Annotated in this window: 41 protein-coding genes, 3 tRNA genes and 1 pseudogene; 23 read left to right on the top strand and 22 right to left on the bottom strand. The window is 36.8% G+C overall.

Annotated features, from left to right (window positions below):
• Positions 1 to 953 precede the first annotated feature (953 nt).
• From ACFINR_RS06650 to ACFINR_RS06630, 5 genes are all read right to left on the bottom strand, one after another.
• Positions 954 to 1,030 (bottom strand) — tRNA-Arg (locus ACFINR_RS06650).
• Between the two features lie 39 nt (positions 1,031 to 1,069).
• Positions 1,070 to 1,375 (bottom strand): ETC complex I subunit, encoded by a 306-nt coding sequence (locus ACFINR_RS06645; protein WP_375611556.1) that lies wholly within the window; start codon positions 1,373 to 1,375, stop codon positions 1,070 to 1,072.
• Positions 1,376 to 1,464: 89 nt separating this feature from the next.
• Positions 1,465 to 1,541: transfer RNA gene (locus ACFINR_RS06640), tRNA-Pro, on the bottom strand.
• Between the two features lie 710 nt (positions 1,542 to 2,251).
• A complete protein-coding gene (hdaA, locus tag ACFINR_RS06635; protein ID WP_375617798.1) occupies positions 2,252 to 2,941 on the bottom strand; it encodes a DnaA regulatory inactivator HdaA in 690 nt (229 codons plus the stop codon).
• Positions 2,938 to 4,149, bottom strand: a complete 1,212-nt coding sequence (locus tag ACFINR_RS06630) for an AI-2E family transporter (protein ID WP_375630182.1) — start codon at positions 4,147 to 4,149, stop codon at positions 2,938 to 2,940. The genes hdaA and ACFINR_RS06630 overlap by 4 nt, the downstream gene beginning before the upstream one ends.
• 158 nt (positions 4,150 to 4,307) lie before the next feature.
• Here ACFINR_RS06630 and purM point away from each other — a divergent pair, with 158 nt between their 5' ends.
• Both purM and purN read left to right on the top strand, forming a co-directional pair.
• Positions 4,308 to 5,417: a phosphoribosylformylglycinamidine cyclo-ligase gene (purM, locus tag ACFINR_RS06625; protein ID WP_375613081.1), complete on the top strand. Its 1,110-nt coding sequence runs from the start codon at positions 4,308 to 4,310 to the stop codon at positions 5,415 to 5,417.
• A complete protein-coding gene (purN, locus tag ACFINR_RS06620) occupies positions 5,414 to 6,025 on the top strand; it encodes a phosphoribosylglycinamide formyltransferase (RefSeq protein WP_375653487.1) in 612 nt (203 codons plus the stop codon). The genes purM and purN overlap by 4 nt, the downstream gene beginning before the upstream one ends.
• Before the next feature lie 281 nt (positions 6,026 to 6,306).
• On the opposite strand, the gene ACFINR_RS06615 is transcribed toward purN, so the two are convergent.
• Positions 6,307 to 8,841 (bottom strand): response regulator, encoded by a 2,535-nt coding sequence (locus tag ACFINR_RS06615; protein ID WP_375653479.1) that lies wholly within the window; start codon positions 8,839 to 8,841, stop codon positions 6,307 to 6,309.
• Between the two features lie 218 nt (positions 8,842 to 9,059).
• Here ACFINR_RS06615 and ACFINR_RS06610 point away from each other — a divergent pair, with 218 nt between their 5' ends.
• Positions 9,060 to 9,536 (top strand): hypothetical protein, encoded by a 477-nt coding sequence (locus ACFINR_RS06610; protein WP_375611550.1) that lies wholly within the window; start codon positions 9,060 to 9,062, stop codon positions 9,534 to 9,536.
• Between the two features lie 52 nt (positions 9,537 to 9,588).
• Here ACFINR_RS06610 and dksA read toward each other — a convergent pair whose 3' ends face one another.
• Positions 9,589 to 10,005, bottom strand: a complete 417-nt coding sequence (gene dksA / locus ACFINR_RS06605) for an RNA polymerase-binding protein DksA (RefSeq protein WP_015856486.1) — start codon at positions 10,003 to 10,005, stop codon at positions 9,589 to 9,591.
• A 315-nt stretch (positions 10,006 to 10,320) separates the two neighbouring features.
• Positions 10,321 to 10,860, bottom strand: a complete 540-nt coding sequence (locus tag ACFINR_RS06600) for a flavin reductase (RefSeq protein WP_375611549.1) — start codon at positions 10,858 to 10,860, stop codon at positions 10,321 to 10,323.
• Positions 10,861 to 11,006: 146 nt separating this feature from the next.
• Here ACFINR_RS06600 and rpe point away from each other — a divergent pair, with 146 nt between their 5' ends.
• From rpe to ACFINR_RS06550, 10 genes are all read left to right on the top strand, one after another.
• A complete protein-coding gene (gene rpe / locus ACFINR_RS06595) occupies positions 11,007 to 11,693 on the top strand; it encodes a ribulose-phosphate 3-epimerase (RefSeq protein ID WP_375613084.1) in 687 nt (228 codons plus the stop codon).
• Positions 11,693 to 13,000 carry an adenylosuccinate lyase gene (gene purB / locus ACFINR_RS06590; RefSeq protein ID WP_375613148.1) on the top strand — a complete coding sequence of 436 codons (1,308 nt, stop codon included), beginning with the start codon at positions 11,693 to 11,695 and terminating at the stop codon, positions 12,998 to 13,000. The genes rpe and purB overlap by 1 nt, the downstream gene beginning before the upstream one ends.
• A 68-nt stretch (positions 13,001 to 13,068) precedes the next feature.
• Positions 13,069 to 13,617, top strand: a complete 549-nt coding sequence (locus ACFINR_RS06585; RefSeq protein ID WP_375611547.1) for an RBBP9/YdeN family alpha/beta hydrolase — start codon at positions 13,069 to 13,071, stop codon at positions 13,615 to 13,617.
• Between the two features lie 173 nt (positions 13,618 to 13,790).
• Positions 13,791 to 14,555, top strand: coding sequence for a phosphoribosylaminoimidazolesuccinocarboxamide synthase (gene purC / locus ACFINR_RS06580; protein WP_273791179.1), 765 nt, complete (start codon positions 13,791 to 13,793; stop codon positions 14,553 to 14,555).
• Between the two features lie 78 nt (positions 14,556 to 14,633).
• Positions 14,634 to 14,873, top strand: a complete 240-nt coding sequence (purS, locus tag ACFINR_RS06575; protein ID WP_273791180.1) for a phosphoribosylformylglycinamidine synthase subunit PurS — start codon at positions 14,634 to 14,636, stop codon at positions 14,871 to 14,873.
• Between the two features lie 11 nt (positions 14,874 to 14,884).
• A complete protein-coding gene (gene purQ / locus ACFINR_RS06570; protein ID WP_375613086.1) occupies positions 14,885 to 15,556 on the top strand; it encodes a phosphoribosylformylglycinamidine synthase subunit PurQ in 672 nt (223 codons plus the stop codon).
• A 293-nt stretch (positions 15,557 to 15,849) separates the two neighbouring features.
• Positions 15,850 to 18,060 (top strand): phosphoribosylformylglycinamidine synthase subunit PurL, encoded by a 2,211-nt coding sequence (purL, locus tag ACFINR_RS06565; protein WP_375653466.1) that lies wholly within the window; start codon positions 15,850 to 15,852, stop codon positions 18,058 to 18,060.
• Between the two features lie 58 nt (positions 18,061 to 18,118).
• Positions 18,119 to 18,352, top strand: coding sequence for a BolA/IbaG family iron-sulfur metabolism protein (locus tag ACFINR_RS06560; RefSeq protein ID WP_375611543.1), 234 nt, complete (start codon positions 18,119 to 18,121; stop codon positions 18,350 to 18,352).
• Between the two features lie 98 nt (positions 18,353 to 18,450).
• Complete coding sequence (gene grxD / locus ACFINR_RS06555) at positions 18,451 to 18,783, top strand: Grx4 family monothiol glutaredoxin (protein ID WP_375606638.1); 333 nt, start codon at positions 18,451 to 18,453, stop codon at positions 18,781 to 18,783.
• A 71-nt stretch (positions 18,784 to 18,854) separates the two neighbouring features.
• The gene (locus ACFINR_RS06550; RefSeq protein WP_375653459.1) at positions 18,855 to 20,111 is read left to right on the top strand and encodes a multidrug effflux MFS transporter; all 1,257 of its coding nucleotides are present in this window, start codon (positions 18,855 to 18,857) and stop codon (positions 20,109 to 20,111) included.
• 466 nt (positions 20,112 to 20,577) lie between these two features.
• On the opposite strand, the gene parC is transcribed toward ACFINR_RS06550, so the two are convergent.
• The gene (gene parC, locus ACFINR_RS06545) at positions 20,578 to 22,827 is read right to left on the bottom strand and encodes a DNA topoisomerase IV subunit A (protein ID WP_375653454.1); all 2,250 of its coding nucleotides are present in this window, start codon (positions 22,825 to 22,827) and stop codon (positions 20,578 to 20,580) included.
• Positions 22,828 to 23,604: 777 nt separating this feature from the next.
• Positions 23,605 to 25,398, bottom strand: a complete 1,794-nt coding sequence (aspS, locus tag ACFINR_RS06540) for an aspartate--tRNA ligase (RefSeq protein WP_375637467.1) — start codon at positions 25,396 to 25,398, stop codon at positions 23,605 to 23,607.
• A 132-nt stretch (positions 25,399 to 25,530) separates the two neighbouring features.
• On the opposite strand from aspS, the gene rnd reads away from it, so the two are divergent.
• Complete coding sequence (gene rnd, locus ACFINR_RS06535; protein ID WP_375630175.1) at positions 25,531 to 26,685, top strand: ribonuclease D; 1,155 nt, start codon at positions 25,531 to 25,533, stop codon at positions 26,683 to 26,685.
• Positions 26,686 to 27,327: 642 nt separating this feature from the next.
• Positions 27,328 to 27,513 (top strand): annotated as a pseudogene (locus ACFINR_RS06530) (helix-turn-helix transcriptional regulator).
• Positions 27,514 to 27,786: 273 nt separating this feature from the next.
• Here the strand turns inward: ACFINR_RS06530 and ppx are convergent.
• Both ppx and ACFINR_RS06520 read right to left on the bottom strand, forming a co-directional pair.
• Positions 27,787 to 29,304 carry an exopolyphosphatase gene (gene ppx, locus ACFINR_RS06525; protein WP_375611538.1) on the bottom strand — a complete coding sequence of 506 codons (1,518 nt, stop codon included), beginning with the start codon at positions 29,302 to 29,304 and terminating at the stop codon, positions 27,787 to 27,789.
• A gap of 6 nt (positions 29,305 to 29,310) precedes the next feature.
• Entirely contained in the window at positions 29,311 to 31,491 is a 2,181-nt protein-coding gene (locus tag ACFINR_RS06520) for an RNA degradosome polyphosphate kinase (RefSeq protein ID WP_375611537.1), read from the bottom strand.
• Positions 31,492 to 31,814: 323 nt separating this feature from the next.
• Between ACFINR_RS06520 and ACFINR_RS06515 the strand changes: the two genes are divergently transcribed.
• Both ACFINR_RS06515 and ACFINR_RS06510 read left to right on the top strand, forming a co-directional pair.
• The gene (locus ACFINR_RS06515) at positions 31,815 to 32,063 is read left to right on the top strand and encodes a zinc-finger domain-containing protein (protein WP_375623967.1); all 249 of its coding nucleotides are present in this window, start codon (positions 31,815 to 31,817) and stop codon (positions 32,061 to 32,063) included.
• 52 nt (positions 32,064 to 32,115) lie between these two features.
• Positions 32,116 to 33,363 carry an FAD-binding protein gene (locus ACFINR_RS06510; RefSeq protein WP_375630173.1) on the top strand — a complete coding sequence of 416 codons (1,248 nt, stop codon included), beginning with the start codon at positions 32,116 to 32,118 and terminating at the stop codon, positions 33,361 to 33,363.
• Positions 33,364 to 33,556: 193 nt separating this feature from the next.
• On the opposite strand, the gene dnaE is transcribed toward ACFINR_RS06510, so the two are convergent.
• Entirely contained in the window at positions 33,557 to 37,024 is a 3,468-nt protein-coding gene (gene dnaE / locus ACFINR_RS06505; protein WP_375653521.1) for a DNA polymerase III subunit alpha, read from the bottom strand.
• Between the two features lie 402 nt (positions 37,025 to 37,426).
• On the opposite strand from dnaE, the gene recG reads away from it, so the two are divergent.
• Positions 37,427 to 39,535: an ATP-dependent DNA helicase RecG gene (gene recG / locus ACFINR_RS06500; RefSeq protein WP_375653444.1), complete on the top strand. Its 2,109-nt coding sequence runs from the start codon at positions 37,427 to 37,429 to the stop codon at positions 39,533 to 39,535.
• A gap of 356 nt (positions 39,536 to 39,891) precedes the next feature.
• On the opposite strand, the gene glmS is transcribed toward recG, so the two are convergent.
• From glmS to ACFINR_RS06475, 5 genes are all read right to left on the bottom strand, one after another.
• Positions 39,892 to 41,715, bottom strand: coding sequence for a glutamine--fructose-6-phosphate transaminase (isomerizing) (gene glmS, locus ACFINR_RS06495; RefSeq protein ID WP_375653438.1), 1,824 nt, complete (start codon positions 41,713 to 41,715; stop codon positions 39,892 to 39,894).
• Positions 41,716 to 41,888: 173 nt separating this feature from the next.
• A complete protein-coding gene (gene glmU, locus ACFINR_RS06490; RefSeq protein ID WP_375653431.1) occupies positions 41,889 to 43,238 on the bottom strand; it encodes a bifunctional UDP-N-acetylglucosamine diphosphorylase/glucosamine-1-phosphate N-acetyltransferase GlmU in 1,350 nt (449 codons plus the stop codon).
• 14 nt (positions 43,239 to 43,252) lie between these two features.
• On the bottom strand, positions 43,253 to 44,041 hold the full coding sequence (locus ACFINR_RS06485) for a cytochrome c biogenesis CcdA family protein (RefSeq protein ID WP_375653514.1): 789 nt from the start codon (positions 44,039 to 44,041) through the stop codon (positions 43,253 to 43,255).
• 44 nt (positions 44,042 to 44,085) lie between these two features.
• Positions 44,086 to 45,075, bottom strand: coding sequence for a carboxypeptidase regulatory-like domain-containing protein (locus ACFINR_RS06480; RefSeq protein WP_375653508.1), 990 nt, complete (start codon positions 45,073 to 45,075; stop codon positions 44,086 to 44,088).
• 39 nt (positions 45,076 to 45,114) lie between these two features.
• Positions 45,115 to 45,438 carry a HesB/IscA family protein gene (locus ACFINR_RS06475; RefSeq protein ID WP_375613096.1) on the bottom strand — a complete coding sequence of 108 codons (324 nt, stop codon included), beginning with the start codon at positions 45,436 to 45,438 and terminating at the stop codon, positions 45,115 to 45,117.
• 108 nt (positions 45,439 to 45,546) lie between these two features.
• On the opposite strand from ACFINR_RS06475, the gene ACFINR_RS06470 reads away from it, so the two are divergent.
• The 3 genes from ACFINR_RS06470 (at position 45,547) to ACFINR_RS06460 (ending at position 51,205) form a co-directional block, all read left to right on the top strand.
• Positions 45,547 to 46,749, top strand: a complete 1,203-nt coding sequence (locus ACFINR_RS06470; RefSeq protein ID WP_375653424.1) for a deoxyguanosinetriphosphate triphosphohydrolase — start codon at positions 45,547 to 45,549, stop codon at positions 46,747 to 46,749.
• Between the two features lie 30 nt (positions 46,750 to 46,779).
• Positions 46,780 to 48,537 (top strand): arginine--tRNA ligase, encoded by a 1,758-nt coding sequence (argS, locus tag ACFINR_RS06465; protein ID WP_375627798.1) that lies wholly within the window; start codon positions 46,780 to 46,782, stop codon positions 48,535 to 48,537.
• A 151-nt stretch (positions 48,538 to 48,688) separates the two neighbouring features.
• A complete protein-coding gene (locus ACFINR_RS06460) occupies positions 48,689 to 51,205 on the top strand; it encodes an SPOR domain-containing protein (protein ID WP_375653417.1) in 2,517 nt (838 codons plus the stop codon).
• Positions 51,206 to 51,382: 177 nt separating this feature from the next.
• Here the strand turns inward: ACFINR_RS06460 and ACFINR_RS06455 are convergent, their stop codons facing one another.
• Complete coding sequence (locus ACFINR_RS06455) at positions 51,383 to 51,658, bottom strand: hypothetical protein (RefSeq protein ID WP_375611528.1); 276 nt, start codon at positions 51,656 to 51,658, stop codon at positions 51,383 to 51,385.
• A gap of 310 nt (positions 51,659 to 51,968) precedes the next feature.
• Here ACFINR_RS06455 and ACFINR_RS06450 point away from each other — a divergent pair, with 310 nt between their 5' ends.
• Positions 51,969 to 53,075, top strand: a complete 1,107-nt coding sequence (locus ACFINR_RS06450) for a branched-chain amino acid aminotransferase (RefSeq protein WP_375613100.1) — start codon at positions 51,969 to 51,971, stop codon at positions 53,073 to 53,075.
• Positions 53,076 to 53,180: 105 nt separating this feature from the next.
• On the opposite strand, the gene glpX is transcribed toward ACFINR_RS06450, so the two are convergent.
• Positions 53,181 to 54,167: a class II fructose-bisphosphatase gene (gene glpX / locus ACFINR_RS06445; protein ID WP_375617770.1), complete on the bottom strand. Its 987-nt coding sequence runs from the start codon at positions 54,165 to 54,167 to the stop codon at positions 53,181 to 53,183.
• Between the two features lie 144 nt (positions 54,168 to 54,311).
• Entirely contained in the window at positions 54,312 to 55,628 is a 1,317-nt protein-coding gene (locus tag ACFINR_RS06440; protein ID WP_375632175.1) for a homoserine dehydrogenase, read from the bottom strand.
• 1,334 nt (positions 55,629 to 56,962) lie between these two features.
• Here ACFINR_RS06440 and ACFINR_RS06435 point away from each other — a divergent pair.
• Positions 56,963 to 57,037, top strand: a tRNA-Glu gene (locus ACFINR_RS06435).
• 89 nt (positions 57,038 to 57,126) lie between these two features.
• Here ACFINR_RS06435 and ACFINR_RS06430 read toward each other — a convergent pair.
• Complete coding sequence (locus tag ACFINR_RS06430; protein WP_375616573.1) at positions 57,127 to 57,519, bottom strand: helix-turn-helix domain-containing protein; 393 nt, start codon at positions 57,517 to 57,519, stop codon at positions 57,127 to 57,129.
• Positions 57,520 to 57,671: the final 152 nt, after the last annotated feature.

The raw sequence follows: 57,671 nt of genomic DNA, 5'->3' as shown, positions 1-57,671 counted from the left end.
AGATCTTCAGAGCTCATCTGCATAACATTTTAATGTGATTGTTATCCAATATTAAAATACTTTTCACATGATGTACAAACTATAAAGAAATAAGAAAAAACATTTGAAAATGTAAATATGAAATCTAAAAATTTAACTCTAAGATACAATCTATCTTCATTCATATAAATATACAGTATACATTCTTAAACCTATAAGACTAAGAAAACCTAAACATTGATGAAACCTATAACCCTACCTGAGAAACAGTGACAATCATGTTAAATCAAATTGTCCGCAAGTGTCTCTCATTGAAAAAACAATATCTTATCTGGACGGCACATATGACATCTTTTTATACGAAAAAACTATAAAGAAGTAATTCGTTATGAATCACAGCTTCCAAGACAAGAAGATATTTTCCACCTCTTGTGCCATCTGTAAATTCTCATCATAAACAGATATCGTTTTTATTCTTCAATGTTTCATAAACTGTTCTAAATCGAATCCATCATGCCTTGTATCTAATCAAAATCGATCTTACCAAAGATCATGCTAAAAAACGTAATAATATTATTCATAAAAAATAAAAAAATCACAATAGATGTTTTTTGGCAATTTCACCAGCATTAACCGCAATGCTTAAATCTAATCTAAGAAATAAAATATTCATTTTCAGAAAGATGAAAAGAAGCTCATAAAAAAGAGTTTTTGTAATTTGTTTCCTAAAGCATGTGATATAGTAGCAACATGCGGCAAGAATATGCAATGCTAAAGTTTCAGCAATCAAAAGCAATTTTTACTGAAAAAAGAGAAAACAGCATCATTTTATACTAAAACAGTCAACAGAAAACGTGTAGCAACAAAATAAACCAAAAAACATCAAAAAGGTTCGGGATTATACAGAAAAATAAGCTAATAGAATAAAAGGAAAACTCTCTAACTTTTTATAGCCTATAAATATCATTTAAACATGGTGATCCCGACAGGATTCGAACCTGTGACCCACGGCTTAGAAGGCCGTTGCTCTATCCAGCTGAGCTACGGGACCCAACTGATTATTTTCTCAATTCAAAATAGCATCTTCAATTCAATGTGTCCAAGAATGCTGCCGATCACTGCGAAAATTATCAGAATAAGAAATAGCACGTCGAATCGATGTATGTTTCTTTTCTACACGGTAAGAGATAGCATTCTTACGTGCAAAAGCAATCGCTTCTTCCTTCCTATTAAATCGAATCTTTACCTGATTATTCATATCAGACGTTGCCGTATAGCCCATAAGAGGTTCAAGCATTTTTGCTTTCATTGGCTCATACTCTAGAATCCAAAAACCTGTATTCCCCTTACCTGACTGCATAGCTGTCTTAGCAGGACTATAAATACGTGCGATCATGCCTTTTTCCTTCAGATTACACAACGCTTGGATGATAGTTTCTCACCACACGTACCCAATTGGGTCATTCTCACACACTCAATCAAATATGGTCGGAGCGATAGGATTCGAACCTACGACCCCCTGATCCCAAATCAGGTGCGCTACCAGGCTGCGCTACGCTCCGCCATTTACATTTACTTGATGCACATTTCCTAAAATTTTCACAACAGAAGTGCAAGAGAAAAACACACTTTTTTTTAATTTTGTTGCATTTCTTTACAAAAAAGCACATTTTTTAATTTTTCCCCCTACTCAATAACAAATTTATTGACAAATAGTAGAAAATAACTTCCGTAAGAAAATCCAATCTATATTAAAAAATAACGAATTTCTCTATAAGGATTTCATAATTTTTATCCTGTTTTAAGCAAGCTCTCATTGTATCAAAACACATTCCACAGATACAATTTTAGAAAAAATGACTTAAATATCATAGAAAAACTTTCCCAAAGAGAACATAAGCCAAAAAATTCAGCTGTATTAAGCTTTTTTCCCCTCTTTTTCTATCTTCCCAAAGACTCTTTTATTAAAAATTCTAGAATCTTCTACAATCCAAACCCATAAACAACAAACATTTTTTCAAAGCACAAAGGTTTTATTATAAATAAAATAAAGCGCTCTTTTTAGAAAAATTTTCAAATGCGAAGATGGTAAGAATTCAACATCATACAATAAAATCTCAAAGCTATTTAAAATAAAAACACGATAAGAGTAAAAAACACTATTTTTTACTCTTATATAGATATCCAAAAAGAAGAAAATTTAAATGACTTGTCTTCCACATATTGAAACGATAATAGAAGGACAGAATAATTAAGCCATGATAAGGAGTATTTACGGATTTCTTCTATTTAAAACTTCAGCAATAACAGCACGTGTTATTTTTCTTTTTCTTTGTAATGCCAACTGATCAACAGAATCAATAACACGCTTCAATGAAAATAAAGAACGTTCACAACGGCTTACAAGATAATAAACCGTATCTGGATGTACAATAAGTTGCCTATCGGAAAAAAGCTTAAATGCAACAGCTGTTAACAATGCATCATCAGGCTGATTAATTTCAACGAACATCACCGAATTAAGACGACTTTTTAGATCATTTAACATTAAATTCCAAGCGGAAGGAAGTGTTTGTGCCGTCATCAATAAAGTAGCCTGTCGTGCATCAAGATTTGCTTGCTTAATACTGTTAATTAAATGAAAAAGTTCTGTCTCATTGATTTCACCTGTATCAATATCCTCTATTAAAAATGATCTGCCTAAAGAAGCCATAGTAACAGCCTGATCAAGTTCATTGTGCTGAATCCTGAAAGCATCTGCTTTTTGGAGCCATATATTAGAAAAATGCGTTTTTCCAGATCCTTCTTTACCAACCAAAACTGCAATAGGTAAGCTCCAATTGGGCCAGTGATCAATAAGCTGAAAAGCCATACGATTGCTTTCCGTTACCACTAAATCCTCAAATTGAAAAATCGGATCATAAGGAAAATTTAAAGATAATTGCGTTTCACGCCCATTCATTTTAGCGGCTCCGAATTTCCGCTTCGCGAATACATCTGAGAACTCAGATAAGTATGAAGAGCAAAACGAACTAAAACGCCAACAGCCGCTGCCGCAGGAACAGCAACAAGCATACCAGTAAAACCAAAGAGTGAAGAAAAAGCAAAAAGTGAAAACATCAACCATACGGGATGTAATCCCACTGATGAACCTACAAGCTTGGGTTGAAGAATATAACCTTCAATAAATTGACCAATTAAAAAAAGTGCCATCACAACAATGATTCCCCCCCAATTATTGGGATAAAACTGGACCCATGCAATACCAACAGAAAGGACCAAACCACTCATTGTGCCGATATAAGGAACAAAGCTAATAAGACCAATAAACATACCAATCAAAAGACTAAAATTGAGTCCTGCAATCGTTAAACCAATAGCATAATAGCCTCCCAATATGAGACAAACTGTTCCTTGTCCACGAACAAAGCCTGCAATAGCTCTATCCATTTCATGAAAAATACTACGAACGGTTTCCAGATGATCCCGCGGTATTAACGAATCGATTGCTGTTACCATACGTGGCCAATCTAATAACATATAAAATGCCACCACAGGTGCCACAACAAATAGGCTAACGATATTAACGATTGATTTTCCTGACTTTAAAAGTGAATTCAAAAGAGACGTGATAAAATCCGAACCTTCTCCCAAAAATCCTTTAATATTATTCCGTAATTCATTTGGATCACTTCCAAAATAGCGCCTTAACCAATCAAAATCATGCTCAACAAAAAAGGTTTGAATACGATTAATGTAAACAGGTAAACCATCACTCATAAATTGCTGTATTTGCCAACTAATAACAGGAATCAAAATAATTAAAGCAGCAACAAAGGTAATAACAATAAATAGGGTGATAAGGACAGTCCCAAACACACGACGAATACCAAATTTTTCAAGTAATTGAACAATGGGATTGAGAAAATAAGCCAACACAATCCCTGCCACAAAAGGAAGCAAAATTGATCCAAAAACAAACATAAAAAGAATGAAAAAAATCAGCGTACCAAGCCAAAAAAAGATTTGTCTTTTCATATTATTCGGCAAAGGTAATTGAGTATACGCTGGCACATAAGTCTTATAACGATCACGAGATGTATTCTCACTCACTTTCTTTCTCATAAGCTGCCAAGAGGACTGTCCGTGATTATCTGATATCTTGCTCATAAAATATCCTAAAAAATTCTTCACAAAAAATTATAAACAACTTCAAAATAAGGTACAAGAAAAGTTGCTTATTTTCTTATCAATATCTCTTGCAGAGAGAACTCTATCATGGCATTGCATAATATCAAAACCTGATTTTCCATTAAAGGAAGGCTCCAATGAGCAATCAAGATCTTACAAATAATAAATCCAAGGCTGGGGATAAATCCAAAGCTGGTCTTACCTACGCAAAAGCCGGTGTAAACATCGATATGGGTAATGCCATGGTAGAAAAAATTAAACCCTTTATACGCGCAACAAAACGAGCCGGAACAGATGCAGAAATTGGCGGTTTTGGTGGACTTTTTGATTTAAAAGCAGCAGGCTTTACGGATCCTATCCTAGTAGCAGCCAATGATGGTGTGGGAACAAAATTAAAAATTGCCATTGAAGTAGGTCACCATAACACTGTAGGTATTGATCTTGTAGCTATGTGTGTCAATGATTTACTCGTACAAGGGGCTGAACCTCTCTTTTTTCTGGATTATTTTGCAACTGGAAAGCTTGACCCTGAACAAGGAGCTGCGATTGTTTCCGGTATTGCAGAAGGATGTAAACAAGCCGGTGCTGCCCTTATTGGAGGAGAAACTGCAGAAATGCCAGGAATGTATGCAGAGGGAGATTATGATCTAGCTGGTTTTGCTGTTGGAGCATGCGAACGTAGCAAGCTACTCCCTTCAAAAGATTTGACAGAAGGTGATATTATATTAGGTCTAAGCGCCTCTGGAATTCATTCCAATGGCTTTTCGCTTGTTCGACGAATCATCCAGCAAAATTATCTCAAATGGAATGACCCTGCCCCTTTTTCCCCCGAAAGCAGCCTTGGTATAGCACTTCTTACACCAACACGCATTTATGTAAAATCGCTTCTTCCCATCATGCGAAAATATGAAGGGATTAAAGCTCTTGCTCATATTACGGGTGGAGGTTTTCCTGAAAATATTCCACGTGTCCTTCCATCCTCTCTCTGCGCTGAAATTAATCTTTCTAGCATCAATGTTCCAGCAGTATTTTCATGGATTGCCAAACAAGGTAAAATAGAAGAAACAGAAATGTTAAGAACATTTAATTGTGGTATTGGCATGATCATTATCGTAGCACAGCATGCAGCTGAAACAATTACACAAGCTCTTGAAAGAAAAGGAGAGACTGTAACTCCCCTTGGCATTTTAACAAAATGCCAAGATCAAAATAAAGGAATACTTTATAAAGGGGTACTGCATTTATGAAAAAAAAAATTGTCGTTTTTATTTCTGGTAATGGGTCCAATATGGTCGCCCTTGCTCAAGCTAGCCAACAAACGGCATATCCTGCTGAAATCGTCGCGGTTATTTGCGATAATCCGCGTGCCAACGGTATTGAAAAGGCGCAAAACCATAACTTACCTATTCATATTGTTGATCGTAAAATTTACAAAACAAAAGAAGAGCATGAAGAAAATATTTTTACAATTTTAAATCAATATAAACCGGATTTTCTCTGCTTTGCAGGGTATATGCGCCTTATCTCACCACGTTTTGTAAAACTTTATGAAGGACGAATTCTAAATATTCATCCTTCTCTTTTGCCTTCATTTAAAGGCTTAAACACACATGAAAAAGCTTTACAAGCAGGTGTAAAAATCACGGGTTGCACTGTTCACCTTGTTACAGAAGACATGGATGCAGGAAAAATCCTTGCCCAAGCAGCCGTTCCAGTCTATCCCCATGATACTGCTGAGTGCTTAGCACAAAGAGTTCTTAAAGCAGAGCATAAACTCTATCCCGAAGCCTTAAAAGCATTTATTGAAGGGAAGAGCAAAATGGTCGATACGCAACAACAGCTTTTATCTTTTTGAGTGTATCAACAATCTATTAATCAGCATATTTCAATGCTTTACACATAGTTTTTGCTCAGTATCTACAATTGAAAATCTCTATGAAATATTGACATAATAGAGTCCATCTCTTCATAAATTTTTGCACAAAATATGTAATTTTTTGAATTTTAGTTCATTTTTAAAATTTTTCTTCTTTATTCAATTCTATGACATTATCATAAGCTCTATTTATCAAAATACTCTCGTATTTCGCCTAAAAAATCTTAAAATACGCAATTTTCTATTGCATAAATTTTTGTTTATGACGAAAGTGTTTCTTTAACTGTTACAGCTAACTGTTTGAGTGTAAAAGGCTTAGATAAAAAACCAAAAACAGCATCTTGTGGAAGATTTTTAGCAAAGGCATCTTTTGCATATCCAGAAACGAAAAGAAATTTGATATCAGGATAGTTTTTACGGACTTCCTTCAATAAAGTTGGCCCATCCATTTCTGGCATCACCACATCGGAAACAATAATATCAACTTCTCCTTTTTGTTCCTCAAGAATAGAGAGTGCTTCCACCCCACTTGCTGCCTCTAAAACCGTATATCCTCTCATTTGAAGAGCTCTTACCCCCCCCATTCTGACCGCATCTTCATCTTCAACTAATAAAACAGTCGCAGATCCTGTTAAGTCTATATTTTTATCTTTCTCTTCATCTTTTTCAATCTTTTGAGAAATTTCTCCTTTTATATTGGGGATATAACGGGGAAGAAAAATATGAAATGTTGCTCCTTCACCTTCTTTACTTTCACAATAAATATACCCACCGCTCTGCTTGATAATTCCATAAACCATTGATAAACCAAGTCCTGTTCCTTTTCCAACTTCTTTTGTTGTAAAAAATGGCTCAAACATTTTTTCTTGTATAGCAGCAGATATACCAGCCCCTGTATCTGAAATAGTCAATTGCACATACTCGCCAATTGCTAATCCAAGATGATTAAATTCAGCACTTTGTTGCTTTGTAATATTATTTGTCGCAATCGTAACAATACCTCCATCTAACATGGCATCACGCGCATTAATAACCAAATTCATAATAACACGCTGAAAAGATGCTTGATCAACTTCAACGCTCCACAAATCTCTTCCATGGATAATTTTTAACTGAATATTATTCCCCAAAAGTGGTAAAATAAGATTGCGAATGTCTGATAAAAACTCTGTAAAATCAACTTCTTCAGGACGAAGTGTTTGCTTTCTAGAAAAAGCTAATAATTGTTGTACAAGAGCCGCTGCACGATTAGCATTATTTTTAATATTGATAAGATCAGCATGAGCAGGATCAGAACTACGATGGGTATTTAAAAGAAGATCACATGACATTAAAATTGCTGTTAAAACATTATTAAAATCATGAGCAATACCGCCTGCCAATTGTCCAACAGCTTGCATCTTCTGACTTTGCATCATTTTATCTTCAAGCGTTTTTTGTTCGGTTGTTTCAATCACAGAGATAATAAGCAAATCTTGCAATGCATCACCGTGATAGGGCGGTACAGACATAATATGGAGCCGTAAATGGCATTCTTCATTTTTTTCTAAAACAGTTTCTAGAGAAACAAAATAATTTTTATTTGTCGCAATTCTCTGAAAAGAACGCTCTAACTGCACACAATCACGACGAGAAATAACATCATAAAAATTGACAGCTTTGTCCATACATCCCGTGAGTGATGAAAAAGCTTTATTCATATGAACCAATTGCCCTGCATGATCCACCACGGCTATTGCAAAAGGACTCGCATCAAAATATTCTCCTAATATACTGGGTAATTTTAATTGATCATCCTCTTCTTTTTGTATTTGTTGTGGAATGATCACAACACGATAAATGGCTTCCTCTTCTAAGAGAGAAGAAACAGATATAAGACAATGGAATATTTTCTCACAAGTCGTGTGTGAATTTAAACATAACGAAAACCTATAAGGTAAAAAGTAACCTGAACTTTGATATCTGTTGGTTTGTAAACAGATATCACTCCATGAGCTCTTAGCGCCAACGCTATCAAATAACGAATCAAAATTATATTGACCAATTGAGAAATTCGCTAAATCAATTGAAAACCATTCGGCAAAAGTCGCATTGGCATAAAGAATAGTTCCTTGTCTATTAACGGATACAAAACCAATAGAAGCTTGATCCAAGTGATTGATAGCCTCTTGAAGGTTCGAGAAAAAAACTTCTCGCGTTTGTTGTAAGTGCGAAATATCAGTAATACGCCAAAATAAAAGCTTTTTTTTCTGTTTTGTGATAGGTTGAACGGAAATATTATACCAAACAGATTTTTTTGGTGTAGAATCGGTAAAAATTGGTTGTTCTACTCTCAATTCCTCTTGCGCTGCAAGATTATTACAGGCTGCAACCTTTAAGCGGTACGAGAGTGCACCAGCTCCTGGAAGATCCGCAATAACCCTATAACAAGACACTTCAGGCTTATAGGTCAGAATTTTTCGATAGTTTTGATTAGAATAATAAACAAAACCAGAAAGATCAGAGATTACAATTGCATCATCGCTCCTATTAAAGATGCTAAAATCAAAATCTTCATGCGACCACACATGATATCTTAAAATTCCCATTCCACACAAAACGAGTGTTGCAACACCGATCATTGCTAGAATCAAAAAAGATATTGATATCGCCTGTTGCAAATAGTTTTGTGGATAAAAAAAACCTAAAATACCCACAATGAAAAGAAAACCTAATACAAAAACAACACCAAAAATCACAACTCTCCGATGAAACGAAGACGCTGATCTTTCATTATTCTCAAAATCTTTATCCATCTCTCTTTGCCTTAGCTTATAGCTATTTCTTATGTCACAAAACTTCCTTTATATTCGTTGTTATGTTGTTATAAAGTATATACTATGATATTATCTAAGATAAGCTCGCTTAATATTCAAAAGTTTATTTCTTACATTATAAGTGAACCTTTTGAGGGTATGTTTATAAATTTATCTCAATAAAAAATAATATTTCCATCCAAAATGGGAGAAAATCTATGTATATCTGGTTATCAGAGCAGATAGGTGTATCTGCTGCAAACATAACGATAAGCTTTTTGCTTTTTATAATAACAATCGCAGCTATTACCGTAATTATCGTGTTTTTACGTCGCTTAAGTACAGGAAGATACAGCATTAATAGAAAAAAAAGTCTATCACGATTAGCATTATGTGAAGTAATTTCTATAGATCGAGCACGCCGCCTTGTTTTAGTCCGTTGCGATAATAAAGAACATTTGCTCCTTATTGGCGGATTAACAGATGTGGTTGTAGAATCCGATATTACTGGTACATCAAAAATACAAAAAAGAGAAACACACACACATCTAAATTCCGCCCCTCCAGAAAGAAACGATGTATCGGATAAAAGTCCCTCTCCTTTTACGAATCAAGCGGTAAAAGATTCAGCCATCACCGCCGAAATTGAGGGGCGGCAAGAACCATCTTTATTCATTCCTACCCCTCAAAAATAAAAATATACAATTTCATCACCACGAATTTCGTTTGTTTATCATCTCAATAACCTTAATCATCGCGATAAACTCTTTCACGTCGTTCGTGACGTTCTTGCGCTTCCAATGACAAAACGGCTATCGGCCGAGCCTCAAGACGCTTGATACTAATGGGTTCGCCGGTTTCTTCACAAAAACCGTATGTCCCATTATCAATGCGCTCTAAAGCAGCATCTATTTTTGAAATAAGTTTCCTCTGACGATCACGAGCACGTAATTCGATTGTACGATCAGTTTCACAAGAAGCCCGATCAGTCAAATCGGGCTGACCAACATTCTCTTCCTGCAAATTTTCCAAAGTCTCACGAGCTTCTTTTAATATATCATTCTTCCAAGAAACCAATTTAGCACGAAAATACGCCTTTTGCCGCTCATTCATAAAAGGCTCATCTTCACTAGGGCGATATTGACCATCAATCTCTTCGCTCATGCAATAAAAAACCTCCACATATGCTATGTGCGGTCTATATATTGTGCAATACCCATCAACACAAGAGTAAAATGTTTTTTCATAATAATCGACGAATATATCTAAATGCACTGTTTAGGTTTGATCGCTTTTTTATGTAGATTGAATTCTTGATCAAATCTCATCCAGAATCATTTTTTTCGCTTATTGAAAAACTTTAAAAAGAAGGAAATCTAATATCAGATATCAGAGCCATCCCTCCCCTACTCTCTACATTGTTTAAAATCTAAATGAAGCAACAATAAATCATTTCATCAATGCAAAAAAATAAAATCTTTATAAAGGCAAAGTGTGATATTCACGTTTCAAATACATCAAAGCATCTTTTTCTTTATTACAGTTGATTGCAACAACCTCACCAATCAAAACACAATGGGTTGCGTGTTCGTGCCAACAAATCAAACGACAATCAAACGACGCTAGAGCGTCTGAAAGACTAGGCGCCCCCGTTTGCAAAGCTCCCCATTGAGCAACATCAAAACGCTCATTTTGTGTAGAATTGCAACGCCTCGAAAAAACATCCGCTAATGAGCGATGTTTTCCTGCCAAGCTATTAACACAAAAATTTCCATTCTCCATAAACACCTGATTCTTTAAATTATGGCGCATGAGACAAACAAGAAGGGTTGGAGGATCATCAGATAAAGAACAACACGCCGAAACAGTCACCCCACGTCTTCCCTTAATACCATTTGTTGTCACAATATGCACAGCTCCTGCAAAAAGACTCATGGCATCTCGATATTCTTGAGAAGAAACCGCAATAGTATGTTTATGTTGAAGTTCAGGCATCAAATATGTTTTATGATTCGACATATCTTTCACTTATAAAGCTTTAAAATTTCAAGCAATCTTTCCATAAAAAGACCTATAATACATATTTTTTCTTTTCCGTCATAACACAAAAAATATTTGTGTATACACAGCGATATGATAAAAACTGCCAATCTAAGGAGATTTTAATGCCTCATTTTCATCTCATTTCGCCTTCTCTCTTGGCTTCTGATTTTTCTAAACTTGGACAAGAAATGTTAGATGTTGTTGATGCTGGTGCAGATTGGCTTCATCTTGATATTATGGATGGGCACTTTGTTCCTAACATCACCTTTGGTCCTGAAATCGTCAAAGCTCTACGCCCATTAACAAAAGCAATATTTGATGTCCACCTGATGATCGCACCAGTAGACCCTTATTTAGAAGCTTTTGCAAAAGCAGGTTCAGATATTATAACTATTCATGCTGAAGCAGGTCCACATCTTCATCGTTCATTACAAACAATCAAAAAAATGGGGAAAAAAGCAGGAATCGCACTCAATCCAAGCACCCCTGAACATGTACTTGAATATTTGCTTGATCAATTAGATCTCATTCTCATCATGACGGTCAATCCCGGTTTTGGTGGACAAAGTTTTATTCCAGAAATAAAAAATAAAATTAAGCGCGTTAAAAACATGATTGCAAACCGCCCTATTGATCTTGAAGTTGATGGTGGTATCACCGTTGATACAATTGGGATAGCTGCAAAAGCTGGTGCAAATGTATTTGTCGCAGGCTCTGCAATTTATAAAGATGGAAATAAAGAGCTTTACAAAACACGTATTAGTGCATTGCGCCAAGCCGCAATCCTCTCACAACAAGGAAAAAAATGATGATCGCACGTTATTCCCGCCCTGCAATGGTAACAATTTGGTCTCCCGAAACAAAATATCGTATTTGGTTTGAAATTGAAGCCCATGCCTGTGATGCCCTTGCTCACTTAGGGATTATTCCGAAAGAAGCCGCCAAAGTCATTTGGGAAAAAGGGGCAGCAGCTAAATTTGATGTCAATCGCATTGATGAAATTGAAGCAATTACCAAACATGATGTTATCGCATTTCTAACCCACCTAGCTGAATTCATTGGACCAGAGGCACGTTTTATCCACCAAGGCATGACATCATCTGATGTTCTCGATACAACGCTGAACATTCAATTGATGCGTGCGAGTGATATTTTGCTAGAGGATATAGATCAACTTCTTGAAGCATTAAAAAGACGTGCTTTTGAGCATAAAGAGACAATCACCATTGGGCGGAGTCATGGCATTCATGCTGAACCGACAACATTTGGAATCAAGTTTGCTCTTGCATACGCTGAATTTTCCCGTTGTCGCAAACGTCTTCTTGCTGCACGAGAAGAAATTTCTACTTGCGCGATTTCAGGAGCTGTAGGAACTTTTGCTAATATCGATCCACGCGTTGAAGAACATGTAGCAAAAGCCTTGAAGATGCGTACTGAACCGGTTTCCACCCAAGTAATACCAAGAGATCGTCATGCTATGTTTTTTGCAACACTTGGTGTTATTGCTTCCTCTATTGAAAGGCTAGCAATAGAAATACGCCACTTACAACGAACAGAAGTTCTTGAAGCAGAGGAACATTTCTCACCTGGGCAAAAAGGTTCATCGGCAATGCCTCATAAACGTAATCCAGTTTTAACAGAAAATTTAACTGGATTAGCCCGTATGGTACGTGCATTTGCACTCCCAGCCATGGAAAATGTAGCTCTTTGGCATGAACGTGATATTTCCCATTCATCTGTTGAGCGTTATATTGCCCCAGATGCGACGATTACACTTGATTTTGCTCTTTCTCGCCTCACATCTGTCATTGAAAATCTCATTGTCTATCCAGAAAATATGCAAAAAAATCTCAATAAATTCCGCGGTCTTGTTCACTCACAACGGGTTCTTTTAGCACTCACACAAGCAGGGATTAGTCGTGAAGATTCTTATCGGATTGTACAACGAAATGCGATGAAAGTTTGGGAACAAGGAAAAGATTTTTTAGAAGAACTCCTCAACGACAAAGATGTTACCAAAGCTTTAAGTGAAGAAGAACTTCGCGAAAAATTTGATCTTTCTTACCATACCAAACATATCAATACGATTTTTAAACGTGTTTTTGAAGAACAATAAAGCGACATAGAAAACCAAAATCCATTCAACCTATGATCAAAAATCTGTTGTAACAAAGAAAACAATTCATGAAAGCAAATCAACTCGATATTCTTATTGTTCCTGGCTACAAAGGATCTGGTCCAGATCATTGGCAAACACGCTGGGAAAAAAAATTGTCGACAGCCAGCCGCATTGAACAACTCCATTGGTCAAAGCCTGTTTGTGAAGAGTGGGTTAACAAAGTTAAAACCGCCATCGCAAAAGCTCAAAGGCCTGTTATGCTTATTGCTCATTCATTAGGAGTTCCCAGTGTTATTCATGCAACTGTACAAAATACAGAAAAAATTTGTGGCGCTTTCTTTGTTGCACCTCCAGATGTCGCCAATGAAAAAATACGTCCCAAACATTTAATGACATTTGGCCCCTATCATCGCCAAAAGCTTCCTTTTCCTTCTATTGTCATAGCCAGTCGCAACGATGAGTTTTGTCAATTTTCAGTAGCAGAAAAAATTGCCAATGATTGGGGATCACTCTTTGTTGATGCTGGGTATTCTGGCCATATTAACGCAGAATCCGGACACGGACCTTGGCCTGAAGGGCTTATGGTCCTCTCTCACTTTCTTGCAAAAATTTGATCCAAAAGAGGTGATCTTCTTTCTCATCGCTTATGTATCTTCACCTTTGGGTAAACGTGTAATGATAAAAATTATAAAAGTATCATAGCAATATCATTGAGAAATTCTATCAATTAGGATAGTATCATTTATCAATGTTATTAAAAACCTCTCAAGATAAATAGAGAATCATGATGAATCGTCGCCACCGTATTTATGAAGGCAAGGCTAAAATTTTATATGAAGGACCTGAACCAGGGACTTACATTCAATTTTTTAAAGATGATGCAACTGCCTTTAATGCAAAAAAACATGAAATTATCGACGGAAAGGGGGTTTTAAACAACCGAATTTCGGAACATATTTTTAGCCATCTTGGACGTTTGGGCATCCCAACACATTTTATCAAACGTATAAACATGCGCGAACAGCTTATTAAAGCAGTGGAAATCATTCCGTTGGAAGTTGTTGTTCGCAATGTTGCTGCCGGCTCTCTTGCTAAGCGTTTAGGACTGGAAGAAGGAACCCCGCTTCCGCAATCCATCATTGAATTCTACTATAAAAATGATTCTCTCGATGATCCTATGGTAACGGAAGAACATATCACAGCTTTTGGGTGGGCTGTCCCACAAGAGATAGAAGATATCATGCAACTTTCAATTCGTATTAATGATTTTCTTTCTGGGCTTTTTGCCGGTGTTAACATCCAATTAATTGATTTTAAAATGGAATTTGGTCGCCTGTGGGAAGATGAAACAATGCGCATTGTTCTTGCTGATGAAATCTCTCCTGATTCTGCACGACTATGGGATATGCACACACAAGAAAAAATGGATAAAGACCGTTTTCGTCGTGATATGGGAGGGCTTATTAATGCCTATCAAGAAGTTGCCAAACGTCTTGGTATTATGAATGAAAACGAACCAACACGACCAAGTGGTCCCGTTCTCGTAAAGTAAAAACAAGGTAAAAAACATCACCTTATACAAACACCCCTCTTCAAAGGAGAGGTTCTTTTAAAAAGCAGGAAGCAAAAAATGAAAGCACGCATTACAGTTACTTTAAGAGAAAGCGTTCTTGATCCACAAGGAGAAGCAATTGTCGGTGCTTTAAAAAGTTTAGCTTTCGAAGGCATTCAATCCATTCGTCAAGGAAAGGTTTTTGATATTGTTCTTGATGAACTACCTTCTGAAACCGCAAAGAAAAAACTTGAACAAATGTGTGAAGAGTTACTCGCAAATACTGTTATTGAAAATTATACAATCGAACTTTTTTAAGTGAAATGCTCATGAAAACTGCCATCATTCAACTTCCTGGATTAAATCGTGATCGAGATATGGTTGCAGCATTACATCATATAACGGGAGTTGAGCCACTAAAAATTTGGCAAACAGAAACAACAATTCCAGATGTAGATGTTATTATTATTCCTGGTGGTTTTTCCTATGGCGACTACTTAAGATGTGGTGCAATTGGAGCGCGAACTCCCGTCTTAAAAGCCATTCGTGAAAAAGCACAAGAAGGTACGACAATTATAGGTATCTGTAATGGATTTCAAATTTTGTTGGAAGCAGGATTATTACCCGGTACTTTAATGCGTAACGCTTCTTTAAAATTTGTTTGTCGTGAAATCAAGCTTGAAGTCGTCAACGCCAAGACAAAATTTTCTCGATATTATTCTAAAGGACAAATTATTCGTTGTCCTGTTGCCCATCATGACGGAAATTATTTTGTTGATAGTGAAACATTGAAACAAATGGAAGACAATGAACAAATTGTTTTTCGCTATGCAGAAAATACAAACCCGAACGGCTCAATGAAAGATATTGCTGGTATTGTTAATAAAGCTGGTAATATTCTTGGTATGATGCCCCATCCTGAAAACTTTATTGAACCCGCCCACGGAGGTACTGACGGTCGTTTACTTTTTCAAAGTGCTTTAGAGTTAGTAAATGGATAATGCTGCAAAAATACTCGCGCTCCATAATTTAAAAAAACAAGGATTTATACCATTTCTCGCATCGTAAATCTATAAACAAAGCTCTTCACAAACAACAATGGATATTATTTTCTAAACACATAATTATTTAAGACCATTTTTAGTCTTAAATCCCACCAAACAAACGGACAAAATCTTCAGCTTACTGTCTATAAATATTTTTATTATTAAACAACATTATTGTTTATAATATAAGCTGCTAGGTTAAAAAAATAAAAATACTAAATTTCGATTAATTTGACGGATAAATACTCATGAAGCCTTGCAATAACATCACTATTACATCAGAACTCATTGCACAACACGGGCTAAAAGAAGATGAATATCAACGTATCCTAACGTTAATTGGTAGAGAACCAACATTTACTGAACTAGGAATTTTTTCTGCAATGTGGAACGAACATTGTTCCTATAAATCATCTAAAAAATGGCTAAAAACTCTTCCGACAGAAGGAAAATGTGTCATCCAAGGACCTGGTGAAAATGCTGGTGTTGTCGATATTGGCGAAGGACAATGTGTTGTTTTCAAAATGGAAAGCCATAACCACCCTTCTTATATTGAACCTTATCAAGGTGCAGCGACAGGTGTTGGTGGTATTTTACGTGATGTCTTTACAATGGGAGCCCGTCCTGTTGCTGCTATAAATGCATTGCGATTTGGTGCTCCTGATCACCCACGAACACGCCATCTTGTTTCTGGTGTTGTTTCTGGAATAGGTGGTTACAGCAATTCTTTTGGTGTTCCAACGGTTGGTGGAGAAGTAAATTTTGATGAGCGTTATAATGGCAATATCCTTGTTAACGCTTTTGTCGCCGGTATTGCAAAGACAAACGCCCTTTTTTATTCTAAAGCGCAAGGTATTGGACTCCCTGTTGTTTATCTTGGTGCAAAAACAGGACGTGATGGTGTCGGTGGAGCAACAATGGCTTCTGCTGAATTTGATTCTTCAATCAGTGAAAAACGCCCAACTGTTCAAGTCGGTGATCCTTTTACAGAAAAATGTCTCCTTGAAGCATGTTTAGAGCTCATGGAACTTGGAGCCGTGGTTGCTATTCAAGATATGGGGGCAGCAGGACTCACCTCTTCTGCCGTTGAAATGGGAGCAAAAGGAAATCTGGGGATACAGCTTAATCTTGATACAGTTCCTGTTCGAGAAGAAAACATGACAGCCTATGAAATGATGCTTTCTGAAAGTCAAGAGCGTATGCTCATGGTCCTTAAACCAGAACTAGAAAAGCAAGCAGAAGCAATTTTTCATAAGTGGGGACTACATTTTTCTATCATTGGAAAAACAACCGATGATTTACGTTTTCGTGTATTTCATCAAGGGGAAGAAGTTGTCAATCTTCCCATCAAAGAGCTTGGTGATGAAGCGCCTGTTTATGATCGTCCTTGGAGTGAGCCGGCAAAAAAAACACCCTTGAAAGCAGAAGACGTCAAAAAAGTTGAAAATCTTGGTGATGCGCTTCTGAGCTTATTGAATTCTGCTGATCAAAGTTCTCGGCGATGGGTTTATGAACAATATGATACCCTTATCCAAGGAAATAGCCTTGTTTGTCCAGGAGGTGATGCAGGCGTTATCCGTGTAGGAAACAACAGCAAACGTGCTCTTGCTTTTTCTTCTGATGTAACACCTCGCTATTGTGAAGCAGACCCTTATGAAGGGGGGAAACAAGCTGTCGCAGAATGCTGGCGAAACATTAGTACGACAGGTGCAACACCACTGGCTGCTACAGATAATCTCAATTTTGGTAACCCTGAAAAACCTGAAATTATGGGACAGCTGGTTTTTGCTATTAAAGGTATAGGAGAAGCTTGTAGAATCCTTGATTTTCCTATCGTTTCAGGCAATGTTTCTCTTTACAACGAAACAAATGGGGAAGCCATTCTTCCAACCCCCACAATTGCTGGGGTAGGCCTTCTTAATGATTGGTCTAAAATGGTAACAATAAGTGGTATGCAAAATGGAGATATTCTTGTTTTAGTAGGAAATTGCGGCTCCCATTTAGGACAATCAATCTATGCACGTAACATTTTAAATATTGATGCAGGCCCCCCCCCCCCTGTAGATTTACAACTTGAAAAAAAGCATGGTCAATTTGTTCGAGATGTCATACATCGTGGTTTTATTCACGCCGCCCATGACCTTTCTGACGGAGGATTAGCGATAGCACTTGCTGAAATGGTGATTAAAGCAGGTAAAGGAATCAAAGTAAAATTAAGCAATAAATCACCCCATCATGCAGAACTTTTTGGAGAAGACCAAGGACGTTATCTTTTAGCCGTCAAACCTCACTCTCTTAATAGTCTTAAAGAGCGTGCACAAATCAATACAGTTTCTTTAACAGAGCTAGGTCAAGTCGAGGGTACTTCTCTTAATATAGATGGGATATTAACACTTTCAGTAGACAAACTTACAAAAGCCTATGAAAACTGGTTTCCACAATTTATGGGTGAAGAGTAAAAATTGTTTTTTCTCTTAAACAGCCTTTATAAAAAATGAACAACATAGGAGAATAATGATGGCAATGAGTGCCCATGCAATTGAAACACTTATTCGTGAAGGCATTCCTGATGCTACTGTAAGAATTCGTGATCTTGCTGGAGATGGGGAACATTATGCTGCAGAAGTTATTTCTGAAAGTTTTCGTGGTAAAACCCGTGTTCAACAACATAAAATGGTCTATGACGCCCTTAAAGGCAATATGGGAAATGACCTTCACGCCTTAATGTTGCAAACAAATGTCCCAAAATAATCTAAAATTTCTTCTTGCATTCACACATTTAATACGATTAAAAGCAGTATGAATATAAATTACACACTGATAAAAATCTGAAATATCGAGGGATAAAAATGACCACTGTTCATGATTTTATTGACAACGAAATTAAAACAAACGACGTCATTTTATTCATGAAAGGAACACCTGACGCTCCGCAATGCGGGTTTTCAGGACAAGTTGTTCAAATTCTTGATTATTTAGGATTGAATTATAAAGGGATTAATATCTTAACTTCTAACGAATTGCGTCAAGGGATTAAAGATTACTCAAATTGGCCAACAATTCCACAGCTTTATATCAAAGGTGAATTTATCGGAGGCTGTGATATTGTTAAAGAGATGTTTCAAAACAATGAGTTACAGGAACTTTTGAAAGAAAAAAATATTCCATGTAATCAATCATAGGTATCTTTCATTTTATTCAGACTCTTAAAAAGAGCTGTTTTCAGACGAAATTTTTATTTCAAGGATGCCATATGTCATATTCAGTCGATGAACAAACGCATAGAGATGCGATTAGAAACAAAATTGGCTATAAAGAATTTGTTATTCTTATTGCTTCGCTCATGGCTATTAACGCTATAGCTGTTGATATTATGCTGCCAGCTATGCCCGATATTTTAGACGGCTTAAATGTTCTCAATGAAAATGATCAACATTATATCATTTCGAGTTATCTTATTAGCTATGGTATTGCTCAAATATTTTTCGGTCCAATAAGCGATAGGTATGGACGACGTAAACTTATTCTTCTCGGGCTTGCTTTTTATTCATTTACGGCGATTGGCTGTGCCTTTGTAACTGATTTTTCTCTCTTACTTATTTTACGTATCTTGCAAGGAATTGGAGGGGCTGCTATGCGAGTTCTTACAGTTTCCGTCGTACGTGATCTTTACAGTGGTCGAAAAATGGCAGAAGTTATGTCTATTGTTATGATGGTTTTTCTTGTTGCACCAATGGTTGGTCCCGCAACAGGACAGATCATTTTACTGCTCGGACATTGGCAATATATTTTTATTTTCATGGCAATGATTGGTTTAGGACTGATGATTTGGATTCAACTGCGCTTGCCTGAAACTCTTTATACGCAACGCTCTCTTTCCTTTTCTTCAGTTAAACACAACTTATGGATTGTAATAACCAATCGCACAACACTTTGCTATACACTTGCAACTTCCATTATTTTAGGCTGTATCTTTACCGCCGTTAATACATCACAACAAACATATGAAGGGATCTATAATCTAGGACTTTGGTTCCCTATTGCTTTTGCAGTTGGTGCTGCATTTCAAGCTCTATCATCATTCTTTAACTCTCAACTCGTTGGACGCCTTGGAATGCGGCGTATTGCTCATACTATGCTTTTGCTCTTTTGTGCCGCTTCATGCATTTGGTTTATTGGGTCCATCTTAGCAGGTGGTGTTATCCCTTTTCCTTTTTATATGACGTTATATTGTATATTAATGTTTACCTGCGGTGGTATTATGGCCAATTTCAATACACTCGCTCTTGAACCTGTAGGAGAAATAGCTGGAACAGCTTCTTCTGTATCCGGATTTCTTCAAACATCTATCGGTGCAGGACTTAGCTTTTTTATTGCCCAACAATTTGATGAAACAACCATCCCAAACTCAGCAGGATTTTTCTTTCTGAGTCTCACTGCCATACTTCTCGTCTTATGGGCTGAACGTGGTCATCTTTTTAGACAATATCATAGTAATCCTAACGAATAAATATTACTATGAAAGATTAATAACATCTCTCTTGAACAATAAGAAAATAAACCTATCAGACAAAATAAAACATCTCCAAATAGAACATTCTTGTGTTAAACATTCACATTGTTTGTTTAAAGGTACAGCTCTCGAAATATCAAATCATTTCACGACAGCACCCATAAATGGTATAATGTAAAAAAACAAACATACTATTGTTGCAACAACTCTTGTCTGTGAAACGGTTTATTAAAAAATATTTTTATTCTTTTCTTCAATAGTTTTTATGAAGACGGGCTGGTCTCTCATCTCATGATAGGCAAACAAACAGTTTTGATTGATTTAACCTGAACAAGATCGAAATAAGAGAAAAACTTACGCTTTAGGTCTTTCGTTCAATATAAAAAATAATAAATTATCTTTATAAATTAATATCTTACACAATCATAAAACCATAGGGAACTTTCCCATTTATAAAATATATTTAATTGATAAATTTTCCTGATTTTGGAAATCCTCTTGGAACCAAACGCCCGACGCCCGCACGCATTCCCATCCATTCAATGAGATCATCAGCTTGACGGTTAAAGATTCGTTCAGCTGTATCTTGCCAACTTAAGCCTTCTGATAAATTAAAAGTCTTGGCATCAACAACAGCACCTTCTTTATAACGCTGTAAACGAACACCTTTACCGCGATTCATTTCTGGTATTTGTTCAATAGAAAAAATAAGCATTTTACGGTTTTCACCGACTACAGCAACATGATCACCATTTACCGGAACACAAAGCTTTACCTTATCAGGAGCTTTCACATTCATCACTTGCTTTCCTTTTCGTGTATTGGCGATCACTTCTGCAGAAGAAACAATAAAACCATTACCGTGAGATGAAACCAAGAGAAATTTTTCCTCGGCGTGATGCACAAAAGCTGTGAGAACATCGTGCTCATCATCCATATCAACTAAGAGACGAATAGGTTCACCATGTCCCCGCCCTCCAGGTAAATTATTTGCACCAATAGCAAAAAACTTCCCCCCCGTACTGATCAGCACAATCTTGTCGGTCGTAAATGCTGGAAAGGCTAACTTTAAACTGTCTCCTTCTTTAAAAGAAAGTGCTTTATAATCGTTCAAGTGTCCCTTCAAAGCACGCATCCACCCCTTTTCAGAAATAACAATAGTAATCGGTTCTTTTTCGATCATTGCTTGTTGAATATCATCAAGATCATGTCTTGGTGCCTCTTCAAACGTCGTACGTCTTTTCCCCAAGAGTGTTTCAGGCCCAAAAGTGTTTCGAACTTTTTTGATTTCTTCTGAAATTATTTTCCACTGTTTTATAGGAGAAGCTAACAAATTCTGTAGCTTTTCTTTTTCAGCTTTCAAACTTTCAAATTCTTTACGAATTTCAAATTCCTCAAGCTTACGCAAAGAACGCAAGCGCATATTAAGAATAGCTTCAGCTTGATTTTCTGTTAATTCAAACCGATTAATCAGCTTCTTTTTCGGTTCATCCTCTTCACGAATAATCTGAATGACCTCATCGAGATTTAAATAGGCAATAAGATATCCATGAAGAATTTCCAATCGGCTATCAATTTGATCAAGCCGATAATGAGAGCGACGAATAAGCACTTCTTGACGATGTTCAAGCCATTGCTGCAAACTTTCTCGCAAAGAAAGGACATTGGGTATTTTTCCCAAAGACAAAACATTCAGATTAAGGGGAAATCTTACTTCAAAGTCAGTCAATTTAAAAAGAGACTCCATAAGGAGCTCCGGATCAACCGACCGATTTTTAGGAACCAGCACGATTCTGATATCTTCTGCTGATTCATCTTGGATATCCTCAAGCATTGGCAATCGGCGTGCAAGCAATAACTCTGCTGTTTTTTCAATAAGACGTGACTTTTGAATCTGATAGGGAATTTCAGTTACAACAATCACATAAGAACCACGGCTACCAGATTCCTGATGCCAACGTGAACGCAAGCGAAAGAATCCACGCCCAACACGATAGGATTCCTCAATACTTTTTTTAGGTTCAACTAAAATTCCCCCCGTCGGAAAATCAGGACCAAGAACAAATTGATTTAATTCCTCATCATTTACATCGGGATGCGCAATCAAATGGAGTGCTGCATCACAAAGCTCAGCAACATTATGGGGGGGAATAGATGTTGCCATACCAACAGCAATACCAGAAGAACCATTTGCTAAAAGATTAGGGAAAGCTCCTGGTAAAACAACAGGCTCTTCATCTTCCTCATTATAGGTTAAACGAAAATCAATAGCATTCTCATTAATTCCTTCAAGTAACAATGCAGCCACTTCAGTCATACGTGCTTCCGTATAACGCATGGCAGCAGCATTATCACCATCAATATTACCAAAATTGCCTTGCCCATCAACCAACGGATAACGAACAGCAAAACTTTGAGCCAAGCGCACCAAGGCATCATAAATAGACGCATCCCCATGAGGATGAAATTTTCCCATGACATCACCAACAATCCGCGCACATTTCGCATAAGACTGTCCAGGATTTAGTTTGAGAAGACGCATCGCATGAACAATCCGCCGGTGGACCGGCTTCAATCCATCACGTACATCAGGCAATGCACGGTGTGTAATCGTAGAAAGTGCATAAGCCAAATAACGTTCCTGTAAAGCAGAACGTAATTCTATTGGTTCAATATGTTCTTTATCAAAAGGTAAATTCATTTTATCAGACATAGTATTAAAACAACAATTCCCACAATAATAAGAAATTATTTTATAGGATTTATTTAATGAAATCTTCTATGAGTCGACTTTCTTATTAAAAGTCAATTACATAAAAACAAACGCTGCAATTAGAACATGAACAGAAAATTATATCAATTTGAAAAATTTATACATGTCCTTCCCCCCTTGTCCTAAGTAATTTATTGAAAGCTTTGTCAAATTCGACGATAATTTAACTGCCCACAAAGAGTTATTTCATCTTTTCTGAAATGACAAAAGCACCTTTCAAACATCATCTTTTATTATAAAGATAAATTGTATAACAACCCCATTCAGTTTTTCTACGAAAAACCAAAAAAATGTTCAAAGCTTATGAAATTTAAACTTTTCAGAGTAAGTCCATAGAATGGAAAACCACATTATTCTCATAAAAACGAAGAGACACAATTCTCTGCTACAACGTTGTAAAAACTTCAATAAAAAATAAATAATATATTGACATATAAAGATAATTAATTTTTTTCAACTAAAATGAGGCTCCCGAATATTATAGAATTCTTTTATTTCTAATTTATTCATGATCAAGCAATTATAATTATTTCCTCACCTATCACAAGGGGAAAAGCCACTATAGAAACAAGGAATAAAAATGCCTCGTAAAGAATCAACACAATAGCGTTTTGCCTATCTAAATTTCACAAACAGTACACGCACACACCGTTGACTCTTGAAAGGCATCAAAACTTCACTCTACGTAGAAAAGATGAAACCAATCCATTATCAACTTTATGAGCTATTTTTGTGAGTAGGAGCCATGCGGATTCCTAAATCACGTAATTGTGTAGGAGAAACATCAGACGGAGCGCTCATTAAAAGATCAAGCGCCTGTTGGTTCATAGGGAATAAAGCAACTTCACGCAAATTTTTAACACCTTGTAACAGCATAATAATGCGGTCAATTCCCGCAGCCATACCACCATGTGGTGGAGCCCCATAATGGAATGCACGATAAAGACCACCAAAACGATCTTTCACAACTTCCTTAGAAAGTCCTACAAGTTCAAAAACTTTAAGCATCATTTCTGGTAAGTGATTACGAATTCCACCTGATGCAATTTCATAACCATTGCAAACAAGATCATATTGAAAAGCTTTAATAGTAAGAGGATCTTGACAGGCAAGGGCATTTTCTCCCCCTTGAGGCATGGAAAAAGGATTATGTGCAAAATCAATCTTTTTTTCATCTTCATTCCATTCAAAAAATGGAAAATCAACAATCCACGCCAAAGAGAAACTATCTCTATCAAGAAGATCTAATTCTTCCCCTACCCTTGTGCGTGCTGCTCCGGCAAAAGATGAAAACTTTTTTGGATCGCCAGCTACAAAAAAACAGGCATCCCCACTTTCAAGCCCAAGCTGTATACGGATTGCTTCAGTCCTCTGTTCACCAATATTTTTGGCGATAGGCCCTGCTCCTTCAAATTTTCCTTCTTCTTCACGCCAAAAAATATAACCGAGCCCTGGTTGCCCCTCGCCTTGTGCCCATACATTCATACGATCACAAAAAGCACGACTTCCACCCGTTTTAGCTGGAATAGCCCACACTTGAGCATTCTCATCATTCGCTAAAATTTGAGCAAAGACTTTGAAACCAGAATTATAAAAATGCTGAGAAACATCTTCCATAATGATCGGATTACGTAGATCAGGCTGATCAGAACCATATTTTTGCATTGCTTCATCATAGGAAATGCGAGGAAAGCTTTGTGTCACAGTCTTTCCATCTGCAAATTCTTCAAAAATAGAACGCATAATAGGTTCCATAGTTGCTAAAACATCTTCTTGCTCAACAAAACTCATTTCAACATCTAATTGATAAAATTCACCAGGAAGACGGTCGGCCCTTGGATCTTCATCTCTAAAACATGGAGCAATCTGAAAATAACGATCAAAACCTGACATCATCAACAATTGTTTATATTGCTGTGGCGCTTGCGGTAGCGCATAAAATTTTCCCTGATGAACACGACTTGGAACCAAAAAATCACGCGCTCCTTCCGGCGATGAAGCTGTCAAAAGTGGCGTCGTAAATTCCGTAAAACCATTATTTTGCATAGCCCGTCTCATAGCCGCAATAATTTCAGTCCGACGCATGATATTTTTGTGCATAGTCTCCCGACGCAAATCAAGAAAACGATATTTTAATCGAATATCTTCTGGATAATCAGGCTCACCAAAAACCGGTAAAGGAAGCTCATCAGATTTTGAAAGAATTTCTACCTCTTGTGCAAAAATTTCAATCTCACCTGTTGGAAGCGTTGCATTAATAACCTCATCAGAACGAGCACATACCTCCCCATCCACACGAATAACCCATTCAGAACGCACTTTTTCAATAACTTTAAAAGCTGGTGAAGCAGGGTCAGCAACAATTTGTGTGATTCCAAAATGATCACGTAAATCCACAAAAAGAATCCCTCCATGATCACGAACACGATGAACCCACCCCGAAAGACGAACTTGTGTTCCTACATCACATCTACGGAGAGCCGCACAATGATGACTGCGATAACGATGCATGTTTTTTGCCTTTGATTATAATATTCACATGCGCTACAAACGCTTTTTAATAACCATTTGTCAAGATATGAGAATAAAAACTCAAAAATAAAGTCAACAAAGGACAAATTTAATTTATCGAATTATAATAAAATGATGAATCTTATTACACAAACAACAGATCTTGAAATTGCACTTAACGCTCTACGTACCTCTGATTTTGTAACAGTCGATACTGAGTTTATCCGCGAAACAACTTTTTGGCCTCAACTGTGTTTAATCCAGCTCGCATCACCAGATGTCACAGTTTTGATTGATCCCATAGCACCAGATATTGATTTACAACCTTTTTTTGACCTTATGATCGATAAAAAAGTTGTAAAAGTTTTTCATGCTGCGCGCCAAGATATTGAAACAATTTATCATCTTGGAGGTGTTATTCCTTCCCCTCTCTTTGATACGCAAATAGCAGGATCAATTTGTGGATTTGGTGATTCTATCTCCTATGATCAAATTGTACAACGCTGTACAGGGCATCATCTTGATAAATCCTCCCGCTTTACAGACTGGAGTTACCGCCCTTTGTCTGAAAAACAACTGCTCTATGCACTTTCCGATGTAACTTACTTAAGAGATGTTTACTTGTTATTGAAAAAAAGGTTAGAGAAAAATCAAAGAGCTCACTGGATGGATGATGAAATAACAATCCTTTTAAATCCTAAAACCTATGATATGCCAGAAGATGAAGCATGGAAAAAAGTGAAAGGAAAAATTAAAAAGCCACGTGAACTTGCTGTATTACAAAAGATAGCAGCTTGGCGGGAACGTGAAGCACGAAAATACAATATGCCACGTCGTCATATCATAAAAGATGAATGTCTTATAGAAATAGCAACCCAACAACCAAAAGATGAATCTGCATTAAAACGGTTGCGCAGTCTTAATAAGAACTGGGATAAACTCTCAATTGCTCAATCATTAATCAAAGCTGTCCACGAAGGATTAGAGGTGGATCTTTCTACTTTACCCCCCATTCCTAAACATAATCCACTCAATGATACGACAGCCGCTGTTATCGATCTGCTCAAAGTGTTATTAAAAATTGTTGCAAATGAAAACAGCATTGCCCCTAAAATTATTGCAACATCTAATGATTTAGAAAAAATTGCCAATGGAGGAATAAAGAAAAATATTCCCGCTATGAATGGCTGGCGCTATGAAATATTTGGTAAAAAAGCCGAACAACTGCTAAAGGGCCAGATAGGGTTTTACTTTAACGATGGAAAAATAAGCACAAAACAGCTTTAATTTACATTTTCATTTTGAAAAATCCATTACGCTACTCATTATCTACATCAATTGGTATGCCCTATAGGCCAACGCAAACAGGATAAATAAAGCCTACTTCTGACAAAGTTAAAAAATTAAATAGTAAACTCTTATTAAAATGATAGCTAAATCTTTATCAGGTCAATTAAATAGCAATCCCATTAAAAATAATCTAAAAAAACAGACAGTTCCTTATTTAAAAGTTTTGAAAAAAAAAGTTCTGATAATAAAAGCGCATTCATTACAAAAATAGCAGCCTAGAAATAGGAACAAACAAAGATATAATGCCTCACGTCACCATATCGTATTAAAAACTACCGAGATTGCAATCTAACAATCAAAAACGAGCCAGCATAACAACTAAAATACCTAACAAAAGCAATATATTGATTTCTAAAAATAATCTAGCGTTATTTATATTGAATTAGACCTCCGAATATCGTAAGATTCTTTCACTTCATCTCAATAAGACTCATAAAGTTTCACATAAGAATTATATGATAAAGCGCTGTTTTTTATAAATTAAATACCTTTCAAAGGATTCAAAAATCATGGTTAATAAATAGTTGTGATTTATTTCTATTTTTTATAGTGAAAGGATTTTATAATGACTGAAATGATATTCTTTTGACAGACCGTGAAAGTGCAAAACTGTTTCATATGAGTATTTCAACATTCCAGCGTCATGTAACCAATGGATCTCTCCCAAAATCTTTAAAACTTGTTTTTTATCGCGTTGGTTACAATCGTAATCTTATGAAGATAATCGAGCAAGCTAAACAGAAACGTTATAACGACACAGCATAAAAAGAAAACCTTTTCACGTAAAAATGGACAAAACTTTTCATTTTCACATGAAGCTTATGAAGTGAAAAATCCATCCTGTGATGCAAGTAACAGAATAAAAAATTATGTTTTCTTTTATGAATGCTCAGGCATTACAAATGCTTTGCGTGGTGTCTAGCATGGGCGTTATGGAACAAGTCCTATTGTCCAGCTCATGATGATAGGCTACCTAGTTTATCCCTCGTCAATGGCCCTATTATTAAGACATAAAACACGAATAAATTAGGAAAAAAATCAAAAAATTTCAAAAGCGAGAGGTTGTTTTATTATTTTTGATAACTTCTGTAATCGTCCAAGAGGACGTTCTCCTAATAACCCAGCGTAATTCTTTGGGATCTGCAGGATAATATGATCTGCTTTTTTATGCCACAATAAATGAGGTAAAATTCCTGCAACAGAAGCACTAAAAAGATGAGCAATACGCATAGTTTCGCCAAGAATACGTGCTTTTTCAATTATATTTTGAGTTGCTAATTGAAAAATGGGAAGAGATTCTTTATCAACCAATAAACTCGTATTGCGAAAAAAAACAGCAAGTGCCGCATAAAGGCGCCCTTCATGAGAAATTCCTGGATAAGATCCTAAAGCTATTTGATTTGCTGCTTCATTGCCTCGATAATCTGGATGTATACGCCAACCAATATCCGCAAGAAGACAAGCGGCTTGACGATAACGGCATTCATTTTCGGTTTCTGAAATTCCAAAAACTTCAAAAGCATTCGTCGTAAAATCAATGAGTTCTTCTGCTTGTTTTGGTGAACGTGCCCGTAAAATAGCCATTTCTGTGCATGCTGCAATGAGAGGATCTGAAAGTCGAATCGCCTGCGGCAATCGTGAATAAAGAAAACCTTCACGAACGCCAGCACCAGAAAAGATTATCTTTTCAAACTCCATACACTGAATGAGTTCAATAAGAACTATTGCCCCATAAGATAAAAGTTTTCGACGGTTCTGAGAAACCGCTGCAATCCCTCTCATATTATCAATATTGCCACGTGCTACAAGACGTAAAAAGTTCTCCATTTCAACAGCATCAACTTCATAGCCATGCATAACAGGGAGCCGATAGTGTTTCATTGCCATATGGAGTTTTGCCAAATTACGCCATGTCCCCCCTACTGCATAAAAATAACGTGCTATACCTTTACGAGCACGAACAACAGACGATTTATAAAATTGCTCATGTACAATTTTTGTAGCTACAGCACTATCATTATTTGACATATACTGTAGCCTTAAACCACCCAATGGGAGCGTTATCCCTTCACCAACATCAGAATGATCAATATCAATCAGCTCAAGACTTCCACCACCAAGATCCCCAGAAATACCTTTTGGTTGATAAAAAGTAGACACAACTCCATATGCTGAATACATAGCTTCTTCACTTCCTGAAAGAAGATATATTTTATTTTGCAAAATATCTTCAGCATGCTGAATAAATGCTACGCCATTCTGTGCATCTCGTGCTGCTGCTGTTGCTAAAGTATAGACCTCATCTGCCCCAATCTGTCGACAAAGCGTACGAAACCGTTTCAGTGTTTGCAACGCCATTTTCATCGATTTTTCTTCTAAAAATCCTGTTTTCGCCACACCATGACCGAGACCACAAAGAATCTTTTCATTAAATAAAACTGTTGGTGATCGAACAAGCCCCTCATAAATAACCAACCGAACAGAATTTGAGCCAATGTCAATAACAGCAACAGGCTTACGCCCTTTTAACCGACCTTGAGCATCTCTATATGTCATTGGATTTTAGTCTTTATGTATTTCGGCTTGTTGCCGATGCAACGCAACCAAGCGCGAAACAGAAGACTCAAAAGACTCATTTTCCCCCGCAAAACTTGTATTGGCCATAAAATACTCCTGCGCATTAAATAGACTTTCACCTATCTGCGGTGTAATACGTTTTGATGTTCCATCCTTAAGTATATCAAAGCTTTGTTGATTATCAATGATATTAGCTAACATAATCTGTAAAAGAATTTTTTGACGCACTATTTTATTAAAAACCGGAACCAATATTTCAATACGATAGTCCAAATTACGAGGCATCATATCAGCAGAGCCTAAGTAAACGAGTGCATTTTCATTAGGCAAATCTTGACCATTCCCAAAGCAAAAAATGCGACTATGTTCAAGAAAACGCCCGACAATTGATTTTACACGAATATTATCCGAAATTCCTAGAATACCAGGACGTAAACAACATATCCCCCGCACAACCAAATCAATTTGCACCCCTGCTTGACTGGCACGATATAAAGCATCAATAATTTCAGGATCAACCAATGCATTAACTTTCATCCAAATAGCAGCAAACCTTCCCTGTTGTGCATGAACAATTTCTCCCTCAATATGCTCTAAGATACGACCACGCAGTGTTAAGGGTGAAAAAGCAATCTTCATTGTTTCATTTGGACGCTCATATTGCGCAATATAATTGAATAATAACGCAACATCATGAGCGATATCATCATCCGTGGAAAAAAAAGAAAGATCGGTATAAGTTTTAGCATTAATGGGATGATAATTTCCTGTTCCAAGATGAACATAAGAGCGAAGACGTTTTCCCTCACGTCTCACAACTAATGACATCTTAGCATGCGTTTTTAATGCAATAAAACCAAAAATAACTTGAACCCCAGCACATTCAAGATCCCTGGCCCAACGAATATTTGCTTCCTCATCAAAACGTGCTTTAAGTTCTACCAAAGCAGTCACAGACTTTCCCTGTTCAGCTGCTTCAATCAAAGCGCCAACAATTGGACTATCATTTGATGTACGATAAAGTGTTTGTTTTATTTCTACAACATCAGGATCGCAAGCAGCTTGACGTAAAAATTGGACAACAACATCAAATGTCTCATAAGGGTGATGAATCACAATATCATTTTCACGAATAGCCGCAAAACAATCCCCATGATGTTCACGAATACATTCTGGAACACGAGAAATATAAGGAATAAATTTAAGATCATCGCGGGGAATAGAAACAATTTCTGATACCGTATTAAGCGCTAAAAATCCGTCAAGGACATTAATACAATTATCAGGAACAGCGAGACTATTCGCTATAAATTGGCGTAAACTCTCTGGCATTTTTGCGTCAAACTCAACTCGAATAACCTGCCCACGGCGCCGCCTTTTTAGAGCAGTTTCAAAAAAATGAACAAGATCCTCAGCTTCTTCTTCTACTTCAATATCGCTATCTCGGATTATTCTAAATGTACCAATTCCTTTAACCTCATAGTTAGGAAATACATGTTTAATAAAAAGGCAAATAACATCTTCAGATGCGATAAAACGAAAATGATTACCTTCTTGAGGAAGAAGAACGAAACGCCTTAAAAGCATTGAAATAGACAACAATACTGTGTGTGAATTCTGATCAGTTTCTCCAGACAATTGAAGCCCAATAGAAAGCCCTAAATTAGGAATAAACGGAAAAGGATGAGTAGAATCAACAGGTAAAGGTTTTAAAACAGGAAAAATTGTCTCAAGAAAATATTTTTCAAGCCATGATTTTTCAATTTCTGAAAGATCATCAGAACAAATAATTTCAATATCATTCTTTTTTAATTCATCACGTAAAACATTCAATTCTCGTAGTTGGTGAGCCTGCAGCTTTGAAATCTCAGCTAATACAATATCAAGTTGTTCCTGTGGAGTGTGCCCATCTGCACTGCACGCTGTAACGCGAGCACGAATTTGAGCTGCTAGTCCTGCAACACGAACCATAAAAAACTCATCAAGATTTGCAGCTGAAATAGAAAGAAATTGTAGACGTTCTAATAAAGGATGTTTCGAATTAGCCGCTTCCATCAAAACACGATTATTAAATTGTAGCCATGAAAACTCTCGATTAATAAACCGTACCGGATTTTTCATTGTTATATTCGATATAGAAATTTTATTTACCACCCTCTGTTCCATATATCCTAAATAATTTTCTTTTATATTTTCTAAAATCCTTGACGAAATATCTCACATAACATTTGATTATGTTATCATCATAATAATATATCAATGCCTAACTTCCCTCATCATTTTTCCATTTAATATTTAAAAATACTTGGAATTATTGCTATGCGCAAAGCACTAAAAGTAAGACAACTATTCTAATATAGCATAAAAGAGTAAAAATTTGTCTTAAAAAGCAGCTTGCATTATTATACGCTTTATTACAAACTCACGCCTATAAAATAGAAGAGCCCAATCATAGCTGATGAGAAAATTTATTCTGGAGTTTGTACGCCATGGCTGATCACAACATTCCTCATTTTCAAAATGACCTTGGATATAAAACAATCGAAATTGGTGTGAAAGAATTTATGTGTGTAGGCGCTACACAACCATTCGATCATCCTCATATCTTTATCGATATGGGAGCAGCAGATGAGAAAATTTGCCCTTACTGCTCAACCCTTTATCGTTATGTTCCCTCGCTATCATACGATCAAACAAACCCAACAGGATGCTTATATCATCCAGAAAAGCTATTATAATTGCGTTTTTTGGCTTTCTTAATAACCCCTCTTTTAATTCTGCTTGTTTAATATGAAATCATTTGTGGAACAATCACCCATCATCGTTGGAGGAGGAATTGCTGGTTTAAGCACTGCTTTAGCACTCGCTCATAAAGGAATTGCAAGCACCATTATCGAAAAGTGTAAGCAACTTGAAACGATAGGCGCTGGTATTCAACTGACACCAAATGCAACATCTATTCTTGCTCGCTGGAAACTTCTTAACAAACTCACTGAAGTCGCGACAATCCCATATTTTTTTGAGTTAAAAGATGGATTATCTTTAAAAATACATCTACGGGCTCATCTTATTAATCTAACAGAAAAATATTGGAAAGCCCCTTATATGACGATTCACCGCGCGGCTTTACAAAAAATTTTATATAATGCAGTGATTGAAAATCCTTTGATCAAATACAAAGCAGGCGAAACGATTGTATCTTCTACCCAATCGGCAACCAACATTAAAATCACGACAATAAAAATAGATACGGCAACAGAACAGCTTTATTCAACGCCCCTCCTGATCGGATGTGATGGCGTTTGGTCAACATTACGGCAACAATCTCCTTTTCATGAAAAAGCAAATTTTAGTGGCTTTATTGCTTGGCGTGCAACAACAACATCTGATAATCTTCCTCAAAACTTTCGTTCTTCATTGCAAAATATGAAGACAATTACGGCTTGGATGGGACCCAAAAATCATCTTGTTGTCTACCCTATTCAATCGTCAGAAAAAATTTTTAATTTTGTCGCCATTACGCATGGAGAAAATTCAAAAGAAGGATGGGCCCATAAAGGAGATAAAGAAAAACTCAAATCTCTTTTTAAAGATTGGAATTCAAAAATCTTACAAATCTTCGATCATATTGATGAATGGAGTTATTGGCCACTTTTTCAAATGAAACAAAATCGTTTTATCGGTTTAGAGAGACAAGTATTTGTTGGCGATTGCGCACATGCTGCCTTACCTTTTGCAGCACAAGGCGCCGCTATGGCAATCGAAGATGCCGCCACATTAGCAAAAGCACTTTCATTGAAAGATTTTTCATTAACGAAAGCACTTTCGCTTTACGAAACAACACGCACCCCGCGTATTGCAGCAGTAAAAAAACGCGGAGATTTCAATAGATTAGCCTATCACGCAACCGGTCCCATAGCAATTGCACGCAATCTCATGATGAAAATTCGTACACCAGAGAGCATTATGTCAGATCTCAATTGGCTTTACATGTATGATGCGATGAATTCTATAAAAAATAATGATAAAAACTTATAAAATCCTTCCGACACTTTGAATATTACGAAAGAACGAGATTTTTTTTAATTTTATGACACTAAAAAAATATCATAATTTACTCAAATAAAAGCAATATTTTTCGAAACCTACAATCCGATTTTAAAAGCTCCATTTTTAGCTCTCCTAAAAGCAAAAACACCACTCAAAATCAGCTCCCATCTTTAATCTTTCTTTAACTCAATTCTACATCAACAATACCCTGAATTAATTTCATAGCATTTGCGACATGTGAATTTACCTTATATCGCTTAGGAAGCGCAATTTCGACTTCTCGCAATCCATCCTCTTGAATTAAAATAAGCCCAACCTCTCCATTCCCCCCAAGATTTAAGTTTTGTTCAATTTGTGGAAGCATATCAACTGTTTTTATAAAGAGACGCATCATTTTATGCTGTTGTAATGATTCATTTTCCAAAGACTGAATTGTTTCAATTCGCAAACTAACTCCTTCAGAACGATTTTCTGCGCTCACCGTAATAATAAAAGATTTTCCGGGTTCTAGCATCTCTTCATAATCCGAGAGTGCCTCAGAAAAGAGAACTGCTTCATATTGTCCACTTGTATCAGAAAAATGAATAATTCCCATTTTTTTACCAGATTTTGTTTTGCGCACGTTTTTTGCCACAACAGTTCCAGCAAGCCGTGCAGCCGTTGCTCCCCCTTTAACGGCATTGGCAAAATTACCCCAAGTCTGAATGCGTTTTTTGTTCAGAATAGCTTGATACTCCTCCAAAGGATGCGCAGAAAAGTAAAAACCTATAGCTTGAAATTCTCGATAAAGTTTCTCAGCCGGCAACCAAGGGGTTGTTTGCGATAAAATCAATGGTTCTTTTAATCCGCCTGCCATTCCAAATATATCAACCTGCCCGCTAGAATTGTCATCGAGAATACGAAGTGCACGCGCATGAAGGGTTCCAAGATTGGCTAATAAAACCTCACGTGCAATGTTAAAACAATCAAAAGCACCAGCACAAACTAAACTTTCCATCGCACGCTTATTAACAATACGAGGATCAACACGCGCACAAAAATCTTCCAAATCCTTAAAAACCTTATTCCCACGACAAGAAACAATATGATCTACAACAGTTTCTCCCACACCTTTAATGGCAGCAAGAGAATAATAAATACAGTTATCACCAACCTCAAAAACACGATGAGATGTTTGTATAGAAGGTGCAATAACTTCAATACCCAACCTTAATGCTTCACGCCGAAAATCATTGAGCTTATCTGTATTCGTCATATCATATGTCATTGAAGCAGCTAAAAACTCAACGGGATAGTTTGCTTTCATATAAGCTGTTTGGTAAGAAACAATTGCATAAGCAGCAGCGTGCGATTTATTAAAACCATAATCGGCAAATTTTGCTAAAAGATCAAAGATAATATCAGCTTGATCTTTATCCACACCACCTGCAACGGCTCCATTAACAAAACGCGTACGCTGTTTTTGCATTTCAGCATGAATTTTTTTCCCCATAGCACGACGTAATAAATCGGCTTCCCCAAGCGAATAGCCAGCAAGCACCTGAGCAATCTGCATCACCTGTTCTTGATAAACAATAACACCTTGTGTTTCTTTGATCAGATGATCTATCTTAGGATGAATAGAAGCAATTTCCTCTTCCCCATGTTTGCGTGCATTATAGGTTGGAATATTCTCCATTGGACCTGGACGATAAAGTGCAACCAGCGCAATAATATCTTCAATACGGTCTGGCTTCATTCCAATCAACGCCTTGCGCATACCAGAACTTTCCACCTGAAACACGCCAACCGTTTCACCACGTGCCATCATAGCGTAGGTTGCTTCATCATTCAGAGGAATATTTGATAAATCTATTTTAATCCCCTTTCTGGCAACAAAATCGACTGCCATTTTCAAAACAGTAAGCGTTTTTAATCCAAGAAAATCAAATTTTACCAGCCCCGCTTGTTCAACATATTTCATGTTAAATTGTGTAACAGGCATATCAGAACGAGGATCACGATACATCGGGACAAGCTCCCAAAGTGGACGATCTCCGATAACAATCCCAGCAGCATGAGTTGAAGCATGACGATAAAGTCCCTCCAACTGAAGCGCTATATCTAATGCGCGTCCAACAACGGGATCTTTTTTCTTTTCTTCTTCAAATTTAGGTTCATCCTTAATAGCATCTGCTAATTCTACCTGACTTCCTGGGGTGGCAGGAATTAATTTTGTAAGATAATCCACCTGACGATAAGGAACTTCTAAAACACGCCCCACATCACGCAAAACTGCACGTGCCTGTAACTTACCAAAAGTAATAATTTGAGCAACTTGATCACGTCCATATTTTTTTTGAACATATTGAATAACTTCTTCGCGCCGCTCTTGACAAAAGTCGATATCAAAATCTGGCATCGAAACACGATCTGGATTCAGAAAACGTTCAAAGAGAAGAGAAAACCGCAAGGGATCCACATCAGTAATCGTCAATGCATAAGCAACAAGTGAACCAGCACCAGAACCCCGGCCTGGTCCAACGGGAATGTCATGAACCTTTGCCCATTTTATGAAATCTGAAACGATAAGAAAATATCCAGAAAATTGCATACGCGTAATAACTGAAATTTCATAATCAAGCCGCTGTTCATAATCTGCAATCGTATATCCTTCAGCCAACCCTATTGTTTCAAGCCGAATCTTCAAACCATCTTTAGCCTGATTTAATAACTCACTATCTTCTATTTCTATAGTAGTTTCTGAATTAACAGATTGTTCTATAAAACGAGGCAATATCGGTTTTCGAAGAGGCGAGGCAATATGACAACGCAATGCAATTTCAACACTATTTTCCAAAGCTTCTGGAAGATCAGAAAACAGTGTAACCATTTCATCTTGTGACTTCAAATAATGATCTGGTGTCACACGTTTGCGATCTGGATTAGAGACAATTTGTCCTTCTGAAACAGCCATCAGCGCATCATGCGCTTCATACCCTTCTCTTTGCAGAAAAAAAGCTTCATTCGTTGCTACAAGAGGAATTTCATGCGCATAAGCCAATTCAATAAGATCAGCTTCTACTCTCCGGTCATAAGAGCCATGCCGTTGTAACTCCACATAAAGACGATCAGCAAAAGATTTTTTCAAATAAATTAAGCGCTCAACAGCATGTTCTTTTTTCTCTTCTGCCAAAGAAAGATTAATAGGTCCTCCCTTTCCACCCGTTAAAGCGATTATGCCTTCACTGTGTTCTGACAACCAATCAGCTTTAATATGAGGAGGATCAGTATCACACTTATCAAGATAAGCACGACTCACAAGACGAACCAAATGAGCATAACCGGTTTCGCTAGCAGCCAAAAGAACAATAGAGCAAAAATCAGAAGCATTACGTCCTTTAACCAAACGTGAATGATCATTTTCATCACAAAAATCAACAGTAAGCTGACAACCAATAATAGGTTGGACCCCATGAGAAAGACAATGCTGTGAAAATTCCAAAGCACCAAATAAATTATTGGTATCGGTAATAGCAACCGCTGGTGCATGATCTGAAATCGTCTGTTGAATAATTTGGGGGATTTTTAAAGCCCCTTCGAGCAAGGAATAAGCTGAATGCACTCTCAAATGAATAAAGCGAGGAAGAGAATTTTTGTTCTCTTGCATTTGCATTTTATTTTTTACCACTCTCACAATTTCCCACTACAAAATAAATGCTAAACAGCACCCCTTATAAAAGAAAAAACTTCTGTTCATCATCAAACTTTAAAGCTATAAATTCATCATCCTACATAGGAGCAATATCCCAATTTTATTAATATTTATAAGAGAGTTCTATCAAGAAAATGCTTCTATTCACAGCAAATAAACACCTAAAATAAAAAGAAAAACAATATACCTCATCTAAGTACTTTAATTTTTGACCATTTAATTGTATTTTTCTTTAAATATTAATTTCTCTTCCTAAAGTTCAATGTGTAAATAAAGCAACCTTGTCTTTATGACTTTATCCCCAAAAAGCTCTTCTAAAGGTCTAGAAAAAACAAAAAGGGCAGGTTAAATTTGCTCATGCCTCCAAGTCTTCTTACCCCACTTTTTAATTCTATCCGAACTCTTTCTGGTATTACACCTAAAGTCTATGGTTTATTGACCAAACTCTTAGATGTTAATCCCACACAACGCGAAGCAACCCTTATTGACCTTCTTCAATTAATGCCCCATTCCGTTATAGACCGCAGAATGCGTCCCAACATTACTTGTGCAAAAGAAGGAGATACTGTTACGCTCGAAATTATCATCGATCAGCATCAACCACCACCCCGTGGTCACAACCGAATTCCCTATCGTGTTATTGCCCATGATCACACAGGAAAAATAAATTTAGTCTTTTTTCATGCTCAACCTCTTTGGCTAAAAAAACAACTCCCCGAAGGAAAAAAAGTCATTATATCAGGAAAAGTTGAATGGTTTAATGGACAGCTTTCAATGGCGCATCCAGACTATATTGCCCCAAGCGAACAATCAAATCAGATACCTCTGATCGAACCTGTCTATCCCTCTACTGCCGGACTAACTGTAAAGACACTAAGACGCGCCATACAAAACGCTCTTGATTTTATTCCTCTTCTACCAGAATGGATAGATGAAAATGTAAAAAAGCAGCAAAATTTTCCTTCTTTTTCTGTTGCTTTACGCCGTATCCATGCACCCATTAACCCCAATGATCTATCCTTAGAAAGTACAGCACGCAAACGTCTTGCCTATGATGAATTGCTCGCTTGTCAATTGGCACTAGGACTCGTGCGTTTGAAAACTAAATCTCTTGTTGGCACTTCTCGACCATCAACAGGAATTTATACTAAAAAATTGCTTAATATCCTCCCCTTTCAACTCACAACCGGACAAAAAAAAGCAGTAGAAGATATCGCAAATGATCTTGCTTCACCAGAACCGATGCTAAGACTACTTCAAGGTGATGTAGGCGCAGGAAAAACTGTTGTTGCATTGATGGCAATGGCACAAATTGCTGAAAATTCAGGACAATCAGCTTTAATGGCACCAACTGAAGTGCTTGCTAGGCAACATTTTGCCACCATCGCTCCTCTTGCCGAAAAGGTCGGATTACAAACAACGCTTTTAACAGGACGAGAAAAAGGGAAATTGCGGACAAATATCGTGAATGATATTCTGTCAGGTCAAGTTTCTATTGTCATCGGAACCCATGCTCTCATACAAAACAGTGTTACTTATAATAATCTCGCTTTAACCATTATCGATGAACAACACCGTTTTGGTGTCCATCAACGTATCGCTCTTACAGAAAAAGGCAATAAAGCTGATCTGCTGGTTATGACCGCCACGCCCATTCCGCGCACACTTGTCTTAACAGCTTTTGGTGATATGGATGTCTCTAAAATTACCGAAAAACCAATGGGACGACAACCCATTACAACAGCAACGCTTTCTTTGAAACGTCTTCATGAGCTTATAGAGAGAATCGCAATTGCATTAGAAAAAGGAGAAAAGCTCTATTGGATTTGTCCTTTAGTAGAAGAATCGACAGCTCTTGATCTCACTTCAATTGAAAACCGCTTTGCATTTCTCCATGAGCGCTTTGGAGCACACGTTGGTATGATCCATGGAAAAATGTCTACAGCAGAAAAAGAAGCCGCTATGGCATCTTTTAAATGTGGAAATACACGTATTTTAGTTGCAACCACCGTCATTGAAGTGGGAGTAGATATTCCAGATGCTTCGATCATTATCATCGAACACGCGGAACATTTTGGCCTTTCACAATTGCACCAATTACGTGGACGTGTAGGACGAGGCGATAAAAAATCTTCCTGCATTTTGCTCTATAAAGATCCACTGACTAAAACAGCAGCAACACGCCTTAATATTATCCGCAATACAGAAGATGGTTTTGAAATTGCTGAAGAAGATTGGCGCCTACGAGGCGAAGGAGAACTTTTAGGTACAAAACAATCCGGAGTCCCTGAATTTCATATAGCAAACCTTGCAGTTCATAGCGATCTTTTGTCAATGGCAAGAAAAGATGCTCGTTTATTTTTACAACGCGATCCTCATCTTTCTTCTGAGCAAGGACAAGCTTTACGGTTGCTCCTTTATCTTTTCGGACACAACGATGCTGCACGCCTCTTACGAGCAGGATAACAAAGACCCTCTAATAAAAAACTTAAATACCTCTCTGTTCAAATATGATTTTCTCTTAGAATTACCCATAAATGATCTACGCAGTCTCTTACCATCTTTATGCTTCATGAACGAATAACAAATCAACTGCATTAAAACAGTAGAAGCAATATTGCGTCTTTTTTTACCATTATATTCACATAACTGATCTATTTTTTGATAGGTAAGAAAATATTTTTCGTTTTATCGTAAAGGATTTAGGAATAAAAAACCTTTCTTCAGTATTCTCGTTCAACAGAGAAAAATGAAAAAATAAGTTTCATTATAAATCAATTTCTTACACTTGATTATTCTCCAAAAGATTCAGAAATATACTTTTATTCAACCGTGACTGATTTTGCTAAATTACGGGGTTGATCAACATCTGTTCCTAATAAAACAGCCGTATGATAAGCGATTAACTGAACAGGGAGTGCATAAATAATAGGAGAAATAAATTCTGGAACATCTGGCAAAGTGATCGTTGATAAAGTCTTAAGACAAGCTACTTCTGCTCCCTTTTTATCGGTTATTAAAATAATACGACCATTACGCGCTACCACTTCTTGCATATTAGAAAAAGTTTTTTCAAACCACCGATCATAAGGTGCAACAACAATAACGGGTATTGTCTCATCCACCAGAGCAATTGGTCCATGCTTTAATTCACCTGCCGCATAACCTTCAGCATGAATATAAGAAAGCTCTTTCAGTTTAAGGGCTCCCTCCAAAGCAATCGGATAAGAAGTTCCACGTCCTAGATAAAGAACACTTTTTGCATTTACCAAATCACGACAAATACATTCAATTTTTCTCTCTAGTTTTAAGACCTCATTTAAAATACGTGGAACTTCTGCCAACTGTTGAACCAGTTTCTTTTCCATTTGAGCCGAAAGATAGCCACGTTGTTTAGCCGCACTAAGAGCGAGTGAAGCAAGCGTTGCCAATTGACAGGTAAAAGCTTTTGTTGAAGCAACACCTATTTCCGGTCCGGCAAGTGTTGGGAGAATAAAATCAGCCTCCCTTGCCATTGTTGATTGCTCTACATTCACAATTGTTGCTGTTTTTACACTCCGCTCACGACAATAACGCAAAGAAGCCAATGTATCAGCTGTCTCACCAGATTGAGAAACAAACAGCGATAACACATCAGACGTTATAGGAGGTTCACGATAACGAAACTCCGAAGCAACATCATTATCAACACTTAAAGCGGCAAATTTCTCAAACCAATAGCGCGCAACTAAGGTTGAATAATAAGCCGTTCCACAACTCGCAAAAAGGAGACGATGAATATTTTTCCAATCAATCAAATTCTCAAGGGGTCGAACCGCATAATTTCCAAGATCAAGATAATGCGCCAAATTATGAGAAATCACTTCAGGTTGTTCAAACATTTCCTTGTGCATAAAATGACGATGATTACCCTTAGAAATCAATAAAGCCCCTTCAAGTAATGTCGTCACAGGACGTTTTACCGGTTGATTATTAGCATCATAAATTGTAACACCTTCCCGTGTGAGAACAGCCCAATCCCCATCTTCCATATAGCTAATATAATCAACGAATGGTGCCAAAGCTATGGCATCTGACCCCACAAAAAATTCATCTTTTCCATAACCAATTGCCAGAGGTGGACCAGAACAAGCCGCAATCATAAGGTTATCTTCACCTTCGAAAATAAGAGCAATAGCAAAAGCCCCCTGCAGCCTTTTCCAACTGGTACGTATGGCTTCTTGCGGAGAAAGACCATCTTTTAATGCACGCGTTATTAAATGTGCAATAACTTCCGTATCCGTCTCTGTTTCAAAGATACAACCATCCTCTATGAGTTCCTTTTGCAGTTCTACAAAATTTTCAATAATACCATTATGAACAATCGCAAGCTTTTCAGTCACATGGGGATGCGCATTGCGTTCAACAGCAATTCCATGCGTAGCCCAACGGGTATGACCAATCCCTAAACTTCCCTCCAGAGGTGTTTTTTTTAATTTTTCTTCTAAATGAACAAGCTTCCCCTCAGCACGTACACGATAAAGATGCCCATTATGGACCGTTGCCACCCCAGATGAATCATACCCTCTATATTCAAGACGTTTTAACCCCTCAACCAAAGAGGACGTAACACACCTCTTTCCAAGAACTCCAATAATTCCACACATTAAAAAGCTCCAACCCACATCTTAAGATTCAAATTTTACAAAACAATCCAACAGCCTTTATTTAAAACTATAAATAATAAAAATAATTCAAACATGGAATACGGCAATCTTTAAGAATAAATCTTCCATCCATCGTTAGATTAACACGAAACAAAAGAATAAGCTGAAAATAATCATTTTTTCTGTTTGTTTTCTAACAAACGCTCTCGAAATTTTGTCGCATAGCCCTCTTTTATAACCTGTCGTGCACGCCCAAAAGCCATACTGTTCATAGGAATATTTTCAGTAATAACACTTCCTGAAGCAACATAAGAGCCATCCCCTATTACCAATGGGGAAACAAGTGCCGTATTAGACCCAACAAAAGCATGATCACCAATCATGGTTTTATATTTGTTAAATCCATCATAATTGCAAGTAATCGTACCGGCTCCAATATTGGTATGTGCACCAATTTCGGCATCACCAATATAACTTAAATGATTGATTTTAGAAGATTCTCCTACCTTAGCTTGTTTGACTTCACAAAAATTTCCAATCTTTACGGACTTTGCCAACTCTGTTCCAGGACGCAAACGTGCATAGGGACCAATCTGTGCATCTCTACCAACCACAGCACCTTCGAGATAACTAAATGCATGAATAACCGCACCAGATTGTACTTTTACGTTTAACCCAAAATAAACATTTGGTTCTATCACCACCCCTGGTGCAATTTCTGTATCATAAGAAAAATAGAGTGTTTCTGGCTTTAAGAGTGTAACACCCGATAACATTAAATCGCGCGCTTTACGTTTTTGCCACAAAGAATCAGCCTCAGAAAGCTCAAGACCGTTGTTAATTCCTACAATATCTTCAAAAGGAACTTCAACAACACGCACATCTAATCCTTCGCATGTTGCAAGAGAAGCAATATCTGTTAAGTAATATTCTTTTTTCACATTATTATTACCAACTTTCTCTAAAAGAGAAAGTGCATGTTTTCCACGCATAGCGAGTATTCCACCGTTACAAAAAGAAATCTTTTTTTCTTCATCGCTAGCGTCTTTTTCTTCTACAATTGCAATCAATTGACCATTTTTCTCGAGAAGACGCCCATAACCTGTTGGATGTTTGGTATGAAAACCTGCAAAAACAACATCTGCTCCATCAGCAAGCTGTGCACGCATTTGGTGCAATGAATCTTGCTGAATGAGAGGAGTATCCCCAAAAACAATGAGCACATCATCCACCTCCTTTTGCAAAGCTAAACGAGCAGACAAAACAGCATGGGCAGTTCCTAAACGCTCTTTTTGTTCAAAAATCATTACATCTTTTACAAATGACTGAACAACGTGCGTAACCTCCTTAGCACCATATCCCACAACAACCACTAATTGTGAAGAGCCTGCCAATTCTATTTGTTTTAGAACATGGCATATAAGAGGCAATCCAGCAATTTTATGAAGTACCTTAGGCAGAGACGATTTCATGCGCGTCCCCTCACCTGCGGCAAGAACAATAGAAAGACAACTTCTAACCATAAAAACACATAAGACTAACGAGAAAATCCAAAAAAATTCATAATATTGTGCCAACGAATATCTTCAATATAACTCAACGAAGGATAATGTTCTAAAAGCCAAAATGAAAGATCCTGCATAGAACCTGTTAAAAACAAAATCCCTGTAAGAATAAGAAAAACACCAATGATTTTTTCAACTTTTCCTAAATGAATACGAAAAGCTCCTAAAAATCGCATAAAACTGCTCGAAAATAAAGCTGCTAACATAAAAGGAATAGCAAGACCTAATGCATAAACCGCTAAGAGAACAGCTCCCTCTCCCACAGTTTCTTTTGTTCCAGCAAGCGTTATAATAGGACCTAAAATAGGGCCAATACACGGTGTCCAACCAAAGGCAAAAGCTAAACCGATAATATACGCGCCTAAAGGACCAGCAGGTGTTTTTTGGGTTTGAAAACGCGCCTCACGAAATAAAAAAGCGATCTTGAAAATCCCCAAAAAATTTAAACCAAAAATAATAATGACAATTCCAGCAGCAAGGGCAAACCAATCACGATAATAACCGATGAATTTCCCAATTGTACTAGCACTGGCACCTAAAGCAACAAAAACAGTCGTAAACCCAAGAACAAAAGCAATAACAGAAGATAATAAAGCCCACCGGATAAAGACTTTCTCATCAGGCTTTTCTGAACGAAAATCATCAATACCAACCCCTGCCATATAGCACAAATAAGGAGGAACTAACGGCAAAACGCATGGTGACAAAAAAGAGAGTGCCCCAGCAAAAAACACACCAACTGTTGAAATTTCAATCAAAATTCATACCCCGTCTTTCATCATAGTTTACCCCCCATGAACAACAATCAATCCACATCTTCATCAACTCGCTGCATATTTTCTTCATTCGCTATCACACTTATATCTTCATCATGACCAGAAACGACTGAAAAAACTTTTTGATAGATTTTATCTTTATTTTTAGCAATTGCAATATACTCTCCCTCCGCTAACACGAGTGAAACATACGCACCTACTGTTTCATAAACGATATCACCAGAATCATTGGCAAGAGACCAACTTGTATCTGCAAGCGCTTCTCCTCCTTCTTGTCGCACCAGCTTTAAGACAATCTGAGCGGACTGATGTTCAAGAGTAACTTCTGTTATTTTACCCGCATCCACTTGAATATCCGAACGAGCCGTCGCATTAATAGAACCATAATGGGAAGCAACATGGTAGCGGCCAGCTTTTAAACGCACAACTGATTGGGGTTTAACATTTGATATAATTACTCCCGTATCATCATTTTCTTTTTCATCCTCATAAATGGTAAAACGGAGTTCCTTTTCATTCATTACGCCATTGAGCAGTGTTGCATTTAAAATGACACCACCAGCCTCAAGATTAAAGTTTTTTACAAGACTCTGCCCATTTTCTAAACGAATATGGCGCACAGCACTCATATGACCAAATGAGACATGAACAAGATAATTTCCTGGTTCGAGATCAAAACGTGCACTTCCCCCCTTATAGGTTGCCACTAATGGTAACTTATTATCAATCCCTAGAATAGGGGCATAAACCCGCCAGACAAGCCCTTTTTCAATATCCGGATGACTATTTGTTAATCGAGCATTCAAAATGAGTTGTGTTTGAGATGCTAAGTTTTCATTTTCCTGCTCTTGAGTCTTTACAATAAAACTCCTTGATTGTCTCTGCTGCTGATCTTGCCCTTCTCCTGCTTCAGAAAAAGCACAGTGACTCCAAGTCAATAAAGCAAGCACCACGCACAACCATACACATCGGTGCACTATTTTTATAAGAATACCCATTTTTGCATTGTTGACCAACATGATCTTTTTTTCAAGAAACAATATCACACAGCCATCATTTTAAATTGAGAAACTTACACCACAACCACACGATGAAACAGCATTGGGATTGTGGATTTGAAAAGACTGCCCCATAAGATCATCAACAAAATCAATCTCAGCTCCTTCCATAAAAGGAAGTGATAGTAAATCAATAAACACAACTGCCCCGTCTTTTTTGAGAACGAGGTCATCTTCACACATTTCAGAAACCAAGTCATATTTATAAGAAAAACCAGAACACCCACCACCTTCAACAGAAATACGTAATGCTATTTTATCGGTTTCACGCAAAAGTATCTGTGCAATTTTTTTGGCAGCAACATCTGAAATTTTCACATTCATTTTATATATCCTTGCATTAAACCATCAAGAAAGAGTATCCTACACTCAAAGAGCAGTTTATTTCTCATAAACCACTCTCAATTTTAAGATGATAATAGACAGCTTGCAATGGATATAGGAAATATCAACTTCAATTACCAATCTCGAGCAGTATACAGTGCTCATCCACAAACAAGCCGTGGTCGATTATACCATGAAACGATGAGCACCACACGCTCACCTTTTCAACGAGATAGAGATCGTATTATCCATTCTAATGCATTTCGACGTCTTAAACATAAAACGCAAGTGTTTATTGCTGATGAAAGCGATCATTACCGTACTCGCCTAACCCATTCCATAGAGGTTTCTCAAATTGCAAGAACATTAGCCCGTGCCCTGTGTCTTGATGAAGACCTTGCCGAAGCCATTGCCCTTGTTCACGACTTTGGACACACACCCTTTGGCCATGCAGGAGAAGATGCTCTTAATGAAGCCATGGTACATTATGGCGGCTTTGATCATAATGCACAAGCATTACGCATTGTAACAAAACTAGAACAGCGCTATGCAAATTTTGATGGACTTAACCTTACATGGGAAACCCTCGAAGGACTTGTAAAGCATAATGGTCCCCTTTTAGGTCCTCACGCGAAGAATAAGGAGGTTCCTATCGATATTTTACAATACAATGTAAAGCAAGACCTTGCACTCGATTGTTTTGCAGGACTAGAAGCGCAATGTGCTGCTATTGCAGATGATATCGCATACAATGCGCATGATATTGATGATGGTCTACGTTCGCAATTTTTAACACTCGATCAATTTGAACATGTTCCACTAACAGCAGCAATATTAAAAGATATAACAGATGAGCATCCCCACCTCGACCAAGCGCGTCGCGGTTACACACTTGTACGAAGACAAATAACAACCATGGTTGAAGATGTTATCAAACAATCACAAGAAAATTTAGCACGCATCAAACCAACAAGCATAAACGATATTCACCAAGCAAAACAAACCATTGTCACCTTTTCACCGACAATGACCGTTTATGAAAAAGAACTAAAAAACTTTTTATTTAAAAATCTTTACTACCATGAACAAGTTCTTAGTCGTCGCAATGCAGCAAAATGCATTGTACAAAAATTATTCAATTGTTATTATGAAAATCCAAATACAATGCCTGAAAGTTGGCAGAGCAAAACAGTGCACTTAAAAAATCAAGAGTTAGCACGTTTGATTGCTGACTTTCTTTCAGGCATGACGGATCACTACGCTCTACGTGAATATCAGCGTTTATTTGACCATACAGATAATTTCGTTTAATGGCTTTTGGCATCATCATGGAAGCTAAATATGAATATCTTTAAAAACTTCGAAAAAAAAATTAAGAGATCAATTGAATTATCTGATATAAAAGGAAAAAATGGAGAAGATCTAGATTTATCAAAAATCACTGTTGATCCTCCGCGTGATTCCTCCCACGGTCATTTATCAACCAATGCTGCTATGGTGCTTGCAAAATCTATTGGAATCAATCCACGTGCACTTGCAGATAAAATCATAGAACTTCTTAAAAATGATTCCTCTATCGAAAATATAGATGTTGCCGGTCCTGGTTTTATAAACATAAAGCTTACAAAATTATTTTGGCAAGATGCTATAAAATCTATGCTTGAATTAGGCACTTCTTATGGTCGTATTCCAATGGGACAAGGAAAATGCGTCAATGTTGAATATGTCTCAGCAAATCCCACTGGACCAATGCATGTAGGACACTGCCGCGGAGCAGTTGTTGGGGATGTTCTCTCCAATTTGCTACAATTTACGGGCTATAACATTACAAAAGAGTATTATATCAATGATGCGGGTCAACAAATCGAAGTCCTCGCCCATTCGGTACTATTGCGCTATCGTGAAGCTCTTGGGCAAGAAATTAATGAAATTCCAGAAGGACTCTATCCTGGAGAATACTTGATACCATTGGGTCAATCGCTTGCTCAAGAGTTTGGTGACCAACTCCTCACGATGGATAAAGATGAAGCCTTATCTCTTGTGAAAGAACGTGCAATTCATGCAATGATGTCCATGATTCGCGAAGATTTGGCTGCTCTTAATATTTATCATGATATCTTTTTCTCTGAGCGAATGCTTTATGCAGATAATGCACGCGCCATTCGTAACACCATCAACGACCTCACTTTAAATGGTTATATCTACAAAGGAAAACTCCCCCCTCCCAAAGGACAAAATACAGAAGACTGGGAACCAAGCGAACAAACTTTGTTCCGTTCAACAAATGTCGGTGATGACCAAGACCGTGTTTTAGTCAAATCTGACGGTTCTTACACTTATTTTGCTGCTGATGTTGCTTATTTTCGGGATAAATTTAATCGTCATTTTGATGAAATGATTTATATTCTAGGCGCAGACCATGCGGGCTATGTAAAACGACTAGAGGCAATGGCAAAAGCAATTTCTGGGGATAAAGCTAAATTAAGTGTCTTCTTGTGTCAATTGGTAAAACTTTTTCGCAACGGTCATCCTGTACGCATGTCAAAAAGAGCAGGATCTTTTGTCACTCTACGGGATGTTGTCGAAGAGGTTGGGCGTGATCCTGTGCGTTTTATGATGCTATACCGTAAGTGTGAAGCACCTCTTGATTTTGATTTTGCAAAAGTAACAGAACAATCAAAAGATAACCCCATCTTTTACGTACAATATGCAAGTGCACGTTGTCACTCAGTCTTTCGTCAAGCACAAGAAGCGCTTCATATTAAAAGCTTTTCAAATAATACATTGATTGCCCATCTTCATCGATTAACAGATGACCATGAAATATTGTTAATACGCAAACTTTCTGAATATCCACGTATCATTGAACAGGCCGTAATTCATAAAGAACCGCATCGATTAGCGTTTTACCTTTATGACCTTGCCTCCAGCTTTCACACCCATTGGAATAAAGGGAGTGAAAATCTCAATTTACGCTTTATTCAACCTGATGATAAAGAGTTATCCTTTGCAAGATTAGGATTGATACAAGCTGTTATCAATATTTTATCATCAGGGCTTACCATCATAGGAGTCGAAGCACCCATAGAAATGCGTTGAAAAAGTTCTATAAATACATACAATAGGTACTCTATTGATAAACTTTTTCATGTATCCTTGCATGAGAGGGGGAAAATTTATAATTTTAATATAACAAATCAAAATCAACCATTGATTGCACGTAAGTGCAAACCATCATGTGAGAAAAGCTATGAGCGATAACGATCGCAAAAATCTACACGAAACAAAACACGATCATGAACACCATGATCCTTTAGAAAGGCTTACGCGCATTTTTAATCCGCACAAACAAAGCGGAAACCAAAATGAGCAATCTTCTTTAAAAACAGAACGATCAACATCTCACCCCGAAACATCATCCCATGATGATGATTTTGATTTCTCCTTTCTAGAAGAGGAACTTGAAAAAAATTTAGCACATGACTTACCGTTTGATGATCAAAAAAAACAATGGGACTTGCATGCAACCAGCAACGCAACAGCCTCAGATATTGCACAATCTTCTTCTTTCAACCATTCAAAACAAAATAATTTATCTGAAGAGAAATATTCTTCACCTAGCAGTCATGATGAAGAACAAATTTTAGATGAGCTTTCTCCATTACCAATCCCAAAGAATCAATCACATCAACAGAAAAAAACAGCAACCAATGCTGATCCTTTTCTTGAAAAAAGTAATCTTATGTCACAATCAGAATCAGAAAATTTCTTTTTTGATAAATCTGAAAGGCACGAAAATAAGAGAGAGACGCCAGAAGATGTTGAACAAACCAATCGTTTTTCACAAATAAATTCACAACAACCTGAGACTACGAATATACAAAAAACTTATGAGGACAATCAAAACCTCTATGACACTCCTATAAACCATCCCTATAAAATTTCAGCTGATCAAGAAAATTGGATTAAAAAAGATTATCCTGATGTCTCCTCTTCTACAGAGGAAAATGAGTTTTTCTCATCTTCTAATCTTGTGTCAGAAAGACAAAACACTGCAAGAAATCAAACAACAAGTACCTTCTCCTCACCTTTAGATTCTCCACCAGTTGATAGACAATCTTATTTAAAGGGGGCTTCACAAGAAGATCATACAACCAATTATCCCCATTTTTTTGCAGAAAACCCCTCACAACAAGAAACTTATGGCGAAAAAGTTCCGATATATGATGAGGCTCGAGCCCAATACATCAATAACGCCGAAGGTGCCTCTAACCCAAATAGAGAAATTTCATATAATGAAAATAATTTAGATGAGTTTCTTTCCTCATCCCCCTCTTTAAATACAAAACAAACGGATGGCTTTTTTGCCCATAACTATACGCACAGAGATACTCCCCCTCCCAATGTTGATACTTATAAATTTTCAGAGGAAATCGTAGAAAAAACTGGTCCTATTATGGTTCCAGAAGTCCCGTATGAAGCGCCAGAATATGATGTGCCAACTAATGGTGGTTTAGAAGAAGAATTTGCTGATGTACTCAATGTAGGGAATGTCCCAACGGATAATTTTTCTCAAAAAAAACAGAAAAACGAGGTTTTTAGTGAAGTTTTTCATCAGTCTATGCAAAATTCAAAAGAAGGTGTTTATATAAACTCTAAAGAACAAAATTCCGACTATTTTTCTTCTGCCAATATGGAATATAATTTTCCCTCTTTTAGCGAGAATTCATCATACACAAACTCAGATGAGGTTCCCACACCTCCATCAGCTCCTCCTCCCTTAAAAAGTTTTATTTTTGGTAAAACTTTCATTAAAGGTTTTTTTATACTTATTTTAATAGGACTTGGGTTTGCTGGTTATTCTCATTTTTTTATGCCATCACAAAAAAATGAAGAAACGGTCATTATCCACGCTGATAATACGCCTTTTAAATTCAAACCAGAAACAACTGAAACGAAAAATGATGTTGCACATAATTTAGATATTTATAAACAAACAACTGAACAAAATGAGAAACAAGAAAATACACAACAATTTCTTATTGATAACTCTGAACAACCTGAAAATTTAAAAGAATTAAACCCTGAAGAATCTTCAAGCGTTTTCTCATCGTCTTTAAATGAATCTGATGTTGAAGATGCAGTCACAGAAGCCATAAATCATACTATTCCAATGCGAGAAGTACAAACTGTTATTGTCAATCAAGATGGTACAGTTACACTAGCCCCCGCGCATCAAACAAACAGCAAAACTGCTGCTCAATCTGAAGAAAGCATTGATCAAACTTCTAATGAACTTCAAGATTCGTCCCTTGTTTCGTCGCATGATTCTGATATAAACGACCAAGAAAGAGATCATGATCTCAAAAATAATATTGATAAAATAATCGCAGAAAATAATTCTAGCTCAAATATTGAAGAAAAATTTATCCCTATCCCTTCTCATGCAGAAAGAAATACACAAGTTGAAACACCAGCCGCGTCTCGCCCCATATCACCAAACAGAGTCGCAGCACAAAATTCAGAAAGTTATTACGTACAACTTGCATCTCAACCAACGTATGAGCTCGCTAGAAATTCTTTAAAAAATATGAAATCTAAATTTGGATTCCTTATCGGTGCCCGTTCTTTAAATATTCAATCCGCTTTTATACCAGGAAAAGGTACTTATTACCGTGTTCGGATTCAAGCGCAAGACCGTAATGAAGCCATAATCCTTTGTGAATCCATTAAAAGTTCTGGTGGAAGCTGCTTCATCACACGCTAAACCAATAATGCAACGGTTTTAACAACCGTTGCATTATTTATTTCCATACCATTTAATTACTTATCAAAAACTTCAGAAATTAAAATCATTCCTCTCTTTTTTATGTCTTTGTGCTGACTTTATTCCTTAATCTACGTCGATTTTCGCCCTATCTAAAAGATTATATTTACGAAAAAATTACTCCGTACCCTTATAGGTATAAGGTACAGGAGGAAGCGAATTTAAATCTTTTTTGGGCGTTGTTACACTTTGGCTTGTTTCTGGGGTATTATAACGCGAACTATGTTCAGGAGATTTTGCAAAAAAAGATCCTAAAAAACCAAAAATAAACCAGATAATAACCATCGCAAGAAGAATAGCAAAAATACCCTTAGCGATTGAAACAGGTTGTTCACGACCTCTTCTTTCTGCGGCCATACGTTCTTCATATGTGTGATAATTTTTATCAATCATAGTGGATTCCTTTTCTCAATTCCCTTACCTTTAAATTTCTAGAAAATATGCATATATGCAATTATTCAGATACTTATTGTGAGAAAACGATAATTATAAACAAAAGTTCCAGTTTACTTCATAAAGTTGAGAAAAAGAAGCGAGGATAGAATTAAAATATCTACCCTACTCTAGCCTTTGAATTCTATAATAAACCCCTTTGTATTCTATAATAAAACATTGACACAAAGGTTTTGTTAATAATAGAGTTATAATCAAAATATTTCATTATTTTTATTAATAAAAATGAAACATACTCAAAAGGTTTTTTATGAAATCTCCCATATCATCGCTTCCCTTTAAAATAGAAAAACACCCATCTCCTCTGTCAGAAGAAAAATATGAAGAAATTTTAAAAAGTCCCGGTTTTGGTCAATTTTTTACAGACCACATGTGTACTATTCAATGGACTGAAGACAAAGGCTGGCACAATGCCGTCATTTCTCAATACAAAGCTTTAGAAATTAACCCTGCAAGTACCGTTTTACATTACGGACAGGAAATTTTTGAGGGTTTAAAAGCATATCGTGCAAAAGATGGACGCATCTTGCTCTTCCGTCCTGATGCCAATGCACAACGCTTTATAGAATCAGCACAACGTTTAGCTATGCCAGAATTGCCAAAAGATATTTTTCTGGATGCCGTTCATCAATTAGTAAAGATTGATCAAAAATGGGTTTCTGATCAGCCCAACGCTAGCCTCTATATCCGTCCATTTATGTTTGGCAATGAAAACTTTTTGGGAGTCCGCCCTTCTCAAGAATATCTTTTTTGTGTCATAGCCTCTCCAGTTGAATCCTATTTCAAAGGAGAAGAAAAATCTGTCAGCGTCTGGATTGAAACAGATTATAGTCGTGCCGGTCCAAGAGGAACAGGGGCTGCCAAATGTGGTGGAAACTATGCAGCAAGCTTACTGGCACAAAAAACTGCAACTGAAAATAATTGTAGCCAAGTACTCTTCCTTGATATGATTGAACATAAATGGATTGAAGAACTTGGTGGTATGAATGTCTGCTTTATTATGGACAATAATACACTTGTAACCCCCCCACTTAATGGAACTATCCTTCCAGGGATAACCCGTGATTCAATCTTAAGGTTAGCTCAACAAATGGGATTAAAAATAGAAGAGCGTCCTTATTCTTTTACAGCGCTTCAAGAAGATGCAAAGAGTGGACACCTTAAAGAAGCCTTTGCTTGTGGTACAGCTGCCGTTGTCACATCAATTGGTCGTTTTAGATATAAAGGGGGAGAATTTATTATTGGAAATGAAACAGTTGGAGAAGTTACAAAGCAGCTTCGTACACAATTGGTTGGCATTCAAAAAGGGAACATAGAAGATAAAAATGGCTGGGTACATTCTGTCCAGATCTCATAATATTTAAGGTATTCTCATATCTATAAACGCTTCCATGAAAGTAGATTCATGGAAGCGTTTTTCCTAGAAAAATTCCCTCTATTTTTAGTGACAAAAAAGAAAGCATTAATCAAATTTCGAATGATTTCTATGCTTTGCTTTAATATTACGGACTGTACCCGTATGGGAGCGCATTACGAGAGTTTCCGTTTGAATGTAACGAGATGTAAATTTAACACCAGAAAGCATATTGCCATCTGTCACCCCTGTTGCTGAAAACAAAACATCACCCTTTGCCATTTCTTCCATTGTATAAACCTTATTGGGATCACTAATCCCCATTTTAGCTGCACGAGCAATTTTCTCTTCTGTATCAAGCAGCAAACGACCTTGCATCTGTCCTCCAATGCAGCGCAAAGCAGCAGAAGCTAAGACACCTTCAGGTGCTCCACCAATCCCCATATAGATATCAATACCTGTTTCTTCTGGATCAGTTGTATCAATAACAGCAGCCACATCTCCATCCCCAATCAAGCGAATCGACGCCCCTGTCGCTCGTACTTCATTAACCAATTTTTCATGACGAGGTCTATCCATAATACAAACAACAATCTGATTAACAGTCACTCCTTTAGCCTTCGCAAGAGCATGTATATTATCGGTAGGACAAGCATCTATATCGACTACTCCCTTTGGATAACCAGGACCAATAGCAATTTTGTTCATATAAACATCAGGGGCATAAAGGAGATTACCCTTTTCAGCAATTGCAACTACTGCCAAAGAATTGGCAATATTTTTAGCACAAAGTGTTGTACCCTCTAGTGGATCAAGTGCAATATCGATCGCCAATCCACTTTGAAGACCTACTTTTTCTCCAATATAAAGCATAGGCGCTTCATCCCGCTCACCTTCACCAATCACCACTGTACCATCAATAGGCAATCGATTAAGTTCCTGCCGCATTGCATCTACAGCAGCTTGATCCGCTGCCTTTTCATCGCCACGTCCGCGCCAGCGTGCAGCAGCAACAGCAGCACGTTCAGTAACACGTACCAATTCAAGCGTCAAAATACGATCAAGTCCATTTAAAATCTTCTGAGTTGTGGGCATATGAAAAAATCCTACCGAATGAATACCAGAAAAAATATGAGTCCTTATTAAATACTAAGAATAAAGTTTTTTGGCAAAGATGAAAATTTTCCACAAGAGATAAAAGAACTCAAGCGTTCCTTTTTGTCATTATCAAGAAAGTTATCAATTCTCTGTCATAGGTTCAATACGAATAAATTGAGATTTTGCAACAAGATGTCCATCTTTTTCAATTTCTGCAAGTGCCTGTCGTACATTCACCTCTGTTGTTTCATGCGTAATTAAAATAATTGTTTTTTCAATTTGATCTTCTACAAAAGATCTTTGAACAATCGACTCCAATGAGATGTGATTATCAGCCATATGCCTTGCGACCGCGGCAAAAACACCAGTACGATCATGAACATTTAAACGAATAAAATAACCACCTGCATGATGCGAAATACGTGCTTTTTTATGAGGAGCAAGTTCTAATGCTGGGCGTCTTAAAACAGGTGCATACTGAAAACCAGAACGTGCTTTTGCTATATCAGCCAAATCACCAATAACGGCTGATGCTGTTGCCTTTCCTCCGGCGCCAGGACCAGAAAACAGTAATTCACCTAATAAATCACTTTGAATAGAAAGAGCATTGGTTACACCATTTATCTGTGCAATCATTGAGGATGTTGGTACCATTGTTGGATGAACGCGTTGCTCTATTCCAGAATCCGTTTTTAATGCAACCCCTAAAAGCTTAATCCGATACCCCAATTCATCAGCTGCTCGAATATCAATTTGCGAAATATTATGAATTCCTTCAACATAAACATCATCTAACGAAACAGCAGTTCCAAATGCCAAGCTTGTCAACAAAGCTAATTTATGAGCAGTATCATTTCCCTCAATATCAAAACTTGGATCTGCTTCAGCATACCCAAGTCTCTGTGCATCTGCTAAACAATCTTTAAATGAAAGACCTTCCGTAAACATGCGTGTTAATATATAATTACATGTTCCATTGAGAATACCATAAATTCGCGATATGCGATTACTGACAAGTGATTCTCTCATCGCTTTGATGACAGGAATTCCCCCTGCAACAGCTGCTTCAAAATGAAGAAAAACACCTTTTTTTTCTGCAATTATAGCCAGCTCTACGCCATGTTGAGCAAGAAGAGCTTTATTGGCTGTTACAACATGATGTCCCGCCTCAAGCGCTCTCTTAACAGCGGTATACACCACATCCAATTCACCACCAATTAACTCTACAAAAACATCAATCTCATCAGAAGCAGCCAACTCCACAGGTGAATCAAACCATTTTATACCACTAAGATCAATTCCACGATTGCGACCTTTATCACGCGCACTAACAGCAACAACTTTGATGAATCGCCCACATTGACAAGCTAAACTATTCGCTTTTTCAAATAGAGTTCGAACAACTGAAGTACCAACTGTACCAAGTCCCGCAACGCCAACTTTTAAAGCTTCTGCCATATTCTAACCACTGATCCCTATCTTCATTGAAGAATCGTTTAAATGATGTGCCAATCAACACAAAGAATATCTATATCCATAAGAACAAAAGAAATATCCCGCTCTATTCACTTTATTTTCTCCAATAGAATTATCCCCGCTTATTCAATCAACATTCCTAAAAATATAATATTTATTGTCTTCAAAGATTTCAGAATCTTATAAAATATTTAATTCAGAATGAAAATCTGTAAAACTGATAAATGCAAGTTGCCATAAAGAAAAGTTCTAAAAAATAATCAATAACAAGTTAAAGAATATTGAAGACTTAGTAAGAAAGAATAAAAATATCTCTTCTAAATCGACAAATATGGAACAAAAAACATTCTTTCATATGATAAATTAAGAGAATGGATAAAATAAAGTAGTTCAGTCAATAATAACACATCCCTTCCTACCATTCCATAGCTTAAACTATAAATCTTTAATGCAAAAATCTTAACGCACTCATATATCAAAATAGAACCTTACATTAAAGTAAAACACAAGACTTAATATGCACACACCATAATTCTAAAATATTATAAATATGGAAAATAAATTTGCAAAATTCGAATATTTTATCTCAACTTATTGCCACCTCTTTAAAAAACTAGCGAATTGAAATGACAAAAATCTTAATCTGCCCTTTATCGACGCTAATTCATTTTCAAATCAAAAACCTTCTCAATATGTAAAAGAGCAAATGAATGGTTTTTAATTTTAAAAATTTTACAGACATGTAAAAGTAAATATAAAAAAATATTTTTTTATATTTTCTATAAAAATTGCTTTAATATTTTCATTTTTATCATACAGATATCTATTTATATTTTGTTAAACTGCAAATAATCTATGGATTATTCATAGAAAAACTTTTGTATTATTTGTTAATTTGGTAATAAATATTTTCTTTCTACTTCATAAATTATACAGTTTTTGCTTTATGATAAACTCAAATGAGAAATCTTCTGTATAAAGGCTCTTTCAAGCAAGTTAAATAATATTCTCATGTGGTGAGCAAAGATAACAAGCGATAAAATATGCAAAAAATAAATACATTAAAAATGCTGTTTTTGATCATTTTTGCCTACTCCTCAAAACTGAAAATATCATTCCCTGAGATGATACCCACATCAAAATTTTCTATCAATCATGATAACTTTATATTTTTTCTACAAAAAATCTTAGAAAATAAAATGATCTAAACAGGAATCGCTCAAAAATTATTCAATAAAACACACTTTTTTCAAAAAAAATGACACAGAGGGCTTGCGAAGTAAAAAGATCCTCTCTATAAGCCTCATCATTGGTTTGCGCCCATCGTCTAGCGGTTAGGACATCGCCCTTTCACGGCGGAAACAGGGGTTCGATTCCCCTTGGGCGTACCATGTTTCTTTTTTCTGTACATAATCTATTGATTTTATATATCTTTTTAAAAGTACGGGATACGTAAATAAAAGTTAGGGAATAGGATTTTCTAACATTTGTCTACAACAGTAGCATTTTCTTTTCTTTGCGCTTCGCTAATCATCTCTAATAATGTTTTGAATGCTTCTAAATCCTCTTGTGAAAAATCTTTTAAAGTTCTAAAAAACATGCCAACAGTTTTACGCCTCAACGGATCAGAAGTCTTGATTGTAAAACTTTTGCGACAAGCATCCGATTCTCTTCTCAAAATTTCTGCTACCTCTTGATCTAAAGCATAGAGTTCAATTATCTTTTCCTCCAGTCCTACAGGAACAGATTTTTTGCCAATCTCGACAGAAGATAAAAATGCTACAGATATGTCTAATTTCTTAGCCATATCTAAGAGGCGTTCTGAGTGATCAATGCGAAGTTTCCGTAAAATTTTACCAAAAGATGTAACCATATAAAAAGTCCTATTAGAGAAGAAATATTTTCTTCTGATTCTAACAAATCTTTTTATGATTTTCTTCAATTATTACGAATCAAGAGTTCTTTTCGGGGTGGTTTTTTAGCAAAACCAGAGGTCCAAAGGGTCTCTAATTCTAAAAAGTCAAA

Origin of the sequence: Bartonella sp. AP19HLJMH, from assembly GCF_042196245.1 — a bacterium.
Taxonomy (GTDB): domain Bacteria; phylum Pseudomonadota; class Alphaproteobacteria; order Rhizobiales; family Rhizobiaceae; genus Bartonella.
The sequence above is the reverse complement of the archived record's forward strand: the minus strand, read 5'-3'. Positions and strand labels throughout refer to the sequence as shown.

Excerpts from the sequence above, each read along its gene's own strand:
- ACFINR_RS06645 (WP_375611556.1), bottom strand. The coding sequence starts at position 1,375 with ATGATCGCACGTATTTATAGTCCTGCTAAGACAGCTATGCAGTCAGGT.
- hdaA (WP_375617798.1), bottom strand. The coding sequence starts at position 2,941 with ATGAATGGGCGTGAAACGCAATTATCTTTAAATTTTCCTTATGATCCG.
- ACFINR_RS06630 (WP_375630182.1), bottom strand. The coding sequence starts at position 4,149 with ATGAGCAAGATATCAGATAATCACGGACAGTCCTCTTGGCAGCTTATG.
- purM (WP_375613081.1), top strand. The coding sequence starts at position 4,308 with ATGAGCAATCAAGATCTTACAAATAATAAATCCAAGGCTGGGGATAAA.
- purN (WP_375653487.1), top strand. The coding sequence starts at position 5,414 with ATGAAAAAAAAAATTGTCGTTTTTATTTCTGGTAATGGGTCCAATATG.
- ACFINR_RS06615 (WP_375653479.1), bottom strand. The coding sequence starts at position 8,841 with ATGGATAAAGATTTTGAGAATAATGAAAGATCAGCGTCTTCGTTTCAT.
- ACFINR_RS06610 (WP_375611550.1), top strand. The coding sequence starts at position 9,060 with ATGTATATCTGGTTATCAGAGCAGATAGGTGTATCTGCTGCAAACATA.
- dksA (WP_015856486.1), bottom strand. The coding sequence starts at position 10,005 with ATGAGCGAAGAGATTGATGGTCAATATCGCCCTAGTGAAGATGAGCCT.
- ACFINR_RS06600 (WP_375611549.1), bottom strand. The coding sequence starts at position 10,860 with ATGTCGAATCATAAAACATATTTGATGCCTGAACTTCAACATAAACAT.
- rpe (WP_375613084.1), top strand. The coding sequence starts at position 11,007 with ATGCCTCATTTTCATCTCATTTCGCCTTCTCTCTTGGCTTCTGATTTT.
- purB (WP_375613148.1), top strand. The coding sequence starts at position 11,693 with ATGATCGCACGTTATTCCCGCCCTGCAATGGTAACAATTTGGTCTCCC.
- ACFINR_RS06585 (WP_375611547.1), top strand. The coding sequence starts at position 13,069 with ATGAAAGCAAATCAACTCGATATTCTTATTGTTCCTGGCTACAAAGGA.
- purC (WP_273791179.1), top strand. The coding sequence starts at position 13,791 with ATGAATCGTCGCCACCGTATTTATGAAGGCAAGGCTAAAATTTTATAT.
- purS (WP_273791180.1), top strand. The coding sequence starts at position 14,634 with ATGAAAGCACGCATTACAGTTACTTTAAGAGAAAGCGTTCTTGATCCA.
- purQ (WP_375613086.1), top strand. The coding sequence starts at position 14,885 with ATGAAAACTGCCATCATTCAACTTCCTGGATTAAATCGTGATCGAGAT.
- purL (WP_375653466.1), top strand. The coding sequence starts at position 15,850 with ATGAAGCCTTGCAATAACATCACTATTACATCAGAACTCATTGCACAA.
- ACFINR_RS06560 (WP_375611543.1), top strand. The coding sequence starts at position 18,119 with ATGGCAATGAGTGCCCATGCAATTGAAACACTTATTCGTGAAGGCATT.
- grxD (WP_375606638.1), top strand. The coding sequence starts at position 18,451 with ATGACCACTGTTCATGATTTTATTGACAACGAAATTAAAACAAACGAC.
- ACFINR_RS06550 (WP_375653459.1), top strand. The coding sequence starts at position 18,855 with ATGTCATATTCAGTCGATGAACAAACGCATAGAGATGCGATTAGAAAC.
- parC (WP_375653454.1), bottom strand. The coding sequence starts at position 22,827 with ATGTCTGATAAAATGAATTTACCTTTTGATAAAGAACATATTGAACCA.
- aspS (WP_375637467.1), bottom strand. The coding sequence starts at position 25,398 with ATGCATCGTTATCGCAGTCATCATTGTGCGGCTCTCCGTAGATGTGAT.
- rnd (WP_375630175.1), top strand. The coding sequence starts at position 25,531 with ATGATGAATCTTATTACACAAACAACAGATCTTGAAATTGCACTTAAC.
- ppx (WP_375611538.1), bottom strand. The coding sequence starts at position 29,304 with ATGACATATAGAGATGCTCAAGGTCGGTTAAAAGGGCGTAAGCCTGTT.
- ACFINR_RS06520 (WP_375611537.1), bottom strand. The coding sequence starts at position 31,491 with ATGGAACAGAGGGTGGTAAATAAAATTTCTATATCGAATATAACAATG.
- ACFINR_RS06515 (WP_375623967.1), top strand. The coding sequence starts at position 31,815 with ATGGCTGATCACAACATTCCTCATTTTCAAAATGACCTTGGATATAAA.
- ACFINR_RS06510 (WP_375630173.1), top strand. The coding sequence starts at position 32,116 with ATGAAATCATTTGTGGAACAATCACCCATCATCGTTGGAGGAGGAATT.
- dnaE (WP_375653521.1), bottom strand. The coding sequence starts at position 37,024 with ATGCAAGAGAACAAAAATTCTCTTCCTCGCTTTATTCATTTGAGAGTG.
- recG (WP_375653444.1), top strand. The coding sequence starts at position 37,427 with ATGCCTCCAAGTCTTCTTACCCCACTTTTTAATTCTATCCGAACTCTT.
- glmS (WP_375653438.1), bottom strand. The coding sequence starts at position 41,715 with ATGTGTGGAATTATTGGAGTTCTTGGAAAGAGGTGTGTTACGTCCTCT.
- glmU (WP_375653431.1), bottom strand. The coding sequence starts at position 43,238 with ATGGTTAGAAGTTGTCTTTCTATTGTTCTTGCCGCAGGTGAGGGGACG.
- ACFINR_RS06480 (WP_375653508.1), bottom strand. The coding sequence starts at position 45,075 with ATGTTGGTCAACAATGCAAAAATGGGTATTCTTATAAAAATAGTGCAC.
- ACFINR_RS06475 (WP_375613096.1), bottom strand. The coding sequence starts at position 45,438 with ATGAATGTGAAAATTTCAGATGTTGCTGCCAAAAAAATTGCACAGATA.
- ACFINR_RS06470 (WP_375653424.1), top strand. The coding sequence starts at position 45,547 with ATGGATATAGGAAATATCAACTTCAATTACCAATCTCGAGCAGTATAC.
- argS (WP_375627798.1), top strand. The coding sequence starts at position 46,780 with ATGAATATCTTTAAAAACTTCGAAAAAAAAATTAAGAGATCAATTGAA.
- ACFINR_RS06460 (WP_375653417.1), top strand. The coding sequence starts at position 48,689 with ATGAGCGATAACGATCGCAAAAATCTACACGAAACAAAACACGATCAT.
- ACFINR_RS06455 (WP_375611528.1), bottom strand. The coding sequence starts at position 51,658 with ATGATTGATAAAAATTATCACACATATGAAGAACGTATGGCCGCAGAA.
- ACFINR_RS06450 (WP_375613100.1), top strand. The coding sequence starts at position 51,969 with ATGAAATCTCCCATATCATCGCTTCCCTTTAAAATAGAAAAACACCCA.
- glpX (WP_375617770.1), bottom strand. The coding sequence starts at position 54,167 with ATGCCCACAACTCAGAAGATTTTAAATGGACTTGATCGTATTTTGACG.
- ACFINR_RS06440 (WP_375632175.1), bottom strand. The coding sequence starts at position 55,628 with ATGGCAGAAGCTTTAAAAGTTGGCGTTGCGGGACTTGGTACAGTTGGT.
- ACFINR_RS06430 (WP_375616573.1), bottom strand. The coding sequence starts at position 57,519 with ATGGTTACATCTTTTGGTAAAATTTTACGGAAACTTCGCATTGATCAC.